Raw genomic sequence first — 55106 nt, forward strand, 5'->3', positions numbered from 1 at the left:
TCCCGAGCCCGTCGGCGGCAATCTGGGCCAGGGCGGTCCAGGCACCCTGACCCATGTCGTGGGCGCCGAGCGCCATGGTGCCGGTGCCGTCGGCGCGGATCTCGGCCCGTGCTTCGGCCTGCATCATCAGGGCCGGGAACAGGGCGGTGCCGACGCCGTAGCCGACGAGCCGTCCGGCAGCATCGCGCATGGAGCGGGGCGTCGGCGCGCGCTTGTCCCAGCCGAAGCGGGCCGCTCCTTGCGCGTAGCAGTCCCGCAAGGCCTTCGAGGAGAAGGGCCGGCCCGAGATCGGCTCGGCTTCGGCGTAGTTCCTCAGGCGGAAGTCCAGCGGGTCGAGGCCGCAGGCCTCCGCCATCTCGTCGATGGCGCCCTCCAGCGCCACGCTGCCCGAGGCCTCGCCGGGCGCCCGCATGAACAGCGGCGTGCCGATATCGACCCGCACGCCCGAATGCCCCGTGGCGAGGGCGGGCGCGGCGTAGAGGTAGCGCGAGAGGGCGCTGGCCGGCTCGTAGAACTCATCGAAGCTGCTGGTGGCCGTCAGGGTGTGATGATCGAGGGCGGTGAGCGCGCCCGATCCATCGGTCCCGAGCCGCAAGGTCTGGCGGGTCTCGGCGCGGTGGCCGACGGGGCCGAACATCTGCTCCCGGCGCAGCACCAGCTTCACCGGACGACCGACGAGCTTGGCTGCCATCACGCCGAGCACCTGCGGCCCGGACAGGAAGCCCTTCGAGCCGAAGCCGCCGCCGAGGAAGGGCGAGCGGACCAAAATGTTCTTCGGATCGATGCCGAACAGCCCGGCCAGACGCAGCTTCGCCATGGCGAGCCCCTGGCTCGGCGTATCGACGACAAGGCGGTCGCCCTCCCAGCGCGCGACGACGGCGTGGGGCTCCAGCGCGTTGTGGTACTGCGCCGCCGTCTCGTAGACCGCCTCGACCCGGCGCTCGGCCCCGGCCAGCCCGGCCTCGATATCGCCGTGGGAGGCAGCGGTCTTGTCGCCCGCGCCGACAACGGGCGGCTCGTGCGGTTCGGCCACATCCAGGCCAATCCGGGCCGATTCCACCTCGTAGCGGGGCGCCAGCAGTTCGGCGCCCTCGGTGGCGGCTTCCAGAGTCTCGGCGATCACCACCGCGATGGGCTGGTGCGCGTAGCGGACCCGATCGCTCTGCAGCAGGTCGAGCCGGAACACGAAGGGGTTGTCCTTCGCGTCCGGGTCCTGGGCGAGCCGCGGCGCGTTGGCGCCCGTCATCACCTCGACCACGCCGGGATGGGCCTTGGCCGCAGCCACGTCGAGGCTCGCCACCCGGCCACGGGCGATGCGGCTGACCGCGACAACCGCGTGGAGAAGCCCCTCGGGCTTGTTGTCGGCGGCGTAGGTCGCCGCTCCCGTCACCTTCAGGAGGCCGTCGCGGCGCGTCAGCGGCTGGCCGATGCTCGACCCGTGCCGGGCCTGCTCGTAAGCGATATCAGGCATGAAGCGCATCTCCCGATGCAAAGGCGGAGGCCGGAAGCGCCGGCATGCGCGCGGGCGTGCCGGCGGCGGCAAGGCCGAGGGTCCGCACGATCAGGCGGCGGGCCAGTTCGATCTTGAAGGCGTTGTCGCCCGACGGTCGCGCCGCGGCCAGCGCCGCGTCGGCCGCCTCGCGAAACCGCGCCTCGGTGGGCTCGGCGCCGGACAGGACGGCTTCGGCCTCCCGCGCCCGCCAGGGCTTCAGCGCGACGCCGCCGAGCGCGAGGCGGGCCTCGGCGATCCGCCCGCCGTCGAGCCGCAGGGCGGCCGACGCCGAGACCACGGCAAAGGCGTAGGAGGTGCGGTCGCGGACCTTGAGGTAGCGGGAATGGCGGGCGAAGGCGGCAGCCTCCGCGGGCAGGTTCAGGGCGACGACGAGATCGCCCGGCTCCAGCACCGTTTCCCGCTCGGGCGCATCCCCGGGAAGGCGGTGGAAGGCCTCGAGCGGCACCGTGCGGGCGCCGGCCTTGCCCGCGATCTCGACGGTGGCATCGAGCGCCACCAGCGGCACGCAGAAGTCCGAGGGGTGAGTGGCGATGCAGTGCTCGCTCCAGCCGAGCACGGCGTGAAGCCGCGTCTCGCCGCCCCGCGCCTCGCAGCCGGCCCCGGGGTCGCGCTTGTTGCAGGCGCTGGCCGGGTCGTAGAAGTACGGGCAGCGGGTGCGCTGCATCAGGTTGCCGGCCACCGTCGCGGCGTTGCGCAACTGCGCCGAGGCGCCCGACAGGAGCGCTTCGGCCACCGACGGATGGGCCTCGGCGAAGCCGGCATCGTAGGCGAGGTCGCTGTTGCGCACGAGCGCGCCGACGCGGAACCCTCCGTCGGGCCGGTGCTCGATCCGGTCGAGCCCTGAGAGATGCGTCACGTCCACGAGGCGGGTGGGGCGGCTGATCCCGCCCTTCATCAGATCGAGGAGATTGGTGCCGGCCGCGAGATAGGCCGAGCCCGGCTCGGCGGCCGCGGCGACGGCCTCGGCGACGCTGCCGGGGCGCAGGTAGTCGAAGCGGTTCACGCGGCCTCTCCCTGTTCGGACGCGGCGAAGCGCGCCTGCGCGTCGAGGACGGCCTGGGTGATGCCAATATAGGCGCCGCAGCGGCAGAGATTGCCGCTCATGCCCTCGCGCACCCGCTCGGGATCGTCGCCCGCATGGCCCTCCCGGATCAGGCCGACGGCGCTCATGATCTGGCCGGGGGTGCAGAAGCCGCACTGGAAGCCGTCGTGCTCGATGAAGGCGGCCTGGACCGGATGCAGCGCGTCGCCCCGCGCCAACCCCTCGATGGTCAGCACCTCGGCCCCGTCGAGGCTGATCGCGAGCGAGAGGCAGGCATTCACCCGCCGCCCATTCACCAGCACCGTGCAGGCGCCGCACTGCCCCCGGTCGCAGCCCTTCTTGGAGCCGGTGAGACCGAGGCGCTCGCGCAACAGGTCGAGGAGGGTGACGCGCGGATCGTCGAGGTCGATGGCGCGGGTCTCACCGTTGACGGTGAGCGTCAGGCTCAAGCTCATGGACTCGCTTCCTGTCTGGAAGCGTTTCAATTAGCCCGGCCTTTTGGCTCGGCCAGTGCGACCGCTTGAGCGAATGATGGGCGGTCCCGGCCCCGCGCCGTCAGCTCGCCACTTCGTGACGGATCGAAGCGTTCGCGGCGGGTCGAGGGACATCGCAAGTCCATGCGCCGCCGGATGCCTTCGGCTCCGCCTCGCCATGACGAGTCGAACAGTGCGACCGTAAGCGGCGTCACTTCGCCTTCGCAGCTTCCTTCCTCTTCAGGAAAGTCTGCATCTGCGCGATCTCGGTGTCCTGCGCCTTGATGATGTCTTCGGCGAGCTTCCGGATCTCGGGGTCCTTCGAATGTTCGAGGGCGACCCTCGCCATGGCGACGGCGCCGCGATGGTGCGGGATCATCCCGCGCACGAAATCGAGATCAACGTCGTTGGAGTAGCGGATGTCCATCTCGCGGTGCATGCGCGCATCGGCATCGCGGAAGGCCTTGGTCGCGGGCGTGTCGCCGGGCGCGACGGTGCTTCGGCCGTGCCCGTGATGGTCGTGGCGATGCGCGTCCTGGGCGAGCGCCGGGACGGCGAGCAGGCAGGCGAGAAGGGCGGTGCGGAGGGTCGTCGTCATCGGCGGTGTCCTTGAATAAATGCGATCAATCGAAGCGGGCATTGGCCGTGGTGCCGTCCGGGGCGGTGATCCGCACGGCGCCGGAGGGCTGCTCGCCAAGGGCCGCCTCCGCCCGGCCGACGAGCCGGCCGCCTTCGGGGGCGAGGGGCACCCGCGCGGCCTTGGCGCCGGATTTGAGAATCGCCACGGCCTTGAAACCCTCGACCGGCAGCGGCTTGCCGTTTCCGTCGCTGAGATAGACCGCGACGGCCTCGCCCTTCGTCACGAGCTCGGCATGCCACGCGCCGGCTCCCTCGATCCGGCCGCCATTGGGACCCGGTGCGTGGTCGTGGCCGTCGTGCTGGGCGACGGCCGGGGTTGCGAGCAGGGTCAGGGCCAGGAACAGGCCGCTGCGTGTCGCGCGGATCATCGATCGTCTCCGTCAGTAGGGTCAGAAGGCCTCGCGCACGGGCGCGCGCAGGCTGTCGGGGGTGGCGGGCGCGTGCAGCCGGGCGAAGGCACGGCCGCCGAACATCAGCACGAGGACCGGGGTCAGCACCGCGTCGAGCAGGGTCGCGCTCATCAGGCCGCCGAAGATCGTCACCGCGACCGGGTGCAGGATCTCCTTGCCCGGCGCCGTGCCGTCGACGAGCAGCGGCACCAGGGCGATGCCGGCCGAGAGCGCGGTCATCAGCACCGGGGTCATCCGCTCCAGGCTCGCCCGGATCACGAGGGCCGGCCCGAGCGGCAGCCCCTCGCCGAGGCTCAGATTCAGCATGTGGCTGATCTTGAGGATGCCGTTGCGTGCGACGATGCCGGTGAGCGTCACGAAGCCGATCATTGAGGCGACCGAGAGCGGCAGGCCCGCGATCCAGAGCGCGGCGACGCTGCCGATCAGCGCGAGCGGCACGTTGCCCATCACGATGAGCGCCAGCGGCACCGAGCGGTAGCGCCCGTGCAGCAGGGCGAAGACGAGCGTGAGCGAGACGAGGCTGAGCAGCCCGATCGTGCGCGCCGCCTCGCCCTGCGCCTCGTAGGTGCCCTCGAGCCGCGCGCTGACGCCGTCGGGCAGACGCGTCCCGTCGATGACGCGGCGAATGCCGGCGACGATCGTGCCCATGTCCGTGCGGCCATCGGAATTGGCCTGGACGACGATGCGCCGCCGGCCGTTCTCGCGCAGGATCTGGTTCGGCCCGTCGGTCTCGCGGATGTCGGTGATCTCGCGGGCCGGGACCCAGCCCGAGGGCGTCTCGATCAGCAGGTCACCGAGCGCCTGCGGGCTGCGCCGGGCCTCCGGCAGGCGCAGGGTCACGTCGAAGCGGCGCGGCCCGTCGGCGATGGTCGAGAGGGTGCGCCCGTTGGCGAGCCGCGCGATCGTCTCGACGACGCCGGCCGGCGAGACGCCGTAGAGCGCGGCGCGGCCGTGATCGACCCGGATGTCGAGCTGCGGGATGCGCACCTGCCGCTCGACCTGGAGGTCGGTGACGCCGGGCACCTCCGCCGCGATTCTTTCGCGAAGGCCCTCGGCGGCGGAGCGCAGGGCGTCGAGGTCGTCGCCGAACAGCTTCAGGGCGATCTCGGCGCGCACGCCCGAGAGCATGTGGTCGAGCCGGTGCGAGATCGGCTGGCCGACATTCACCGTCAGCGGCAGGACCGCCAGCCTCTCGCGAATCTCGGCGATCACCGCCTCGCGGGGGCGCCCCGGCCTCAGCCGCACTTCGAGATCGGAGGAGTGGACGCCCTCGGCATGCTCGTCGAGTTCCGCCCGGCCCGTGCGGCGGCCGACGGTGACGACTTCCGGCAGGTCGAGGAGTAGCCGCTCGGCGATGGCGCCGACGCGGCTGCTCTCGGCGAGCGAGATGCCGGGCCGGAAGGTCGCGTTGATCGTCAGCGAGCCCTCGTTGAAGGACGGCAGGAAGGCGCGGGGCAATCGCGCCGCCGCCAGACCCGCGCCGACGACGCCGAGGACGACGACGGTGACCAGCACCCGCGGATGGGCCAGCGCGCGCTTGAGGAGCAGCGCGTTGCCGGCCTTGAGCCGACGCACCAGGGCGGGCTCGTGCTCGGCGAGCGACGTCATGCCGGGCAGGAGGTAGGAGGCGAGCACGGGCGTCAGCGTCACGGAGACGAGCAGGCTGGCCAGGATGGCGACGATGTAGGCCTGCCCCAGCGGCGCGAAGAGCCGCCCCTCGATGCCGGAGAGGGCGAAGAGCGGCACGAAGACGAGCACGATGATCGCGGTGGCGTAGACGATGCCCGACCGCACCTCGGCGGAGGCCGACACCACGACATCGAACACGCTTCGCGGCGAGCCCTCGGCCCGGTTCTCGCGCAATCTGCGAAAGATGTTCTCGACGTCGACCACGGCGTCATCGACCAACTCGCCGATGGCGATGGCGAGTCCCCCCAAGGTCATCGTGTTGATCGAGAAGCCGAGCAGCCAGAACACCACCGCGGTCGCGAGGATCGAGACGGGGATCGCGGTCAGCGAGATCAGGGTGGTGCGCGCGTTCATCAGGAAGGCGAACAGCACCAGCGCCACGACGGCGACGGCCTCCAGCAGAACCCGCTCCACGTTGGCGAGCGAGGCCTCGATGAAATCGGCCTGACGGAACAGGATCTTCCGGGCGTCCACGCCCGCGGGCAGGCTCGGCGCGATCTCCTCGAGCGCGGCCTCGACGGATTGCGTGAGCCGCACCGTGTCGATGCCGGGCTGCTTCTCGACCGAGAGGATGACCGCCGCCTCGCCGCGATAACCGCCGTCGCCGCGCTTGGGCCGGGGGGCGAAATCGACCTGCGCGATCTGGCGCAGGTAGACCCGGCCCTCGATCGCCGGGTTACCGGTGCCGAGCAGATCGGCCGCCGCGGTGGCACCCTGGGGACCCGCCGGGATCACGAGGTTGCGCAGATCCTCCAGGCTCAGGGTCCGGCCGATATTGCGGATCAGGATCTCGCGGGCATTGGCGTCGCTGAACCCTCCGCCGGCATTGGTGCCGAAGCCGGAGAGCGCGTTGGTCAGCGCCTCGGTGCTGACGCCGAGCGCGCGCATCGCGGCCGGGTTCGGGCTGACCCGGAACTGCCGCACCTCGCCGCCAATCGGGATCACCTGAGCCACGCCGGGAATGGAGAGAAGGCGCGGCCGAAGGGTGAAGTCGGCCGTCTCGCGCAGCTGCATCGGGCTCGACGCCTCGCCCGTCACCGCGACGAGGAGGATGCCGCCCATGATCGAGGCGACCGGCCCCATCTGCGGGGTGATCCCCGCCGGCAATTCCGAGCGGACCAGGGCGAGGCGCTCGGCCACGAACTGGCGGTCGCGGTAGAGGTCGGTCTCCCAGGCGAACTCGACGGTGACGATGGACAGGCCGGCGCTCGACACCGAGCGCACGCGGGTGACGCCGGGCAGGCCGTTCATCCGTGTCTCGATCGGGTAGGTGACGAGTTGCTCGACCTCCGGCGGGGCGTAACCCTCGGCCTCGGTCATCACCGTGACGGTGGGGCGGTTGAGATCGGGCAGCACGTCGACGGGCAGCCGGGTGAGGGCGAGCCCGCCCGCGAGGACGAGGGCGAGGCAGAGGGCCAGGACCAGCACCCGGTTGAGCAGGGCGCCGCGGACGAGGAGTGCGAACACGAGCCGGCTCCCTCAGCGGACCTGATCGAGCAGTTCGGCGCCCTGCACCACCACGCGCCGGCCCGGCGAGAGGCCGCCCGCCACGATGACGCGCTCGGCATCCAAGGGCTCGACCCGCACCAGGCGCGGCTCGAAGCGCTCGGCCGAGACGTGCTCGTAGACGATCGCGCCGCCCTCGGAGCGAACGACGCCGGAGCGGGGCACGGCGAGGCCCGCGGCCGCCTCGCCGGTCGGTGCCAGCACGGTGACGAACTGGCCGAGCCGCACGCCCTGACTGCCGCCGGTGACCGCGAACTGCACCGGCACCGCTTGATTGCGGTCGGCCAGACCCGCGCCGCGATAGGCGAGCGCCAAGCTGCGCCCGTCGGGCAGCCGGGCCGTGGCGGCGGCGCCGGGCTCCAGGCTCGCGAAGCTCAGCGCCTCGACGTAGAGACGGTCGGGATCGACGATGCGAAACACCATCGTGCCGGGAGCCGCCATCTGGCCGGCGACCGCCGCGCGCTCGGCGACCACGCCGTCCACGGGGGCGATCAGCTCCTCCGGCGCCCGGCGGATCGTGTCCAGGGCGGCGCGCCGGTCCTTGAGGCCGGTGAGTTCGGCCCGCGCGTCGTCGAGCGCCGTCTGGGCGACCGCGCCGGTCGCGGCCAGCCGCTCGTAGCGGCCGACCTTGCGCGCGACGATGGCGATCTGCTGGTCGAGATCCCCTTGGGTCTGGCGCATGTCGGACTGATCGACCGCCTGGACCGGCGGCGTCACCGTGGCGAGCACGTCCCCGCGCCGCACGCGGGTGCCGAGATTCGGGAAGCCGCCCGTCGGCGGGGCGAGGCGTCCGCCGACGGAGGATTGCACGACGCCGCTGGCGTTCGGATCGGCGATGACGCGGCCGGGCAGCTCGACCGTGCGGCGATGCTCGGCGAGGCCGGTCACGCCGGTGCGCAGGGCCAGCAGGCGCTGGGTCGATTTCGGCACGAACACCGCTCCGTCCGGCAAGCGTCGGGCGTGCTCGGCGCCCGGGAGGGCGGCCGGCGTCAGCGCCGCGCCCTGCACCGGCGCGGCCCCCGGAGCGTGCCCCTCGTGGGCCAGAGCGGCCCCCCCCAGGATCAGGGTCAGGGTGACGGCGAGGACGGCAAGGGCCGGCACGGCCCGCCGAGCGCGCAGGAGCATGATGACGGCCAGACCCAGCAGGAACCCGCCGGCGGCAGCGCCCACCGGCCCCTGATGGGTCAGGTGACGGCGCATGTTGGCGAGCCATGCAGGCGTCTCGGCCGACGAGGGAGACGCAGCGCCGGCGGCAGCCGCCGCGGACGGTTCCGGCAGGTGCAGGTCGAGGGCGAGCACGTCCGTCTCGCCCTCCGCGGTCACGGTGGCGAGCAGGTCGTGCCGGCGACTCCGGGCGAGCCAGGGCGCCGCGAGATCGTAGATGCCGTCACCCGCCGCCATGGCCTCGACCGGGCCGTCGGGCGTCTCGACCAGGACCGAGGCGCCGTTCACCGGGGCGTTCGTGGCGAAGCGATCGAGGTAGAGCCGGACCGTCTCGCGCCCCGCCACGGCGACGAGTTCGAAGGCGGACGAGGCGGCCTCGGCCCGCGGCGCCGCCTGCGAGGGCGGGGCCACCGGGGCGGCGGCGTGATCGTGGCCGTCATGAGCGAGGGACGGGCCGGCACCGAACGCCGCGGCGGCGAGCGCGAGCCGGACGGCCAGCGCCCGGAGCGCCGCCGAGAATGACTTGGACATGGGGAGACGACCTTCGCCCGCAGAGCATCGAGATCGCTCGGCGCAGACAGAGCACCGGGCGGGTTCGCGCGTCAGGCGAAGGGTTTGGGGGGCTCGGTCTGCGCCTCGGGCACGATGCCGGAGAAGAGCGGCCCGTCGCGGGCTGGAGCCCGGTCGCAGCGGGCCGGCAGCATCAGGCCGGGAGCGGCAGCGGGAGGGAGCCCCGTCGCGCAGCAGGAGGAGGGGCCATGCCCGCAGGCGCCGCCGGAGGCACAGGCCGGACAGGCGCAAGCGAGACGGGACGCATCGAGGACGGGCGAAACGGCCGACACCGCATGGGCCGAAAGATCGGCCGATAGACGCCGCTCGAGGGACGCCCCGAGATCCGGCGTCGGCGGGGAAGCGATGTCCGTCACGGCAGCGGTCGGCCCGTCATGGGCGTGACCCTCATGCGCCTGCGCGCCCGATGACATCAGCGTCGCGGCGATCATCACGATCACCGTCGCGAGCCAAAGCGCGAGGGAGCGGGCGGGCTTCATGGTGGAGGACGCATAGCACGCCGCGCCCGCGACAAACAGAGGTGGCGCTGGGGTCGCGACGTGTTGCTCCATGCCTTCATCCCACCCCCTCTCCAGTAGGCCCCTTTCCTGACCGCGATGGGGGACGAGGTGCAGCGTTCACGAGACCGTGTTCAGCCAGCGGCGATTCGGCTTCCCGGTGGCGCGCGAGAGGCGAGTTCCCACTCTGCTTCACGACTGGACCGTGCGAGCTTGCGCTGCATTTAACCTTGTACGCTTGGCTGCACGGGTTGGACTTGAGTGTTTCCCGCTCAATACCCACAACGCATACGTAGTTTTTACGTTTCACGCCTTGCATCTTTGCGCAACGCGTATGATCTTGCGCCGCGGGGGCCCTCGGAACGGACAAGCAGAATGACAGAAGAAAATCAAAGATCGTTCAACGATTTCGTAGAGTTGGCGAGCGACATCGTCTCGTCCTACGTGTCGAACAATTCAGTGCCCGCTTCCGAATTGCCGGCTCTGATCGTGAACGTCCACGCCGCCTTGACCGGTCTGAGCGGTCCCACCGCAGCGGCCACGCCCGTCGAGGAAGCGGTCGAGAAGCCGTCCGGCGCCCAGATCCGCAAGTCCGTCACGCCGGACGCGATCATCAGCTTCATCGACGGCAAGCCCTACAAGACGCTCAAGCGCCATCTGGGCACGCACGGGCTCGACCCGTATTCGTACCGTCAGCGCTACAGCCTGCCGAACGACTATCCGATGGTCGCCCCGAACTACGCCGCGCAGCGCTCGGCGCTGGCCAAGTCGATCGGCCTCGGCCGTCCCGGCGGTCGTGCGGAAGAGGCGGCGCCCGAGCCGGAGCCGGCTCCGAAGTCCCGCTCCCGCCAGAAGGTCGCCTGAAAGGCCCGTCGCGCGGGACGGCCGGACCGGCCGTTCGCGTCGATATGCGCAACCTTTGCCTTCGGCGGGCGTCAACCGCATGATCGAGTGACGAGCGGTGTTTCTGCGCCCGCCCCCGCGGCGCGCCGCCCGAAGGACATGCGATGGCGCGTCTGGCCACCCTTCTTCTGGACATCGCCGGCACGACCTGCGCGCTGCCGCGGGGTGAGATCCGCGAGATCCTCCCGCTGCCGCGCCTGCATGCGCCGCCGGCCGCGGGCGGCCCGCTCGCCGGCTTTCTCAACCTCGCCGGCGAGCCGGTCCCCGTCGTCGATCTGGCCGCCCTGTTCGCGCTGCGGGAGGCCGGGAGCGAGGATCCCTACCGTCACCTCATTCTCGCCCGCGCGGGCGACATCGCGCTTCTCGTGGACCGCGCCCTCGACCTCGTGCAGGTCGAGGAGGACGCCCTGCGGCCGGTCGAAGCCGCGCGCAGTCTCAACGGCTGCGTCGTCGGCGAGTTCGCCCGGGGCGAACGGCTCGTGCACCTCCTCTCGCTGGACCGCATCCTGACCCTTGAGGAGCGGGTGCGGCTCGAGGCGCTGACGCGGCAGGCGAAGACCCGGCTGTCCCGGTTCGGGCAGGACGAGGCGCGCGCCGTCTAGGGCTCCTCCCCGTGACCAGCCCCGCCGAGCGGAGCCGGCGCCCGAAAGGGACCCTGGCCGATCCGGACTTTCCGGCCCTGAAGCAGCGGGTGATCGCGCGCACCGGCCACAATTACTATGAGGACAAGGACGACCTGCTCTACGACCGCCTGCGCAAGCGCATGCGGGCCCGCGCGGTCGCCGATTGCGCCGCCTATCTTACGCTTCTGAACGGGGCCGCGGGCCGGGAGGAATGGGCGGCGCTCGAAGCCGAGATCACCATCGGTGAGACCTTCTTCTTCCGCTACGCCGAGCAGTTCGCGGCCCTGCGCCGGACGATCCTGCCGGACCTGATCGCCGCGCGGCGCTCCACCCGCACCCTGCGGATCTGGAGCGCGGGCTGCTCGACCGGAGCGGAGCCCTATTCCATCGCCATCCTCGTGCGCGACCTTCTGGGCGAGGCGCTCGGCGACTGGACCGTGACGATCCTCGGCACCGACATCAGCGCTGCGGCGCTGGCGACCGCCCGCGCCGCGGAATACGGCCCCTGGGCCCTGCGCACCCTCGACACGGAAGAGCGCGCCCGCTGGTTCCGCCGCACCCCCGCCCGGCCGGGCCTGCCGCAGGGAGGCTACGCCCTGCGCCAAGCCTTCCGCCCCATGGTGCGCTTCGAGCGGCAGAACCTGATGAGCCTGATCGACGGATCGGAGCGGATGCCCGGCGGCTTCGACCTGATCCTGTGCCGCAACGTGCTGATCTACTTCAGCGCCGAGCACGTGAACCGCATCGTGCGGGCTCTGTCGGAGCGCCTGACCCCGGAAGGATGGCTGCTGCTCGGCCATGCCGAGCCCAATCCCGCCTTCGCGCAATGGCTGAGCCCGGTCGCCCTGCCGGGCACGGTCGCCTACCGGCCGGCGGGAAGCGCGGTGCCGGCAGCGCCACCCATCCCTGTCCCCGTGCCCGTGTTCCTGCCCGCGGCACCGGCCGTCCTCCCGCCGGCGGAGCCGATCCTTCCGCCCCCGTCGGCACCGGCGCCGCTTCCGCCGCCGCCAGCACCCGCCAGCGAACTGCCCCTGTCGCCGGGCGACCTGCTCGCCGAGATCCGCGTGCTCGCCGATGCCGGGGAGACCGCCCGGGCCTGGCGCCGGCTGCAGGAGGAGATCGGCGGCTGCGCCACCGATCCGGCACTGCGCTACTACGAGGGGCTGCTCGCCCTCGATCTCGGGCGGGAGCGGGAGGCGGAGCGGGCGCTGCGGGGGGCGCTGTTCCTCGATCGCGGCTTCGTCATGGCCCATTTCCAGCTCGGCCTGCTGCTGGCCCGCGGCGGACGCCGGGCGGAGGCCGCCCGCGCTCTCGACAACGCGCTGCGCCTCGCGCAAGGACTGGCCCCCGAGACGGTTCTGCCGGAGGGCGACGGGGTGAGCGCGGCACGCTTGGTGGATGCGGCACGCCGCACGCTCGCCGGCCTTTAGCGGGAGCGACGCATGAAGATCGGCCTCACCGCCGCCGACCCGAAGGCGCGCACGGCCGCCCTGCTCGACACTCGCGCGGCGGCGCTCGCGGCCCGCTCCGCCGAGCAGGAGCAGGCGAAGGCCACGGCCGACTACCTCGTCTGCGCCTGCGGGGCGGAGCGCTACGGCGTGCCGCTGACGGCGGTCGCGGGCGTCGGTCCCGAGCCGGCCTGCACGGAACTCCCGGACGCGCCGCCGGCCCTGCGCGGCATCACGGCGTTGTCGGGAGCCATCGTCAGCGTGCTCGATCTCGCCGCCTGCCTCGGTCTCGACGGGACGTCGGAGCGCGGGGAAGCCCGAGGGCATCTCCTACGCCTGCGCGCCCAGGAGCCGCCGGTGGCGCTGGTGGTCGACCGGGTGCTCGGCATCGCGCGGATCGATGCCGCGATCGGACAGCGCTCGGCCGATCCGGAAAGCCTGGGACGCGGCCCGCTTCTGGGCTATGCACCGCCCGGCTCGGACCGGACCGGCGAACTCGTCGAGGGTTTCTCCCTCATCGATCTGCCGGCCCTGCTCGCCCGCACGCTCGCCTGAGCAACGGGTCTCGCCCGCTCTTCCCGCCCCTGCCGGAGCCCTGCCGCCCGTGTCGCTCTCGATCGGAAAACGCATCCTCCTCGGCTTCATCGCGGCGAGCCTGATCGTGGCGGCGCTCGGGGCCTACGCCCTGCGCCAGATCGGCAGCGTGCGCGACATGACCGACCTGATCGTCTCTCGCGACATCGGCGTGCTGCGCCAGCTCGACGATCTCGGCAACATCGCCCGCAACATGGGCCTCGTGCGCCGCAACGCGGTGATCGCGGTGCTGATCCAGCCGCAGGCGGGCCAACCGGCCACGGCGCCCGCCCGTCCGCAGGGGCGGCAGGAGGACTTCCTGGGAAGCTGGCGGCAGAACGTCACCGAGATCGAACGGCTGCTCAACCTGATCGGTGCGGAGGTGAAGGAGTACAAGGCGGGCGCCCTGTCCGCCGAGCGCCTGACCGCCTGGACGCGGCTGGGCGCCGTCGTCGAGGAGGTGAACGACGCCCTGCGCCAGGTCCGCGCTTCGAGCGAGGCGCAACTCCTGGCCGTCGATGCCCGCGACGTCGCCGCGGTCGAGGCCAAGAACGACGAGGTCAACCGCCTGCACGAAGGGCTCCTGCGCAGCATCTCCAACGCCCGCACGGCCCTCGACGGCGTGATCACGGCGGGCCAGCGCAGCGTGAGCGACATCTACGACAACAGCCGCCTCTCCGTGGCGATCACGGTCGGCGCCTCGATCCTTCTCTCGATTCTGGTGACGCTGCTGATCAGCCGGGCGGTGGTGCGCCCGCTGGAGGACGTGATGGGCTTCGTCGCGCGGATCGGCGCGGGCGACCTGACCGGACGGCTGGAGCGCACGGGCGACGACGAGATCGGACGCCTCGGCGCCACCCTCAACAGGATGGTGGCGGGGCTCGCCGACCTTGCCCGCACCAACCGCGCCGCCACCGCCGACCTCAACGCCGCCGCGGCCGAGATCCGCGCCTCGGCCCAGGAGCAGGCGGCCAGCGTCGAGGAGCAGTTCGCGGCCGTGCAGGAGACCGCGGCGACGGTGGACGAGATCACCCATTCGGGCGCGCAGATCTCGAAGCGGGCCACCGAGGTCATCGCCACCGCCCAGGCCGCGGCGCAGACGGCCCGCTCGGGCCTGCGCGCGGCCACCGACACGGCCAAGGCCATGGAGGCGATCCGCGAGCAGGGCGAGGCGGTGGCCGGCAACATCGTGGCGCTGAGCGAGAAGACGCAGGCGATCGGCGAGATCATCGTCACCGTCAACGACATCTCCGAGCGCACCCACCTGCTCGCGCTCAACGCCGCCATCGAGGCGGCGGCGGCCGGCGAGAGCGGGCGCAGCTTCGCCATCGTCGCCGCCGAGATGAAGCTCCTGGCCGATCAGGCCAAATCCGCGACCACGCAGGTGCGCGGCATCCTCGGCGAGATCCAGCGGGGCATCAACTCGTCGGTGATGCTGACGGAGGAGGCGGTCAAGCGGGCCGGCGCGGGCAAGACCCGCACCGATGCGACCGTTCGCACCATAGAGGAGATGGCCGCGCGGGTGGAGGAGGGGGTGCAGACCTTCCAGCAGATCGTAGCCTCCACCAACCAGCAGCAGCTCGGCATCGAGCAGGTGATGGGCGCCCTGCAGAACATCCGGCAGGCGAGCCAGCAGACCGCGGCCGGCACCCGCGAGGTGGAGACGGCCTCCGCCAACCTCACCGAACTGGCCCAGGGGCTGATGGCGCTCGCCGAGCGCTACCGGCTCTGACACGAGAGGGAGCGGCGAGCGCAGTGGGAACGGTGTGCGTGGGACAGTCGCGCCCGAACAGCCTGTCGGACCCGCGCCCGGTCCGGCGCCGCCGCGCGCGGACCTGACGGGCGGGGCCGCGGCATGGATATCCGCCAGCAGCTTCTCGCCGCCTTCGAGGTCGAGCACCGGGAGCATCTCGACGCGATCCGCGCCGCGCTCGCGGCGGAAGGCCCGGTCGATTGGCAGGACGTGTTCCGCCGCGCCCACAGCCTGAAGGGCGCCGCCCGCGCCGTCGACCTGCCGCCGGTCGAAGCGGTCTCGCACCATCTCGAGACCCTGTTCGAGCGCATCAGCACCGGGCAGCGTCCGCTGGACCGGGCGGCGCGGGCCGCGACCCACCTCGCCCTCGACCGGATCGAGGCCTACGTCGCGGCGAGCGCGACGGGTCAGGCCACCATGCCGGAGGATGCGCTGGCGGCGCTGGACGCCTGCCTCGATCCCGGCGCCGCGCCGGCGCCCGCCGCGCCCCCGGAACCCGCGCCCGCACCCCCGGCTCCTCCCGCACCGGCCCCGGCCGGGGAGACGGCCGAACCGTCCCAGGCCGTCCTGCGCGTGCCCGCGGCCGCGGTCGAGGCGCTGTCGCGGGCCAGCCACGGCCTCTGGGCGGCGCTGCCGGGGCAGGCCGCGATGGCCGGACGCGTCGCCAAGCTCTCCACCCATGCGGGCGAGATCCGCCGTCGCATGGAAGCCGCGCGCCGGGCCGCGGGCGCCGGAGGCGGCGAGGCGGCGCCGGAGACCATCGCCCTGCGCCGGGCTTTTGCCGAGATCGAGAGCAGCCTCGCCGCCCTGTCGCGCGAGGCCTCCGACCTCGTGCAGGGCCACAAGGCGGCGCAGATCGGCGTCGAGACCGCGGCCCGCCGCCTGCGGGAGGAGACCGAGCGCCTCGCCCTGGTGCCCGCCGAGACCGTGTTCGGCGGTCTCGCCCGCGCGGTGCGCGACATGGCCCGCGCCGAGGGCCGGGAGGTCGAGGTCGGCACCCGCGGCCTTGACCTGCCCGTCGACCGGGCGATGCTGCAATCGCTCAAGGACCCGGTGCTGCATGCCCTGCGCAACGCGCTGAGCCACGGCGCCGAGAGCCCGGAGGCGCGCCAGCGCGCCGGCAAGCCCGCCGCGCTCGCGATCCAGCTCACCGTCGAGGCGCAGGGCGGACGCCTCGTTCTCGGCATCCACGACGACGGACGCGGCCCCGACCTTGCTGCCATCGAGGAGACGGGGCGCGTCCGAGGCCTAATCGAGCCGGGCGAGCGTCTCGACGCGGAGGCGCTGCTGGCGCTGCCCTTCGAGCCGGGCTTCTCGACAGCGGGTGCGGTCGACGCCCTCTCGGGGCGCGGCATGGGCCTATCGGTGGTGGCCGAGGTCGCCCGCTCCCTGCATGGAACCGTGCGGCTCGCCCGCCGGCAGCCGCACGGCACCTCGCTGATCCTCACCTTGCCCCTCTCCGCCGCCCGGCGTCCGGTGCTGATCGTCGAGGCCGGCGGCTCCCGCTACGCCCTGCCGAGCGGTGCCGCCGAGGCGCTGCTGCGGCTCGATCCGGCCGCGCTCACGACCGTGGCCGGCCGGCCGGTCGCACAGGTCGCAGGGGAGGGCGGCCAGACGCTGACCCTGCCGGTTGCCGACCTGGGCGCCCTTCTCGGGCTCGGTCGCGGTCAGGCCGAGCGGACGACGATTCCCGCCGTGCGCCTGCGCGGTGCCCGGGGGCGCTTCCTGCTCGCGGTCGATCGTCTGGACGAGGTCCGCACGCTCCTCGTCCTCCCGGCCCCACCCGTCGGCACCGACCCGGCCCTCGTCACGGGAACGGTGATCCTCGGTACGGACACGCCGGCGCTCGTTCTCGATCCCGACGGCCTGATCGACCGGCTCGGCCGGGCCGGGCCCCGGGCGGTTCGTTCCGCAGCCTCCGCCGCGGCGTCGGGCAACGGAACGATGCCGGAAAAACGACGTTCGACGATTCTCGTTGTGGACGACTCGATCACCACCCGCACGCTGGAGAAGAGCATTTTGGAAGCGGCGGGCTACCGCGTGATCGTCTGCGTCGACGGGCAGGAGGCGCTCGACCGGCTGCGCGCGCGTATCGAACCGGTGGATCTGGTGGTGGCCGACGTGGAAATGCCGCGCCTGACCGGCTTCGGCCTCGTGGAGGCCCTGCGGGCGGAGGAGGACTTCGCCCGCCTGCCCATCGTGCTGATGACCTCGCGGGGCGACGAGAGCGACGTGGCCCGCGGCCTCGAACTCGGCGCCGACGCCTATCTGACGAAGCAGAAGTTCGATCAGCGCGAGCTCCTGGACACCATCGGTCAATTGCTGTGAGCGCGGGGAGGGAGCCTTCGCCGCGGGTGCGGGTGCTGGTGGTCGAGGATTCGCTCGTGGTGCGGATCCTCCTGACCCATATCATCGCCCGCGACCCGCGCCTGGAGCTGGCCGGCGCGGTGGAGAGCGGCGAGGCGGCGCTCTCGGCCATCGAGACCCTGCGCCCCGACGTCATCTCCATGGATATCCGCCTGCCCGGCATCGACGGGCTGGAGACCACCCGCCGGATCATGGCGACCCGGCCGACGCCGATCGTGGTGATCGCCGATTCGGTCGAGGATTCCTCGCTCAAGATCTCGATGAACGCCCTGCGGGCCGGCGCGCTCTCCGTCGTCGAGAAGCCGGTCGCGACGACGAATGACGGCTACGAGGCCGTGGCCGGCGAGATCTGCACGCAGCTGCGCATCATGGCCGCGGTGCCCGTGATCCGCCGCCGGCCGATCGGCTCGGAATGGGGCGCGCGCCGGGCCGCACCCGCCTTCGAACCCCTGGCATCTCCCGAACCCGATGCGGCGCCGAGCGTGCTCGCGGTGGCCGCCTCGACCGGCGGCCCGCCCGCGCTCGCCAAGGTGATCGGCGGGCTGACGGCGGAGTTCCCGCTGCCCGTCCTCCTCGTCCAGCACATGGGCGCGGCCTTCATGGACGGTTTCGCCAGCTGGCTCGACGGCGTGGTGCCGCTCTCGGTGAGCATCGCACGCGACGGGCAGAGCATGCTGGCCGGCCACGTCTACGTGGCACCCGGCGACCGCCATCTCGAACTCGGGGCGGGCGGCCTCCTGCGCGTCAGCGACGGCGCGCCCGTCGGCGGCCAGCGTCCGGCGGCGACCGTTCTGTTCCGCTCCGTCGCCCGTCACGCCGGGGCACAGGGCATCGGCGTGCTGCTTACGGGCATGGGCGAGGACGGGGCGCAGGGGCTACTCGACATGCGCAAGTCCGGCGGCGCCACCGTGGCCGAGCACGAGAGCAGCGCCGTGGTCTACGGCATGCCGGCGGCGGCGGTGCGCCTCAACGCCGCCGCGCGGGTGCTGCCCCTCGAACAGGTGGCGCCCCACCTCGTGCGGCTGGCTCAGAGGAAGCCGTCATGACCGCGAGCGCATCGCCGGCCGTCGGGCAGGGCCATCGCCTGCTGCTGGTGGAGGATTCGGAGACCCAGGCGCTGGAACTCCGGCTTCAGCTCGAAGCGCAGGGTTTTTCCGTGCAGCGCTGCGCCACGGCGGAGGCCGCACTCGACCTCCTCAACACCGACCTGCCGGATCTCGTCGTCGCCGACCATCACCTGCCCGGCATGAACGGCGACGAGTTCACCCGGCAGATGCGCCTGTCGCTGCGGACCCGCGCCCTGCCCGTGGTGATGCTCACCAGCGCCCGCGACGGCGAGCGCCACGGCTTCGAGAGCGGCGCCGACGCCTATGTCGAGAAATCCGCCGACCGCGACCTGCTCGTGCTGCGCATCCGCGCCCTCCTGCGCGAGCGCCGGGGCGCGGCGGCCGAAGGGCCCTCCGGCGCCGCCTTCCGGCGCGGCCGGGTCCTGATCGTCGACGGCAGCGCCACCTACCGCGCCTTCTTCACCGGCCTGCTGACCCAGGAGGGCCACGGCGTGGTGGCCGCCGCCGACCCCTCGGCGGCGCTCGCCGCCCTCGACGAGCCGGGCTCGGGCTTCGATTGCGTGACCCTCGACCTCGTCGGCAGCGCCTATGACGGCCTGGCTCTCTGCGCCGAGATCGCCGAGCGCCGCATCAAGGCGGCGGAAGCGGGGGGCCAGGCCTTCCCCCTCGTGGGCATGGCCGGCGCCAAGCCGGACAAGAGCCTGCTGGTGGCCGCCTTCGCGGCCGGCGCCGACGACGTGGTCTCGAAGGCCGACGGCGAGTTGCTGGCGATGCGGGTGCGCGGCCTCGTGCGCCGCCGCCTGCTGGAGGAGGACAACCGCCGCATCTCCGGCGAATTCGGCGACCGCGAGCGCGCCGTGGAGCGCGCCCGGGCGGAAGCCGAGGCGGCGGCCGCCCGCGCGGCGCTCGCCGACGCGCTGGAACAGGCCAACCGCGACCTGGAGGACGCCAACCGCAAGCTGACCGAGGCGCAGGCCAAGCTCGTCCAGGCCGCCAAGATGGCCTCGCTCGGCGAACTCGTGGCCGGCATCGCCCACGAGATCAACAACCCGCTCGCCTTCATCCTGGCCCACCAGGGCACGGTGGAGCGCCTTCTCGGCGAGTTGCCGCCGCCGGAGGCACCCGAGGGCCAGCGGGCGCTAGGCAAGGCCCGCGACCGCGTCGGCTCCATGCGCCTCGGCCTCACCCGTATCCAGGAGCTGGTGCTGAACCTGCGCAAGTTCTCACGCCTCGACGAGGGCGAGCGCGGCCTCGTCAACGTGCCGGAGGCGATCGAGACGGTGCTGGCTCTGATCCAGCATAAACTCGGCACGCGAATCGCAGTCGAGCGCGATTTCAGCGGCCGGACGGAGATCTCCTGCACGCCGGCCCTGCTGAATCAGGTCGTCATGAACATCCTCGGCAATGCCGCCGACGCGATTTCAGGCGAGGGCAAGATCACCGTCGCGACCTATTCGGACGCGGAGACCGATCTGATCCGCATCAGCGACACCGGTCCCGGTATCCCCGAAGATCTGCGCGAGAAGATCTTCGAGCCGTTCTTCACCACCAAGCCCGTCGGGTCCGGCACCGGGCTCGGCTTGGCGATTGCGTACAGCGTCGTTCAGGCGCATAGCGGCTCGCTGACCGTGGAGACGGCGCCGGGCGGCGGCGCGAGCTTTCTCATCGGCATTCCGAGGCAACCGGCACCGGTATGAGCAAAGGCACGATCCTGGCCGTCGATGACGAGCCGGACATCCTGATCGCTCTGGAGGATCTGTTCGAGGACGAGTACCGGGTGCTCACCTCGGCCAAGCCCGAGGAGGCGCTCGCCATCCTGCGCGCGGACCCCGACATCGCCGTCGTGGTCTCGGATCAGCGCATGCCGGGCATGACCGGCGACGCCCTGCTGGCCGAGGCGCGGGGCTTCCACGAGGCGCAGGCGATCCTGCTCACCGGCTACGCCGACATCTCGGCCGTGATCGCCGCGCTCAACCGCGGCGGCATCATCGGCTACGTCGCTAAGCCCTGGGACCCGACCCTGCTACGCGCCACCGTGCGCAACGCCTACGAGCGCCACCGCCTCGGCCGCGATCTGGCCACCGAGCGCGCGCTGCTGCGCGGCCTGCTCGACCATGCCGAGGAGGCGATCTCCTTCAAGGACGCCGCGGGCCGGTTCGTGCGCCTCAACGCGCGCAAGGCGGCGCTGCTGGGCGGCGGCGACATCGAGGCCTGCCTGGGCCGCACCGAGACCGCGATCACCGATACGCTCGAAACGCGCGAGGCGGAGGCCGCCGACCGGCGCGCCGTCGAGGCCGGCGAGGCGGGCTCGACCGTGATCGCCCGCGGGGCGCTCGGCGCCGAGCGCTGGTCGCACGTCATCCGTGTGCCGATCCGGGGCGGCACGGGCGAGATCACCCATCTGGCCACGATCGAGCGGGACGTCACCGAGCAGAAGAGCCTGGAGGCGCGCCTGCGCCAATCGGACAAGATGCAGGCACTCGGCACGCTCGCCGGCGGCATCGCCCACGACTTCAACAACCTCCTGACCGCGATCCTCGGCAGCCTCGAACTGGTCGGCCCCAAGATCGCCGACCAGCCACGGGTCAAGCGCCTCGTGGACAATGCCACCGGCGCAGCCCAGCGCGGTTCGGCCCTGACCAAGCGGCTCCTGAGCTTCAGCCGCTCCAACGATGCCCATGCCCGACCGGTGGACCCGAACGCGCTGATCGAGGGAATGAGCGCCCTGTTCGGCTCGAGCCTCGGCAGCCTCGTGCGGGTCGAGCGCGATCTCGAACCCGGCATGCCCTTCGCGCTGGTCGATCCCGATCAGCTCGAACTCGCGATCCTCAACCTCTGCATCAACGCCCGCGACGCGATGCCGGAGGGCGGCACCGTGACCATCTCGACGCGCCGCGCCGAGATCGCCGACGACCCCGACCTCACGCCCGGCACCTACGCGGTCGTGACGGTCGCCGACGAGGGCACCGGCATCCCGCCCGAGATCCTGGAGCGGGTCTGCGAGCCGTTCTTCACCACCAAGGCGGTGGGGCAGGGCACCGGGTTGGGTCTGGCCATGGTGTTCGGGCTCGCCCAGCAGGCGGGCGGGCGTCTGCGCATCACCAGCGAGGTCGGCCGGGGCACGCGGATCGAACTCGCCCTGCCGCGGGCCGACGGCGCCGCCGAGGGCGCGGAGACGGAGGTCGCACCGGTCGTGCCCACCGCGGCGAACCCCGCCCGCATCCTCGTGGTCGACGACGACGAGGAGGTCCGGCACGTCACCGCCTCCTTCCTCAGCGATTTCGGCTACACCGAGACCGAGGCCGCCGACGGGCGCACCGCGCTCGCCCTGATGGAGCAGGGCCACGGCTTCGACCTCGTGGTGGCCGACCTCGCCATGCCGGGTATGACCGGGGTGGAGCTGGCAGCCGCGATTCGGCAGCGCTTCTCCGGCGTACCGGTGCTGCTGCTGACGGGCCATGCGGAGGCCGTGCAGATCCCGGAGGACCTGCCGGTGATGACGAAGCCCTTCGCCTCCGCCGAACTCGCCGCGCGGGTGTCGCAGCTTCTGGATAACGGGGCCTGATCGCGTCCCCGCAGGCATCGGAACGCCTGTCGGCATGAGCCCAGTCGGACGGTCCCGCGCGAGCGAGGCTTCCGGGTCACGTCGCTTGGGGAACTGCGCGCAAGGATTGCGCTCCGTTCGGGGCCGGAGGAAGATGGTTCGTGCGCCGGCCTGCTTCGGCGCGGGATGATTTTTCTCCGATAAGGATGACCCCGATGGCCAGCGTCGATGTCGAGATGGTGAAGTGCGCCTGCCCGGACTGCGTCTGCGTGGTCTCGCTCACGAAGGCGGTGACCCGCGACGACAAGGCCTTCTGCTGCGACGAGTGCGCCGAGGGTCACCCGGACCATGCCGGCTGCGACCACGCCGGCTGCTCCTGCCACGGCTGACGATTCTCGACCACCGGCCGGGCGCGCCTCAATGCGCGCCGGCCGCCTCTCCGCCGCCCGCTGCCGTCGCCTTGGCGAGGAACCGCATCAGCGCGTCGCGATCCTCGGCGCTGGTGATGGTCTGCTCGGGCATGCGCGTGCCCGGAGTGTAGCGCGCGGGGCCGACCTCGAAGAGGCGGGAAACCGTCTCCGGGGTCCAGACGATGTCCATTCCCTTCAGCGAATCCGAGTAGCGATAGCCCGACACGCTGGCGATGCGCCGCCCGAAGATCCCGGCGAGCGTCGGGCCGGCGCGGGGCGCGTCGTCGGGCGTCAGGCTGTGACAGGCCACGCAGGCGCGGAACACCTCGGCGCCGCGATCCCCCTGGAAGGCGGCGAGCGCATCCGCCGGCCGCGGCATCGCGAGCGGACCGATCGGCTCGCCCGTGGCCCCGTTCCAGCGCCGCACGAGGCGGTCGCCCCCGCCGGTGACGAGTTCGCTCCCGTCCGGCCGCCACGCCACCGACCAGACCGGCAGGCCCGGCCCGACCAGGGTAAATAGCGTCTTTGCGGACTTGCGATCGATCACCGCGACGGCGCCCCCCGCACTCGCGGCGGCGATCCGGCTGCCGTCCGGCGAGGGCGCCAGGGCGATGACCGGGGCGGGACCGAGTTCGAGTTCCGCGCGCGGGCTCCCGTCGGCGGAGAGGAACCGCACCGTGGCATCCGCACCCGCGGCGGCGATCTCGCCGTCGCCCGTCACCGCCAGCGCGGAGAGCGCGCTCGGCAGCGTCACGCTCGCGGCGGTCTCGCCCTGCTGCGTCCAGATTCGCAGGGTCGCGTCGGCCCCGGCGGTGACCGGGCGTCCGTCGGGCAGGAAGGCGACGGCGTTGACGTTGCCCCTGTGCCCTTCGAGAACCCGCGCCGGGCCGCCCGCCAGCGGCCAGATCCGCGCGGTCCCGTCCCAGGCGGCGGAGGCCAGGGCCGCGCCGTCCGGGGCCAGCGCAAGCCCGGCCACCGGCCCCGCATGCCCTTCGAGGACCCGCTCGGGCTCGGAACCGCCGAGCCGCCACAGGGCGATGCGCCCATCCTCGGACGCCGTGGCGAAGCGCCCGTCGGGCAGGGCGGCCACGGCGTTCACCGCCCCGTCGTGGAAGCGCAGGACGCTGAGCGCCGTGCCCGTCTCAAGCCCCCAGACGATCGCCGCCTGATCGAAGCCGCCGGAGATCGCGAGCCGTCCGTCCCCGGTCACGGCGAGCGCCCGGACCGGTCCGCCATGGCCGCGCATCTGCGCCGTCGCGGGCGCGGCGAGCAGCAGGGCGGCGATCAGGCTCAAGATCCGCGGACCGCGCATCGGCATGGCGGCGTGTCTCCCATTCACGGCGGCGGACCATACGCGAGCGCCCGCGCCGCTGTCCCCGCGGGCGGGTGAGGGTTTGTGTCTCAGGCTTGTGTCATGCACGGGCGAGGGCGGCGCGGGCGCTTGATCCGCGCCCGGCGATGGCGCATCGCTCGATCCGATGAGACAGCAAGGCGCCTCACGGACCGTCTTCGCGCCGCGCCCCGCCCTCCGGGCCGCGCGGGATCGCCGATGATGCGCACGCCGTCGGCGGCGCTGACGCCCCTCTCGGAAGCGCGGGACCTGCTGCGCGGCTTCGCCCGGCCGGTGGCGCCGCAGACGATTCCGCTCGCCGCCGCGGACGGGCGGATCGCGGCCGCGACGATTCTCGCGCCCGAGGATTGCCCGCGGGCTGCGACGGCCCTGCGCGACGGCTTCGCCGTGGAGGCCGCGGCGATTGCCGGCGCCTCGCCCTACGCGCCGGTGATGCTGTTCGGGAGCCCGGCCTGGATCGAGGCGGGCGCGCGCCTTCCCGAGGGCGCGGATGCGCTGCTTCCCGCGGAAGGGCTGGAAGGCCGTAGCGCCGTGGCCGAAGCCGGCGCGGGCGACGGCATCCGGGGCCGGGGCGAGGATTTTTCGCGGGGCGACGCCATCGTGGAAGCGGGCGAGCGGATCACGCCCCTGCACCTGCTCGCGCTCGCCGCCGCGGGCCTCGGCGCCGTCGCGATCCGGCGGCCGCGGCTGCGTCTCGTGGTGACGGGATCGCCCGAGCGGGATGCCCTGTCGCCGATGCTGACGGCCCTGATCGGGGAGGCGGGCGCCGAGACGGAGACGATCGCGGCACCGGACGAGCCGGAGGCGATCGCCGCAGCAATCCGATCCGGGAGCGCCGACGCCGTGCTCGTGCTCGGCGGCACCGGATACGGGCGCAGCGATTGCAGCGCGGAAGGGCTCGCCCGCGCCGGCCGCGTCCATGCTCACGGCCTGGCGCTGCGGCCGGGCGAGACGGCGGGGATCGGGGAGTCCGAGGGGCGCCCGGTCCTGCTCCTGCCGGGGCGGCCGGACGCGGCGCTGGCGGTCTTCCTGGCCCTGGGCCGGCCGCTGCTCGCGGCCCTGGCGGGCGTGCTTGCGCCACCGTCTCCGCGAGCGCCGCTCCTGCGCAAGATCACCTCGGGCATCGGCTTGTCCGAGATCGTCTACCTGCGCCGCCGCGCGAATGGGGTCGAGCCGCTGGGCGGGGCGGATCTGCCGCTGCGGCGCCTCGCCGGGGCGGACGGCGCCGTGCTGGTGCCGCCGGAGCGGGAGGGGTATCCGGAGGGGACGGAGATCGAGGTGCTGCCGCTGTGAGCGGAAATCGCGAGACGGAGTTCGCCCGGCGGCTCGCCGCCGCCGCCCGGCAGGAGCAGTTCCTCACGGTGATGAGCCGGGAGGAGGCGCAGGCCGCCTTCCGCGCGGCCGTGCGCCACGCCGCCCTGCCGCCCGAGACCGTGCCGTTGGCCCACGCTCTCGGCCGCGTGCTCGCCCAGGACATCGCGTCGCCCATCGACGTGCCGCCCTTCGACCGCGCGCTCGTGGACGGCTTCGCCCTGCGCGCCGCCGACACCGAGGGCGCCAATGCCGACCGGCCCCGCTCGCTCGCCCTCAACCGCGAGATTCTCGCCTGCGGGGTCGCGCCCGCGTTCACCGTGGCGGCCGGCACCGCGACCCCGATCGCCACGGGCGGAGTGATGCCGCGCGGGGCGGACGCGGTGATCATGGTCGAGCAGACCGAGTTTCTCGAAGAAGGCCTCGCCATCGAGGTGTCCGCCCCGGTCCGCCCGGGCCAGTTCGTGGGCTATGCCGGGGCCGACATGGCCTCCGGCGAGACCGTCCTGCGCCGGGGCACGGCCGTGACCGCGCGCGAGATCGGGATGCTGGCCGCCTGCGGGCTCGCCGAGATCGCGGTCGTGCGCCGGCCCCGGGTCGCCGTGCTCTCCACGGGCGACGAGCTGGTGGCGCCGGGCGAGGCGCTGCGCCCCGGCGCGATCTACGATTCCAACGGCGCCATCGTCACCGCCTCCGTCGCCGAGAACGGCGGCGCGCCGCTGCCGCTCGGCATCGTGCGCGACGACGAGGCCGCCCTCGAAGGCGCCCTGCGCGACGCGCTCACGCATAGCGACCTCGTCGTGCTCTCCGGCGGGACCTCGAAGGGGGCGGGCGACGTCTCGCACCGCATCCTGTCGCGGCTGGGCGAACCCGGCATCCTCGTCCACGGCGTGGCGCTCAAGCCCGGCAAGCCGCTCTGCCTCGCGGTCGCCGAGGGCAAGGCCGTCGTGGTGCTGCCCGGCTTTCCCACCTCGGCGATGTTCACCTTCCACGATTTCGTGGTGCCGCTGGTGCGTGCGCTGGCCGGCCTGCCCCCGCGGGAGGAGGAGGCGGTGACCGCCCGCCTGCCGCAGCGCCTGGCCTCCGAACTCGGCCGAACCGAGTTCGTGATGGCCTCGCTCGCCCGCGGCCCGGACGGGCTCGTCGCCCTGCCGCTGCCGAAGGGCTCGGGCTCGGTCACCGCCTTTTCCCAGGCCGACGGCTTCTTCGCCGTGCCCGCCGCCCGCGCGGGCCTTGAGGCGGGCGAGAGCGTCTCGGTGGTGCGCCTCGGCGCCGGGGTGCAGCCGCCGGACCTGACCATCATCGGCAGCCACTGCGTCGGGCTCGACCGGGTGGTCGGGCTCCTGGCCGAGCGCGGCTTTCGTGCGCGCACGGTCTGGGTCGGATCGGCCGGCGGGCTCGCGGCCCTGCGGCGGGGCGAATGCGATCTGGCCGCGATGCACCTGCTCGACCCCGAGACCGGCCGCTACAACGCGCCCTTCCTCGAAGCCGGCATGGCGCTTGGCCCGGGCTGGCGCCGGTTGCAAGGCGTGGTGTTCCGCGCCGGCGATCCGCGCTTCGAGGGAAGGACGGCGGAGGCGGCGGTCTCCGCCGCCCTGGCCGAGCCGGACTCGGTCATGGTCAACCGCAACGCCGGCTCGGGCACGCGGCTTCTCGTGGACGGCCTCATCGGCACCGCGCGGCCGCCCGGCTTCTGGAACCAGCCCCGCTCGCACAACGCGGTCGCGGCGGCGGTGGCGCAGGGCCGGGCCGATTGGGGCGTGGCGATCGAGAGCGTGGCTCGCGCCTACGGTCTCGGTTTCCTGCCGCTCGCCCAGGAGCACTACGATTTCGCCTATCGCCTGGAGGATCGCATGAAGCCGGCGCTCGCCGCCTTCCTCTCCCTGCTCGGACGGCCGGAGACGGACGCCGCCCTCACCGAACTCGGGTTCGAACCGGCGGGAGACGCGGCGTGAGCGGCCTGCGCGTCATCGGTCTCGCCGGCTGGAGCGGGGCGGGCAAGACCACCCTGCTCGCCCGGCTGATCCCCGTCTTGGTGCAGCGCGGCGTGCGGGTGGCGACGCTCAAGCACGCGCATCACGCCTTCGACATCGATCATCCGGGCAAGGATTCCCACGTCCATCGGCAGGCGGGGGCGAGCGAGGTGATCGTCGCCTCCGCCCGGCGCTGGGCGCAGATCCGCGAGGTCGGAGAGGGCAGCGAGGCGACCCTGTCCGAGTTGCTGCGGCGGCTGACGCCGACCGGGCTCGCCCTGGTCGAGGGTTACAAGCGCGAGCCGCATCCCAAGCTCGAAGTGTTTCGCGCCGCCAACGGCCGTCCTCCGCTGCACGGGGAAGACCCGCGCATCGTCGGCATCGCCAGCGACGTCGCCTTCCCGGAGGCCCGCGTCCCGGTCGTCGGCCTCGACGACATCGGGGCCATCGCCGACCTCGTGCTCGACCGCGCCGAACCGCTTGGCACCGTGCTCGCCCGGCTGGAGGGAGCCTGAGCCATGGCGCAGCTCACCGACGATTGCTTCGCCTTCGGCGGCAAGGCGATGCGGGTCGAGGAGGCGGTGGCGCTGATCGCCGAGCGCTTCCCCCCCATCGCCGGCACCGAGACCGTGCCGCTCGCCCGGGCCGACGGACGCATCGCCGCCGAGGACGTGTTCGCGCGGCACGACCTGCCGCCCTTCGCCAACGCGGCGGTCGACGGCTACGCCGTGCGCTTCGCCGACCTCACGCAGGGGGCCGAGACGGTGCTGCCCGTACGCGGACGGCTCGCCGCCGGCGCCGCGGCCGACGAGGTGCCGGCGGGCGGCGCGATCCGCATCTTCACCGGCGCGCCGATGCCGCCGGACGCCGACACGGTGTTCATGCAGGAGGACGTGCGCCGGGACGGCGAGCGCGTCCACCTGCCGCCGGGGCTGAAGCCCGGTGCCAACGCCCGGCCCGCGGGCGAGGATCTGGACCGGGGCGGCCTCGCGATCCCCGCCGGGCGCCGCCTGCGCCCGCAGGATCTGGCGCTGGCCGCCGCGACCGGACATGCCGATCTCCTCGTGCGGCGCCGCCTGCGGGTGGCGCTGTTCTCGACCGGCGACGAGTTGACCGAACCCGGCGCGCCCCTGCGACCGGGCGCGATCCACGATTCGAACCGGGTGCTGCTCGCGAGCCTCCTGACCCGACTCGGCGTGACGGTGAGCGATCTCGGCATCCTGCGCGACGACCCCGCCGCGGTCTCGGCCCGGCTCGGGCAAGCTGCGCGGGACCACGACCTGATCCTCACCTCCGGCGGCGTCTCGACGGGGGAGGAGGACCACGTGAAGGCGGCGGTGGAGGCGCAGGGGCGGCTGATGCTCTGGCGCCTCGCGATCAAGCCGGGACGCCCGGTCGCGGCGGGTCTGGTGGCCGGCACGCCCTTCATCGGCCTGCCGGGCAACCCGGTCGCGGTCTACGTCACGCTGCTCTTCGTGGTGCGCCCGCTGCTCGCCCGACTCGGCGGCGCGCTCTACGCGCCGCCGCTCTCCTGGCCGGTGCGAGCGGGCTTTCCCTATCGCAAGAAGGCGGGCCGGCGGGAATTCGTCCGCGTCAGCCTCGCCCACTCGGGCGACGGCGGCCTGGAGGCCCATAAATTCCCCCGCGACGGGGCGGGCGTGCTGACCTCGCTCACCGAGAGCGACGGCCTCGTCGAACTGCCCGACGACGCGACCGGCATCGCCCCCGGCGACACGCTCTCCTACTATCCCCACGCCCTGCTCTGGTAGACGGCCATCGCCGAGAGCCGGCTTCCGCTCGCAGACTCCCGTCAATCTTTCGGCCTGCCACGGATGAGAGTCGGCCCGGGGCGGCGACCGGTCTTCTCCGTCCTGCCCCTGGGCGGACGCTCACCGCCGAGCAGGCCACCGCGAGCCCCTGGAACGCTGCCGACGGCCTCTCGCTGGTCCCGCAACGAGTCGATGGCGATCGGGAGTGGAGCCAGCATGAGCATACCGGAACGCGCGATTTTCCTCGGGGCAACATTTCTCATATTGTCTTCGGTTGATCGCCTCGGCCTTCGCCCCTCTCCGTCATCGCGAGGCGGAGCCGACGCGACCCAGAACGCGACCTGTCCGGACAATGCGGAGCCCTGGATTGCTTTCGCTGAGCCTCGCAAGGACGACGGAAGAGACCGAAGCGATTAAACGGAGACCGTATGATCGGCCGCCCCACCGCGAACGGGAACACCTCCCATCCGAGGCAAGCGCGGGCGGTTCGAATTGCGGCGGTTCCGCGCGCCTCGGCGGAATACCGCGCGGGCGCTGTCAGGCTGCGCGGCGCTGGCGTCCGATGAAGTCGACGAAGGCCCGTAGCGGCGCGGGAAGGTAGCGGCGGCCGGGATAGTACAGGAACGGGCCCGAGAAGCGCGGCCACCAGGGCTCCAGCACCGGCTCCAGGGTGCCGCTGTCGAGATGCGGCTGCAGCCAATCCTCGAACAGGGTGATGATGCCGATGCCGGCCATGGCCGCCTCGATCGCGAGATCCGTGGCGGTGCCGACGCGCACGATCAGCGGTCCGTTCGGATCGATCCGCACGGTCTCCCCGTCCCGTTCGAACTCCCAGACCGTGACCGCGCCGCTGGCGAAGCGGCCGCCGATGCAGGCATGGTCGAGCAGGGCCCGCGGGTGGTCCGGGCGACCATGGCGTTCGAGATAGGCCGGTGCCGCGGCCGTGGCGAAGCGCTGCTCCCGTGGACCGATCGGCACGGCGATCATGTCCTGTTCGAGCCGCTCGTCGTAGCGGATGCCGGCATCGCAGCCCGCGGCCAGCACGTCGACGAAGCTGTCCTCGGCGATGATGTCGAGGCGGATCTCCGGGTAGGCCGCCAGGAACGGCGGCACGATCGTCGGCAGCACCAGCCGGGCCGCGCTGACCGGCACGTTGAGCCGCAGCGTGCCGGCCGGACGGTCGCGGAAGCCGTTGACCACGTCGAGCGCCGCCTCGACCTCGCCGAGGGCGGGCGTCAGACGCTCCAGGAGACGCAGGCCGGCCTCGGTCGGGGCGACGCTGCGCGTGGTGCGGTTGAGCAGCCGCACGCCGAGCCTCCGCTCCAGCCGGCGGACGGCCTCGCTCAGGCCCGACGCGCTCATGCCGCTGGCCCGCGCCCCGTCGCGGAAGCCGCCCGCCTCCGCGACGGCGACGAAGGCGGCCAAGTCACCGAGGTCAGCCGCCATTGTCCATCCTTTCGCACACGTCGTGCGGATTGAACCGTCTTATCGCGCAGTACGGCGGCGTCTAGATCCGGAGCCTCACGCAGGAGAGACCCGATGAACGATCTCGACAAGGCCGGCGCCTACACGCTGGGCGACCGCACGGTGAGGCGGCTCGGCTACGGAGCGATGCAGCTGGCCGGTCCGCACGCCTTCGGCCCACCCAGGGACCGCGAGCGCGCCCTCGCCGTCCTGCGCGCGGCGGTCGCTGGCGGCGTGAACCACATCGACACCAGCGACTTCTACGGCCCGCACGTCACCAACCAGCTCATCCGCGAGGCGCTTCAGCCCTATCCGGACGACCTCGTTATCGTCACCAAGATCGGCGCGGTGCGAGGGCCGGACGCCTCGTGGAAGCCGGCCTTCTCGGACATGGAGCTGACGCAGGCGGTCCACGACAACCTGCGCAATCTCGGCCTCGACGTGCTCGACGTGGTCAACCTGCGCATCATGCTCGACGTGCACGGCCCGGCCGAGGGCTCGATCGAGGCGCCGCTGACCGCCCTGGCGGAGCTTCAGCGCCAGGGGCTCGTGCGTCATATCGGGCTCAGCAACGTGACGGCCCGACAGGTCGCCGAGGGGCGCTCGATCGCCGAGATCGTCTGCGTGCAGAACGCGTACAACCTCGCGCACCGGGCCGACGACGCGCTCATCGACGAACTGGCCGCCGACGGCATCGCCTACGTGCCGTTCTTCCCGCTCGGCGGCTTCAGCCCGCTGCAATCGACGACGCTGTTTGAGGTGGCCGCGCGGCTCGGGGCGACACCGATGCAGGTGGCGCTCGCCTGGCTCCTGCGCCGCGCGCCCAACATCCTGCTGATCCCCGGCACCTCGTCGGTCGAGCATCTCCACGAGAACCTGAAGGCGGCCGAGCTGTCCCTGTCGGACGCGGTGATGGCGGAACTCGACCAGATCGGGACGGCGTCCCAAGCGGCGTAGAATCCGCCTCGCCCGCTGCGGCCGGTGCCGTGCGCGGTCCGGCCGCGGATCTCGATCAGGTCGGACCGTCGTTCGGCGGCGCGTAGCCCGAGGCCGCGCCCGCACGGCGGCGGACATCCTCGCGGAAGGCGGCGGTCCGCGTCGCATCCAGGCTCGTGCGGGCGGCGAGATAGTAAGTCTCCCAGCCCAGTGGCCGGTAATCGAGGGCGAAGCGCTCGGCCACCGCGCGGGTGCCCATGCCGACATCGGCCGCCCCCGTGGCGATCAGCGCCGCCACCGCTTGATGGGTGAACTCCTCCGTGTGGTGCCCGACGATCGTCTCCGGCGCGATCCCGGCCTCGGCGCAGAGCCGCTCGAACCAGATCCGCGTGCCGGCCCCGCGCTGCCGGTTGACGAAGCGGGCCTGCCGGGCGGCGATATCCGCCACGCCCGCGAGGCCGAGCGGGTTGCCGGCGGCCAGCATCAGGCCCTGCTCGCGGCGAAACAACCGGACGACGACGAGGTTCGGATCCCGGAACAAGCGGTCGAAGGGCGGCGGCGCGGTGCCGTCCGAGCCATAATGGAAGCCCGCCGCATCGACCGCGCCCTCGCGCAGCCGCGCCAGGGCATCGAGGCTGCCCGCCACCATCAGGTCGACGTCGCGGCGCCCCTCGACGGTTTCCAGGAGGAGCGGATCGTGGCTCGCCGCGAGGCGCAGACGGGCATCGGCCGGTTCCAGCAACCGGCGCAGGCCGTCCGAGAGGGCCATCTCCTCGGCGGCCAGCGCCGGGGCGAGACGCGTGCGGGAGCCTTGCAGCAGCGCCAGCAGCGCGGCGCCGAGCGGGGTGAGGCTGGTACCGTGCCCCTTGGTCTTCACCACGACCGGCTGACCCAGCGCCTGCTCCAGGGCCGCGACTTGGCCCCAGGCGGAGCGGTACGACATCGCCAGCGCCTGCGCCGCCCCCTGGAGCGAGCCCGTTCCGGCGAGCGCTTCGAGAAGCGCGAGGGCGCCAGCGAAGGGAAAGGCGGAAGCCCCCTCGCAGCGCCCGTCCAGCGCGAGGCACACGCCGAATTCCCGCCTTGCGGGCGGAACGACCGGCAGGGAGGCATGCGCACTGTCGGCGAGAGCCATATGCAACGTCTTTCCTATTGATCTCGCTCGTCGCTGCGTAGCATCCGGACGTATTCCGCGCAGCCCCCGCGGTGCGAGCGAGCCGCTTGAGCCAGACGTTTCAGGAGACGTTTTCCCGCCTGTGGACGCTCGACCGGGATGTCCTGTCGATCGCGTGGCTGTCCCTGCGCGTGAGCCTCACGGCGGTGGGCATCGGGCTTCTCCTCGGCATTCCTCTCGGAGCGCTGATCGCGGTGGCCCGGTTCCCGGGCCGCGGCGTTCTGGTCGGGCTGCTCAACGCCTTCATGGGCCTGCCGCCCGTCATCGTCGGGCTGGTGCTCTACCTGCTGCTCTCCCGCTCCGGGCCCTTCGGCGCGCTCGGCCTGCTGTTCACGCCATCCGCCATGGTGGCGGCGCAGGCGCTACTCGCCACGCCGCTGGTGGCCGCGCTGACCCGGCAGGTCATCGCCGATGCCGAGGCGCATCTGGGCGAGCAGCTGCGCTCCCTGCGCCTCTCGGCGCCCCGGCGAGCGGGCGTGCTCATCTACGACGCGCGCTTCTCGCTGGTGACCGCCGCGCTCGCCGCCTTCGGCCGGGCGATCTCGGAGATCGGCGCGGTGCTCGTGGTCGGCGGCAACATCGACGGGCATACCCGCACCATGACCACGGCGATCTCCCTGGAGACGCAGAAGGGCGATCTCAGCCTCGCCCTGGCGCTCGGCGTGGTGCTGATGGCCCTGGTGCTGGCGGTGAACGCCGCCGCCGCGATCCTGCGCGGCCATGCCGTCCGGGCCTACGGATGAGCGTCCCGCACGCCATCGCGCTGGAGAATGTCGGCCTGACCCGCGACGGGCGCCCGATCCTCGACCGTCTCAGCCTCACCGTCGCCGGGCAGGGCATCACCGCTCTCATCGGCCCGAACGGGGCGGGCAAGAGCGTCAGCCTGCGCGTGATCGACGGCCTGCTGCGGCCGGATTCCGGCTCCGTGCGCCTCGCGCCCGGCCGCCGTGCCTTCGTGTTCCAGCGCCCGGCCCTGGTGCGGGCGAGCGCCCGGGCCAACCTCGCGCTGGGGCTGGCTCCCCTCAAGCTCTCCCGCCGCGCGCGCGCCGAGCGGATCGAGGCCGCGCTGGCGCGGGTCGGCCTGTCGGAGCGGGCGGACGACGCGGCGACGCGCTTCTCCGGCGGCGAGCAACAGCGCCTCGTGCTGGCGCGCGCCTGGGCGATGCGGCCCGACCTGCTGCTCCTCGACGAGCCGACGGCGAGCCTCGATCCGGCCGCGACGGAGACCATCGAGAGCCTGATCGCCGAGATGGCGCGGGCGGGCACCGCCGTGCTCCTCGTCTCGCACAATCTCGGGCAGGTCGCCCGGCTCGCCGACGAGACCGTGGTGCTCGCCGCCGGCCGCGTCGTCGAGACCGGCCCGACCCGCACCGTCCTCTTCTCACCCCGCACCATCGAGGCGCGGGCCTACCTGACCGGAGAACTGCCTTGGACCTCCTTCGCCGCGGCTTCCTGACACTCGGCCTCCTGGCCGCCCTCGGCGCGGTCTCGAGCCCTGTCCGGGCCGAACCCGCCTCGATCGTCGTCGCCTCGACGACCTCCACCGAGCAATCGGGCCTGTTCAAGCACATCCTGCCCCTGTTCAAGGCCAAGAGCGGCATCGAGGTGAAGGTCGTGGCGCTCGGCACCGGCCAGGCCCTCGACGCCGCCCGCCGGGGCGATGCCGACGTGGTGCTGGTCCACGACCGGCCGGCGGAGGAGAAGTTCGTCGCGGAGGGCTTCGCCAAGGCGCGGCAGGACGTGATGTACAACGACTTCGTGGTGATCGGGCCGAAGGCCGACCCCGCCGGCATCAAGGGCGCAAGCGTCGAGGAGGCCTTCCGCAAGCTCGCCGCCGCCAAGGCGCCCTTCGTCTCGCGGGGCGACCGCTCCGGCACGCACAGCGCCGAGCTGCGGAGCTGGAAGGAGGCCGGGGTCGATCTCGCGAGCGCGCGGGGCGACTGGTACCGCGATGTCGGCCAGGGCATGGGCCCGGCGCTGAACACCGCCTCGGCCCTCGGCGCCTACATCCTGGCCGATCGCGGCACTTGGCTCTCGTTCAAGAACCGCGGCGACCTCACCATCCTCGTCGAGGGCGATCCGCGGCTGTTCAACCCCTACGGCGTGATGCTGGTGAACCCGGACAAGCACCCGACCGTGAAGGTGAAGGAGGGGAAGGCCTTCATCGACTGGCTGGTCTCGCCGGAGGGGCAGGCCGCCATCGCCGATTACAAGATCGGCGGCGAGCAACTGTTCTTCCCCAGCGCGAAGAAGGGCTGATTCCGCTTCCGTTCGAACGCTTCGGGATCGGCCCCGCTCATCGCGAGCGGCAGCGAAGCGATCTAGGGCGCGACGTCTCCCGAGAGGTCGCGCCCTGGATTGCCACGGCACCGCCTCGCCATGACGAAAAGGCCGGCCGAGCGTCAGACCACGACCTAGCGGGGCGGCGGCCCGGACTGGCGCCGCCGCGCGATCATCCAGATCGCCAGCACCGCGAGGGCGACGAGCACGCTCGCCCAGACCCAGTTGAAGTCCATCGCCGCGCCGGTCGCCGCCGCCGAACTGGAGCCCGACGGGCCGGATTCGGGGATCGGCGGAGCGGGTTTGGTCGCCTGGGCGAGCGCATGGGTCAGCCCGGCAAGCCAGAGGCCGGCGGTGAGGGCGGCGTGTCTCATGAGACGCGAACTCCGGTGGCCGGAAGCGGCCGGATCACTTGCAAATCCACGCGCGAACTCACTTGCCGTCCTTCTCGAACCGGAAGGCGGGGGCGTCGTTGAGCTGCGCCTTGGTCAGGCGCACTTCGGCGTGGATCAGGTCGCTGCCCACGAGCACCGTGGCAGGCCCCGTGTCGCGCTTCGGCTCGACCGAGCCGGTCGCGGGCGTGGCCCGGTCGCTGTGCTGGTTCTGCACGGCGCCGAGCACCTCCGGCGAGGTCTGGGAACCCGGCATCGTCTCGGGGCCGGCCCGCTCGGAGGCCTTCGCGCTCGGCGCGGCATCGACGGTGACGACCGAACTCGCCCCGCTCGTCAGCGGCACGTCGGCGAAGTTCCAGGCGAGCTGATCGAAGGGCACCGCGACGTATTTCTCGCCGACGCCGAGAAAGCCGCCGACGCCGATCACCACGGCGTGGATGCGGCCCGTGCCATCCAGAAGAACGTCCTCGATCTTGCCGACCCGCACGTGGTCCGCCCCGACCACGGTGACGCCGATGACCTTGGAGCCGCGCAGGGCGCCGGCCTCGGGCCGCTCGAGGAAGCGCGGGGCCGAGGCCCCGGGGGGCGCCGCCTCGGCCAGGGCCGGGGCAGCGGGCAGGCTGAAGCCCCCGAGCGCGAGGGTGAGGGCGAGCGGGACGCTGATGAGGGTGGGACGCATCCCTGACTCCGGGTTTTCGGTCGCGACGTTCGCCCCGTTAACGGCCGGAAGGCCCCACAGTTCAGACGGTTGAACGCCGTCTCAGGCCACTCCGTCCCAGGTTTCGGTCAGCACCCGGCCGGCATGGGAGAGCCGGGCGCGCAGCACCACGTCGCCCGCCGGCCACGGCTCGGGCGGCCGGAACTCGGCGTAGAGGCGCCAGCCCCCCGTCTGCGGCACCCGCTCCGCGTAGGGCTCGACGAAGGCGCCGGCACTCGCCGAGAGGGCGACCTCGATGGCTGCCCGCGGATCGTCGGGCAGGCCCGGCCCCTCGAAATCGATGGCGTAGAGGCGCCGCTGAGGAGAGGGCGGGTTCGTGGGCCGCAGCCGCTCGGCCGAGCCGACGCGGGTCGAGACAACGCGGGCGAGTGGCGGCGCGATGGCCGGCACCGGTTCGGCCCCCACCGTGACGAGCGAATAGGCGAGCCGCAGGGGCCGGCCGGGGGTGACGGGCGCCTCCGGCACGAAGGCGGCCACGATGTTGTCGGTCGCCTCGGTCCGCGAGGGAATCTCGAACAACCGCACTGATCCCGCGCCGAAGCCGTCGCCCCGGGGCGCGACCCAGAGGCCGGGCCGGTCCTCGTGCCGGGCCTGCACGTCGAGGAAGGCCGAAAAGTGCCGCTCCCGCTGCATCAGCCCGAAGCCCTCGAGGGGCGCCGCGCGGAAGGACGAGATTTGCGGCACCGCCCGCCCGTTGACGAGGGGGCGCCAGAGCCGGTCTCCCGGCGTCTGCACCAGCAGCCCATCCGAATCGTGCACCCGCGGGCGGAAATCATCGAAGGGTTCCGCACCCCGCGCACCCGGTCCGTTCTCGCCGTGCAGGAACATGCTGGTGAGCGGCGCCAGCCCGAGGGCCGTGATCGCCCGGCGGGGGAACAGAGCCGCCTCGACCGCGATCGTGGAAGGGTCGCCCGGCGTCACGCCGAAGCGGTAGGCACCGGTCAGGCTCGGCCCGTCGAGGAGCGCCAGGACCGTGATCGATGCGGCGTCGCCTCGCGGCTCCTCGATCCAGAAGGTCGTGAAGTCGGGAAACTCCTCCCCCTCCGGCAAGCCGGTGTTCACGGCCACGCCGCGGGCGGAGAGGCCGTAGATCTGCCCTCGGCCGCGGACGCGGAAGTAGGAGGCCCCCAGAAAGACGAGGAACTCCTCCTGCTCACCGGGCCGGGCGGCATCGAAGCCGTGGGCGATGCGAAAGCCCGCATAGCCCAGCGCTGGCGGATAGGTGCGGCCCCGGAGGCTTGGACCGAGATCGAACAATCCGGGATCGTAGCCGAAGGGCCGGGGCGCCTGTCCCGGCGCCTGGAAGAAGATCTCGACGCGCCGGGCGTGCAGGCCGCCGCGGTGGAAGGGCTGGAGCGAGAAGCGCGGCCCGAGCGGCACCGTCGCCTCGGGACGGACGCGGATCGCTTGGAACCCGTCGTAGCTGAGGCCGGCCAGTTCCGGTGGGAGGACGTCGGCCGGCGGGCGGTAGGGTTGCCGCGCCAAACCCTCGGCCCGCTCGGCCACGTCCTCGAAAGTCATCGGTCGGCCGGGGACTTGAGCGGATTGCAACGTTTGAGCCATTGTTCGGGCGGCATTCAGGTCGAGAAAGCTAGGCACACACAGGCCGGCCGAACCGGCGAGAGCGGCACGAACGATGTCGCGACGCGAAACGTCTCTCTCCCCGGGCGCTTCGTCGCCCGCGTCCGACGGCTCTTCCATCCGTTCACCCCTCCCGCGAGTGTCGACGCCGATCATGTCCAGCCCAGACTTGCCGCAGGCGGACCTCTCCGTCGAGACGGGGGCCGGTGTCCAGGCCCGCGCGAGGGGAGCGGGTCCGGCACCGCGGCCGGCCTCCTTCCTCGTCCGCCGCCTCGCGCTCGCCCTGCCGACGCTGGCCACCGCGGCCGCCATCGCCGCCCTGGCGCTCGCGGCCTACGGCGTGCCGGAGACGTGGCTCGGGGGCGCGGTGCTGGGGCTCTTCGTCGTGCTGATGGCGTGGCAGTCCTTCACCGCCTGGCAGTACCTCTACGGACTCGCCGCCGCCCTGATGGGCGAGCGGGCGCTCTCGACCCTGGAGCGGCGCGCCGCCACGATCTCCACCCGTCCCACGGGTCTCAGCCGCACCGCTGCGGTGGTGGCGATCCACGCCGAGGACCCGATCGCGGTCTTTTCCGCCATCCGCGTCATGGCCCGCTCGCTCCAGCGCGAGGGCGGCGACGGCTCGGACCTCGACATCTTTGTCCTCTCCGACACCCGCGAGGGTGCGATCAGCGCGGTCGAGGAGCACGAATTCGCCCGCATCCAGGCCTGGGCCCAGCGGGAGGGCCGCGGCATGCCGCGCATCCGCTACCGGCGCCGGACCGAGAATACCGGCCGCAAGGCCGGCAACATCGCCGAGTTCTGCCGCAACCACGCTCACGAGTACGATTTCATGATCGTGCTCGACGCCGACAGCCTGATGACCGGCGCCGCCATGCGCCGCCTCGCCCGGCTGATGGAGGAGAACCCGCGCGTCGGCCTGATCCAGACCGTTTCCTACGCCGCCGGCCGCGACACTCTGTTCGCCCGCATCCAGCAATTCGCCGTGCGGCTCTACGCGCCGCTGAGCTTGCGCTGCCTTGAGACGTGGCAGGGGCCGGACGGGTCGTACTGGGGCCACAACGCGATCCTGCGCATCGAGGCCTTCGCCGGCAACGCCGAACTGCCCGTGCTCTCCGGGCGCCCGCCGCTGGGCGGCGAGATCCTCTGCCACGACATCGTCGAGGGCGCGCTCCTGCGCCGCGCCGGCTGGGAGGTGCGCCTGCTGCCGGAGATGGGTGGCACCTGGGAGGAGATGCCCACCAACCTCATCGACCTGCTCGGCCGCGAGCGGCGCTGGTGCCAGGGCAACCTGCAGCACATCCGCGTGCTGCCCTGGAAAGGGCTGCTCGGCGCCAGCCGCTGGCATCTCGGCGTCGGCATCCTGGGCTACGGGGTCTACCCGCTCTGGATCGCCTTCCTGGCTCTCGGCACCTGGCAGGCGGCGCGCCTGGGCGAACTCGGGCTGCTCGGCTACGGGCTCGACGGGCGCGGCCCGGCGGCCTGGGCGCTGGCCGCCCTCGTCGTCGCCAGCATGGCCCTGCCGAAGCTCCTGAGCCTCGGCTACGTGCTGGCCTCGCCCGAGCGCCGCGCCGCCTTCGGCGGCACCGGCTCGCTGCTTGTCAGCGCCGCCCTGGAACAGGCGATCTGGGTGCTGCTCTGGCCGGTCATGGCCCTGTTCGCGGCGGGTGCCGTGGTCACCACGCTGTTCGGCCGGGTGGTGCGCTGGGATTCCCAGGCCCGCGACGACCGCAGCGTTCCCTGGGCGGAGGCCTTCCGCCTTCAGAGCGATGCGGTGGCGGCGGGCTTTGCGCTCGCGGTTCTGCTCGCTTTCGCCGGCGATGCCCTTCTCGCCCTGTGGATGGCGCCGGTCGCCCTCGCCCTGCTGACGAGCCCGGCCCAGAGTGTGCTCACCAGCAGCACCCGTCTCGGTCTCGGCTCGAAGGCGCGCGGCCTCTTCCTGACCGAGGACGACACTCGGCCCGCCCCCGAACTGGTCGAGCTGCACCAGGGCCGGGCCGCCGGGGCGGTCTCCAATGCCGGCGAGGCCGCCGCGTGGCTGCGAGCGCCCATCGACGAGGCCGGCGCACCGACCTCGCATTGAGCGCGCTCACTTCTGCTCGAGCGTCTCGATCGGGTTGGTGCGCTGGGTCGGGGCGGGCTCGCGGGTGAGGGAGCTGCCCTCCTTCACCGGGTTCGTCCTGCCCGGGTTCGTCTTGCCGCCGACATCGGAACCGGGATCCTGGGACGGTTGGGTCGGGACGGCGCCGCTCGCGAGTTCCAGGCAGGTGATCAGTTCGACGTAGGACGGGAAGCCGCCGGCCTGGAACTGGGCGGTGCATTGCCGCTTGGCCGCGGCCGGAAACTCGCCCCAGCGCTTCTTCAGGTCGGCCTCCGCACTGCGCTCGGAATTCAGGCAGGCGTTCTTGTCGGCGTTGTCGCTCAGCGTCCGCTGAACCCGCTCGGCGGACTTGCAGGTGCCCTCGACATCGAGCTTCGGCGGACCGTCATCGGCACGCGCCATGCCGTGGCCCGCAAGGACGCTCAAACCCCCCAGCGACAGGACGGCGAGGAGGAGGGAGGCACGGTTCGTCATGGCAGGGATCGTCATGGCTCGATTCGTCGCGGTTCGGGGAACGGTGCCCGGACAACGCGCGGACGAGGCCGAGCGCGCTCCCGTTCGCCGAAAAATCAGCGGCGCCCCCAGCCGGCCCCCCCGTGCGCCCCGCGCAGGGCCGCCTCGAGATCGCGGAAGAGGTCGTCCGGCTCCTCGATTCCGGTCGAGAGGCGCAGCAGGTCGGGCGGGCAGGGCGTGCCCGCCCCCTCGACCGAGGCGCGGTGCTCGATGAGGCTTTCCACGCCGCCGAGCGAGGTCGCCCGCTTCCACAGGGCCACCCGTGCCGCGGTGTCGATCGCCGCGGTCTCACCCCCGGCAACGCGGATCGAGAGCATGTAGCCGAAGCCGCCCTCCATCTGGCGCGCCGCCACCGCGTGGCCGGGATGGTCGGGCAGGCCCGGATAGAGCACGGCGCTCACCAGCGGATGGGCGGCGAGCCGGGTGGCGAGCCGCAATGCCCCGGCGCTCTGGGCCGCGGCGCGTAGGGGCAGCGTGCGCAGGCCCCGCATCAGCAGATAGGCCTCGAAGGGCCCGAGGATCGCGCCCCAGCCCCCGCGGATCGCCACGAGGCGCTCCCAGAACGCGTCCTTGCGGGCACCCGCCAGGACGCCGGCCACCACGTCGGAATGCCCGTTCAGGATCTTGGTGGCCGAGTGCATCACGATGTCGGCCCCGATCTCCAGCGGCCGGGTTAGGATCGGGCTCGCGGCGGTCGAATCCACCGCGACGCGGGCGCCGGCCTCCCGGGCGATGGCGGCGACGCGGGCGATGTCGGTGACCGTGCAGAGGGGATTGCCCGGCGTCTCGACCCAGACGAGCCGGGTCCGGCCCGGCCGGATCGCCGCCCGCACGGTCTCCGGGTCCTCCATCGCCACGAAGTCGACGGCGAGGTCGAGCCGGGGCGCCTCCTGGCGCAGCCAGCGGCGAAGGCCCCAGTACATGACTTCGGGCGCCACCACGTGGTCGCCCCGCTCGAGCGCGCAGAACACCGCCGCCGCGGCGGCCATGCCGGAGCCGAACAGCAGGGCGCCGGCGCCGGCACCTTCGAGGGCGGCGATCACGTCCTCCGTCTCCCGCGTCGTGGCGTTGTCGGGCCGGGCGTAGGAGAAGCCGGAGCGGTAGGCGTTGTCGGGATCGCGCAGATAGGTGGTCGAGAGGTGGAGCGGCGGCACCACCGCTTGGGTCACCGGATCGATCCGCCCGAGCGCCTGCGCGGCCAGCGTGCGCGGGCTCCAGTCCGCGGGCGACAAACCGGCCTGCGGGTGCACCGCATCCGGATCGCCATCGGGTGCGTTGGACCGGCTCATGGGCTACCTCGTCCGCTCTCGCGTGTCGGGAGCGGCTTGAGCGAATCCGCCGGGTCGGGCAAGGCGGGCGAACGAGCGACGGAGCATTGCGCAGCGCATGAGTGCCCTGGACATCCCCGAACGGCCGGCCCTGCCTCCGATTCCGCGCCTCGCCGCCGCGATCCTGCCGGTCGTGCTGGTGACGGCGGTGGGCTCGCTCTCGACCGGCAGCAACATCGAGGGCTGGTACACGACGATCCGCAAGCCGGCCTTCAACCCGCCGAACTGGGTGTTTCCGCTCGCCTGGACGCTGCTCTACACCCTGATCGCGTTCTCGCTCTGGCGCCTGCTCGGCGCCCGGCCGGTGGCCGGCCCGGCCCGCCGGGCGTGGTGGCTGGCGCTCGCCGCCTTCGCCGCGCAGCTCGCCCTCAACGCGGCCTGGACGCCGGTCTTCTTCGCCGCCCACGAACTCGGCCTCGCGCTGATCGTCGCGATCGCCATGCTGGTGATGATCCTCTGGACGATCCGCCTCTCCTGGCGCTTCGATCGGCCGGCGGCGTGGCTTCTGGTGCCCTACGCCGCCTGGGTCAGCTTCGCCTGCCTGCTGAACGGGACCATCTGGCAGATGAACTGAGGCGGTTCAGGCCGTCTTTACAGTCTGAACTGCCGCAAGCGGGTGCCGGAGATGGGCAGTTCGAACATCGCCCCGCCCTCGACTGTCTCGGAGAGCGCTTCAAGCGCGGACCACACCGCCAGAATGCGCTCCATCTTCTTCACGACTGGTGCCTTGTGGACGGCGCTGGCGAGGAACACCCCGACGAGGCGTGAGGCTCTGAAGGCCGCGTATTCGGCGTGGTTGCGCGTGATTCGGCGATCTTCCGAGATCACGAGCCAGCGGCCTTCTCGGCTCAGGCCGCTGATCCATTCGACATCGGACGCGTCGCTTCGGAACTTCTCGCGGAGCATCGCGACCTCATGGCGATCACGGAACAGTTCCCGAGTAGCCCGCGCGAGGGCCGGTGACATGTTGTGATCGAAGAAGATTTTCACGCCGCCTTGAGTGAAGCTTCGAACTTCACGGCGTCGCGAACGACCGGAACGGGGACTTCGTAAAGGTAGGCTACGCGCTCCATCGAGCCTTCTGCCTTAACGGCCTCGGCCAGGGCCACTGTCGGCACACCGGATTCGGTCGCAACCGGCTGACCGAACGCACGCTGAGGATCGACCACGATCGACGGCTTGCCGTGATAAGGACGCCAGCGGCTGACGGCATCCGCCTCGATATCAAGATCGCGGAAGGTTTGCTCGACGATGCTCTTGAAGGCGAATTGGTGTTTCTTCAGATCCAGAAGCTCGCTTTCGCCCGAACGCCGCAGGCTGTCCAAGAAGATGGTGCGTCCATCGGTGCGGAAGCGCCGGGTGGAGAAGGGACGGTCGTCCTCGACGCATGCGCGGGCGTGATCCAAGCAGCTGCGGATCGTGCGAAGGCCGAGCCCCGCAGCCAGAAAGGCGGCGACGAACCGCAGCTCGATCAGGTCACGGAAACCCATTTCGATCCGCATACCGGCCCGCGGCAGTTCCGGCTCCCAGAGCGGCGGCTGACGCGTCTCCCCATCGCCAGAGCGGGTGGCATAGCCTCCGAGCCAGCGGTTGATGTTTCGCGCCGGCACGCGCAGCAACCGCGCCGCTTCCGGGACCGTGTAATAGCCGATGCCGAGCGGCACAGCGCCGGCGTGGGTGCCGACAACGTCTGATTCCATGCAAGCAGCTTAGATCGTGGAACGGCCGGGCGCCATGAGACTCGCTGCAGCGAATCTCACGCGGCTAGCGCGCGCGTCACCGTCGAGCGCAGGTCGGCCAGCGAGAAGGGCTTCGTCAGCACGTCGGTGACGATGGCATCGAGGCCGCGGGCGCGCTCGCGCTGGTCGGCGAAGCCCGTCATCAGCAGGATGGTCAGGTCGGGGTAGTCGCGCTTGGCCGCGAGCGAGAGCGCGATGCCGTCCATCAGCGGCATGCGGATGTCGGTCAGCATCAGGTCGAAGCCGCCGCCGGCCTCCGACAGCCGGTCGAGACCGTCGCTGCCGTCGATGGCGGTGGTAACGCTGTGGCCGTCGAGTTCGAGGCCCCGTTTCAGGAAGCCGCGAACCGTCTCCTCGTCATCCACGAGCAGGATGCGCGCCATGACAGGCCGTTCCTCTACCAATCCTTCGAAATGGATCGCGTCGCCCGAGTGATCGCGCGCAAGCGTGGCCTGTCAAGCACCGGACGGCGACAGAGTTCCCTGCCTCGTCATTTCAGCGCAAGTCTTACCGCTATACCGGAAATTCACCGGGCCAGAGGGCGGCCTCAGGCGCCGCCGAACAGGTCCGCGTCGCCGCTCTCGTAATCGACGAGGCCGACGAAGGGCAGCTGCCGGAAGGCGTGGGCCGCATCCATGCCGTAGCCCACCACGAACACGTCCGGGCAGGTGAAGCCGACGAAATCCGCATCGATCGTCACGGCCCGCTTGCCCGGCTTCTCCAGCAGGACGGCGGTGAGGACGCGCTTGGCGCCGCGGGCCATCAGCAGGTCCTTGGCGAAGACGACGGTGCGGCCGGATTCGAGGATGTCGTCGATCAGGAGCACGTCGCGCCCGCGCACCTCGCTCTGCACGTCGCGCAGGATCTCCACCTGTCCCGAGGAAACGGTGGAGTTGCGGTAGCTCGACAGGTGCACGAACTCGACCTGCGGCGAGAGCCCGGCCCGGTGCAGCGAGCGCAGCAGGTCGGCGGCGAACATGAAGCTACCCTTGAGCACCGCGACCACGAGCAGGTTCTCGGGGTTCGCCGCGACGATCTGGGCCGCCAGCTCGTCGTTGCGCTTGGCGATGGCCGCCTCGTCGAACAGGACGCGGACGCGTTTGGATGCGGTGCTCATGCGACTCGTTTGATTCGAAGATTTTGCCGGCGGCACGGGGCGCCCCGGCGCCTCCTCGGGCACCATACCATGCGCGCCCCGCTCCGCCAGGGCCGAGCGTCCGCGGGGTCATGCGAAGATCGTTCCCGTCGAGAGCGGACGGGATCGGCGCAGACGAGAACATCGTCTTTGTCCGAAAGCCGGCGGCCACCTTTCGGGACGAGGCTCTAGCGGCTTTCGTCCTCCCGGGCCGCGGCCGCGGCGCCGTCGGCGGCGAAGCGCACCTCGATCTGCCGGCCCTTCTCGGGCGGGGCTGAGAGGCTTGCCCTGAAGCGCGCCCGCTCGCCCGGCTCCAGGGAGGGGCGCGGGCCCGGCACGCTCCAGCGATAGAGCGATTGTCCGGCGGCGTCGCGCACCTCGACCTCGATGGCGGGCACCGCGACACGGGCGCGGGCGACGCCGACCACGTCGCCCTCGACGACGAGACGGGCGGGATTCGTGCCCTCGGCCGGGAGCTGGAAGGCGGCGATGTCGGCAAGGTCGACGCCGCGCAGGTTCACCGGCAGGCCGACCTGGGCGAAGAGGCCGGCCGTCTGCGGCATCGCCCGCACCACGCTGGCCCGGCCGAGCAGCATCAGCGGCAGCACGGCGGCGACGGCAAGGCCCGCGGCGAGGGCGGGCGAGAGGCGCCGGGCGGTTTTCGGCTTCGTCCTGCCGCGCTTGGCCGAGCGGGCGGTGGGCGGCGGAGCCTCCTCCACCGTCGTGGCGGCCGGCGGCTCCGGGGGCGCGGGAGGCGGTTCGGGGGCGGCCTCCTCGGCGGCCGACATCTCCTCGAACATCGCGGCGACCACGTCGTCGGCCGAGATGAACCAAGTCTCGCGGCAGGCCGCGCAGCGCACCGAGCGGCCGGAGGTGCCGACGCGCTCGGCATCGATGCGGTACTCGCTGGCGCAGGCCGGACAGACGATCAGCATGGCGAGGTGGCGCCGGGTTGGGTAGGGTCCCCGCAGCGGGTTGCCGCGCACTCGAAAAGGACACAAACGTTCTCCCCGAGTAGGGTTAACCGGCCGTGAAGCCGGCCGGGTACAGGGTCGGTCCCTGCCTTGCGGGAAAGCGTCGGCAGGAAAGCGTGGAGTGAGCGGGCGTTGTCGGCTGGGATGAACACGGGCAGCCTGCTGTCCGGCGCGGAGGAGCCCGTCGTCCGTTTCGAGAGCGTGGGCATGCGCTACGGCCTCGGGCCGGAGGTGCTGTCCGACGTGAGCTTCGAGATCGCGCCGCACTCCTTCCAGTTCCTCACCGGTCCCTCGGGAGCGGGCAAGACGACGCTGCTGCGCCTGATCCTGCTCTCGGTGCGGCCCACCCGCGGGCTCGTCTCGGTCTTCGGCGAGGAGGTGAGCGGCATCTCCAACAATGCGCTGACGGGCCTGCGCCGCCGCATGGGCGTGGTGTTCCAGGATTTCCGCCTGCTCGATCACCTCACCACCTACGAGAACGTGGCGCTGCCCCTGCGCGTGCAGGAGCGGGCGGAGACGAGCTACCGGGCGGAGGTGGTCGAACTCCTGCGCTGGGTCGGCCTGGGCGAGCGCATGCACGTCCTGCCGCCGCTGCTCTCGGGCGGAGAGAAGCAGCGCGCCGCCATCGCCCGGGCGCTGATCGCGCGGCCGGAACTGCTGCTCGCCGACGAGCCCACCGGCAACGTCGATCCGAGCCTCGCGCGCCGCCTGCTGCGGCTCTTCATGGAGTTGAACCGGCTCGGCACTTCGGTGCTGATCGCCACCCACGATTACGGCCTGATGGACCTCGTCGAGGCGCGCCGCATGGTGCTCTCCGAGGGTCGCTTGCGGGTGGAAGGCTGATGAGCGAGGTGCGCTCCCCCGATCAGGGCGTCACGCAGAGCGCCGGGCAGGGCCGCCCGTCCGCCGCACGGGCCGCATCCGAGCCGCCGCTGCCGGCCAATCTGCGCCGCAACGCGCCCCTGGTGCCGACCGATTCCGCGGCGAGCCAAGCCCTGGCCGCGGTGATCGCCATCCTCACCTTCCTCGCCGCGCTCTGCGCGGGCGCGGCCGAGATCGCCGTCTCCAGCGCCGGCCAGTGGCAGGGCAGCGTGGCGCAGGAAATCACGGTGCAGATCCGCCCGAGCGCCGGGCGCGACATCGAGGCCGACGTGCGGCAGGCGGAAGCGCTCGCCCGGGCCGCTCCGGGCATCGTCGGCGCGCGCGTCTTCTCCAAGGCGGAGGCCGAGCGGCTGCTGGAGCCCTGGCTCGGCAGCGGCCTCGACCTGTCCGACCTGCCGGTGCCGCGGCTGATCGCGCTGACGCTCTCGAACGACGCTCGACCCGACCTCAAGGCCCTGCGCACGACGCTGGCGGAGGCCTTGCCGGGCGTGGCGAGCCTCGACGATCACGCGCTCTGGCTCCAGCGGCTCTCGACCATGGCCAACACCCTGGCCGCGATCGGCATCGGCGTCGTCGCCCTGGTGCTGCTCGCCACCGGCCTCGCCGTGGTCTTCGCGACCCGCGGGGCCATGGCCGGCAACCGAGAGGTGGTCGAGGTGCTGCACTTCGTGGGCGCCGACGACGACTACATCGCCAAGGCCTTCCAGAGCCGCTTCTTCCGCCTCGGGCTGCGGGGCGGGGCGCTCGGGGCGGGTGCCGCCCTCGTCACCTGTGCCTTGGCCGGCCTGCTCGCCCGGATGTGGCGCTCGGGCCCCGCGGGCGAGGAGATCGAGGCGCTGTTCGGCACTTTCCAGATCGGCTGGCGGGGCTACGCGCTCATCGTACTGATCGGCGTGATCGCCTCGCTCGTCACGGCCGCGGTCTCGCGCTTCACCGTGCGCCGCTTCCTGCGGTGAGGCCGGGGCGAGCGGCGCGTTCATCTTTCGTCAACCATTGCGGACCGAGACTTCGTCACCACACAACCGTCATGAGCCTCAGTCCCCTCCGCCATGTTCCTGCGAGCGCCACGTCGGCAGGCGGCCGGCCCGGTTTCGTGCGGTGTCCCCGCGGAGGCGCTGGGATGGTCCTGGGCCGCTCTGTCGATGCGCGACCCCGCCCCACCGCCGGCAGCCCCGCGTCGAATGCCTGAGGCGCGGACCAACCCGAAGCGCACAGCCCTGGTCCTGAGGCTGCTCCTCGGCCTCGCTCTGGCCGGGATGCTGGTGCTGACCGGCGGCTTCCTCGCCTTCGTCGCGGAGGTCGAGCGCGCGGACCGCCCGAGCCTGGAGGGGGCCGACGGCATCGTCGCGATGACCGGCGGCTCGCAGCGCATCGGCGACGCCATCGACCTGCTCGCGGGCGGGCACGGCAAGCGGTTGCTGATCTCCGGCGTCAATGAGCGCACCACCCGCGACGAGATCGCCCGGCTCAATCCGGCCCAGGAGCACTGGATCGCCTGCTGCGTCGATCTCGACTACCGCGCCCGCAACACCATCGGCAACGCCATCGAGACCCGGCGCTGGATGCGCCGTCACCGGTTCGGCACGATCGCCGTGGTGACCTCGAACTACCACATGCCGCGCACCCTGGTGGAACTGCGACACGCCCTGAACGACGGCGAGACGATCATTCCCTATCCCGTCGTCTCGGACGGCCTCGATCTCGGCCGCTGGTGGGCGGATCCGGCTGCGACGCGCCTGCTCGGTGCCGAATACCTCAAGTTCCTCGTTGCCTGGGCGCGCACGCGCGTCGAGTCGGACCCCGAGCAGTCGCGCTTCGCCGTCCTGATCGGGCGCCGCCAGCCGGTGAAGGTGGTCGCCGAGCACCTGCTGCGCGAGACGGAGCGACCGCAGCCCCATTGACGCGGCCGTCCGCAACCCGGCTCAGGGGACCGGAAACAGGGCTTCGACCGCCGTCAGCACCGTCGCCGTGGAGGCCGGCTTCTCGAGCCGGGGCAGGGCGGCGTAGGCGGCCGGCAGGGCCTCGGCCTCGTAGCCGGTGATGACGAGGATCGGCACCCGCCGGGCGAGGAGCCAATCGGCCACGCCGTAGGCCTGCACGCCCCTGAGGCCGAGATCGAGGATCGCCGCATCCGGATCGGGCTCCGAACGCAGCAGCGCCATCGCCGCCTCGACCGAGGCGACAGGCCCGAGCACGATCGCGCCCGCGTCCTGAAGCGCCCGTCGCACCTCGTCGGCCCAGAAGTAATCGTCCTCGATCACCAGCAGGCGACGCCCCGGCACGGCGGTCCACGTCAAAGCGTTTCTCCCTGACGATTCAACGAGGAGGGATGTCACCGGTCCCCGCGCAGGCACGGGCTGGAAGGAAACGATCCGGAGCGATCGATTAACAGGCGCCAAGTTATCTTGGGCTAAATTCATTCGCGAAAAAAGCACGCTGAGGTTGCATTTGCAAGCGGGTTCAAGGCCGCTATGCGTGGCGAGGATCTGGCAAAGTCCCGCCACTTCATGCACAGCAACCGGTCTCGCTCAGCCCTCGTCCCGACCGCTCGACCGACTGCCGCATGACCGTGGTTCGCCCGCCCGCCCTCGAAGACTTTCGCCGCGTCGTGGTGAAGGTCGGCTCCGCCCTCCTCGTGGACAGGGGACGGGGACGCCTGCGCCACGCCTGGCTCGCGGCTCTGGCCGAGGACATCGCCGACCTGCACGCCCGTGGCGTCGACGTGGTGGTGGTCTCGTCCGGCGCCATCGCCCTCGGCCGGACGGTGCTCGGGCTCGCCCCCGGCGTTCTGCGCCTGGAGGAGAGCCAGGCCTCGGCGGCCGTTGGCCAGATCGCGCTCGCCCGCCACTGGACCGAGGCCCTGGGCCACCACGACATCGTCGCGGGGCAGGTGCTGGTGACGCCCAAGGATACGGAGGAGCGCCGCCGCTACCTCAATGCCCGCGCGACGGTGCAGAAGCTCCTGGAGGTGCGCGCCGTCCCGGTCGTCAACGAGAACGACACCGTGGCGACCGCCGAGATCCGCTACGGCGACAACGACCGGCTGGCCGCCCGCGTCGCCACCATGATCAGCGCCGACGTGCTGGTGCTGTTCTCCGACATCGACGGCCTCTACACCGCGCCGCCCCACAGCGACCCGCAGGCCCGCCACCTGCCGGTGATCGAGCGGGTGACGCCGGAGATCGAGGCGATGGCCGGCGGCCCGGCCTCGGAACTCTCCCGCGGCGGCATGCGCACCAAGGTCGAGGCGGCCAAGATCGCCGCCAGCGGCGGCACCCACATGGTCATCGCCGACGGCCGCGGAAAGAACCCGCTGCGCACCGTGCGCGAGGGCGGGCGCTGCAGTTGGTTCCTCTCGGGCTCGACCCCGACCGCCGCGCGCAAGACCTGGATCGCCGGATCGCTGGAGACCTCCGGCACCCTCGTCGTCGATGCCGGGGCCGCCCGCGCCCTGGAGGGCGGGGCGAGCCTGCTGCCGGTCGGCGTCACGGGGATCGAGGGCAGCTTCGCCAAGGGTGACGCCGTTCTGATCCGGGGGCCGGACGGGCGCATCCTCGGTCGAGGTCTGGTGGCCTACGACAGCGCGGATGCCGCCGCCATCATCGGCCGCTCCAGCCGCGAGATCGCCGCCGCCTCGATCCAGGCGGGGCGGACCGAGATGATCCACCGCGACGACCTCGCGATGATCGATCCCTGACGCGGGCGCAGGCCGACGGGGCATCGTCCCAAACGGAACAATGCAACAACCGTGCTTGTTCAACCCCCGCGCGACGTGCAAAGGGGCGGGAAAGTGCATTTGCCTTCAATCGCGCCGTCCCTCGGCGCATGACGGGAAGCGGGAACGTGCCTGTCCTGAATCTCAAGTCCGATTTCGCGGATTCCGACGACCTCGAAACCCTGATGGCCGGAATCGGTCGGCGCGCCCGCGCCGCCGGGCGGGCCATGGCGCTCGCGCCGGCCCAGACCAAGGATCTGGCGCTGCGCGCGATCGCCGAGCAGATCCGCGCCGGCGCCCCGGCCATCCTGCGCGAGAACGCGCGGGACGTCGCCGCGGCGCAGGCCGCCGGCCTGACCAAGGCGATCATCGACCGGCTCACCCTGGACGAGGGTCGGGTCGCCGCCATCGCCGAGGCTGTCGAGAAGGTCGCGACCCTGCCCGACCCGGTCGGACGCCAGCTCGCCGCCTTCGAGCGGCCGAACGGCCTCCTGATCGAGCGCATCTCGGTGCCGCTCGGCGTGGTCGGCGTCATCTTCGAGAGCCGTCCCAACGTCACGGCGGATGCCGGCGCCCTCTGCCTCAAGGCCGGCAATGCGGCGATCCTGCGCGCCGGCTCGGATTCGCACCGCACGGCGACGGCGATCGCCGCGGCGATGAGCGAGGGCCTGTCCCGGACCGGCCTGCCGGCGGACGCGATCCAGCTCGTGCCGACCCGCGACCGGGCGGCCGTGGGCCTGATGCTGACGGGTCTCTCCGGCTGCGTCGACGTGATCGTGCCCCGCGGCGGACGCAGCCTCGTGGAACGCGTTCAATCCGAGGCCAAGGTGCCGGTCTTCGCCCATCTCGATGGCATCTGCCACGTCTACGTGGCGGCGGGCGCCGATCTCGCCATGGCCCGCACGGTCCTCGTCAACAGCAAGATGCGCCGCACCGGCATCTGCGGCGCCGCCGAGACGCTGCTGGTCGATGCCGCGGTGGCGGAGAGCCATCTCAAGCCGCTGGTCGAGGCCCTGCTCGACGCGGGCTGCGCCGTGCGCGGTGACGCGGCTTTCCAGGCCGCCGATGCGCGGGTGACGGCCGCCGACGAGGCCGATTGGCGCACCGAGTATCTCGACGCGATCATCTCCGCGAAGGTGGTGGACGGGCTCGACGCGGCCATCGCGCATATCGAGGCCAACGGCTCGCACCACACCGACGCGATCATCACCGACGACAACGAGGCCGCCGGACGTTTCCTCGCCGAGGTCGACTCCGCCATCGTGACCCACAACGCCTCGACCCAGTTCGCCGATGGCGGCGAGTTCGGCTTCGGCGCCGAGATCGGCATCGCCACCGGCCGGATGCATGCCCGCGGGCCGGTCGGCGTCGAGCAGCTCACCACCTTCAAGTACCGGGTCCACGGCAGCGGCCAGACGCGTCCGTAGCGGGAGACGGAGCCTGCGCGAGACCTCTCTGCCGCCGGCCGCTCCGGGCATGCGGATCGGCCTCTACGGGGGCTCGTTCAACCCGGCCCATGCGGGGCACCTTCATGTCAGCCGCACCGCCCTGCGGCGGCTGCGTCTCGACCGTGTCTGGTGGCTCGTCACGCCCGGCAACCCGCTGAAGGACCGGCGTCTCCTCGCCTCGCCGGAGGAACGGGTGGCGCGGGCGCGGACGATCGCCGCCGACCCGCGCATCGCGGTCACGGCCTTCGAGGCGGTGATCGGCACCCGCTACACCGTCGATACCCTGCGCTGGCTCGTCCGGCGCCGCCCGGGCCTGCGCTTCGTCTGGATCATGGGCGCGGATTCCCTCGGCAGCTTTCACCGCTGGCACCGCTTCGAGGATATCCTCGATCTCGTGCCCGTCGCGGTCATCGACCGGCCCGGCCACACACTCTCCGCCCCGGGCGCACGGGCGGCCCGGGCCTTCGCCCGCGCCCGGGTCCCGGAAAGCGACGCGCTTTCGCTCCCGGGACGACATCCGCCGGCCTGGACCTTCCTGCACGGCCCGCGCTCGGATCTTTCCTCGACCGCCCTGCGCTCGGGCGCGGCCGGCGCGCCTACGGCGGCGATGCCCTGACCGGCACCGCCCGCTCAGGCCTTCCCGCTCGGGGCCGGCAGCGATTCTCGGCCGTCGCCTGCCCCGATCAGCGCATATCCTTGGGGAGATGCTGGAGCGGTTGGTCCGGTTGGCGCCGTCGGCGCCCTGGACGGACCCGGGCGACTCCATCACGTCCGTCGTGGACTGGATCGCAGTCGGAGGGGCGACCCCACCGGTCTTCCTGTCTGCAGCCGGCGTGTCGCCGCCCGGAACCGTCGAGACGCCCGACGGGAGGGTGCCGGGCGTCGGCTGGTCGATCCGGCTGGCGGCCGATTGGGCGAGGGCCGGAGCGGTCGCCGTCATCAGGATCAGCGTCATCGCCGCGACGGTCGTTCGTCCCGAACTCGACATTTGAGCAATCACAGTCTGTCCCTCCCGGAGCTATGGGCGAAGCTGAGTTTGGCTCCATCAATAGCCGGCCCGAACCAACGTTCCTCAGATCCGATCGAATCGAGAAAATTCCCGGCTGATCGAGAAAAAACTGAACCTCCTGCAGATCAGGCCGTTGGGGCGGTGCGGACGGCGAAGCAGCCGCAAGGTCGGTCCCGAGAGAGACTTGTCGCTCTCGGATCATGAACAGTGTTTTGCCTGCTTCGTTCTTCGATCATCCTCACCATTCCGGAGTTTCTCGATGCGCTTCCCCATGATCGCTGCCCTCGCGCTCGCTTGCGTCGCCGTACCCGCCCTGGCGCAGGAGACGGCCGCTCCCGCCGCCGGCACCGATGCGGGCATGAAGATGGCCGAAACGGCAACGATCAAGCTGAAGTATGCCACCGTCAAGCCGGCCGATATCATGTCGTCGAAGCTTGTCGGCACGACGGTCTACAACAACAAGAAAGAAACGGTCGGTGAAGTCGAGGATCTCGTGATCGAGAACGGCAAGACGGTCACCGGCATCATCGTAGGCGTCGGCGGCTTCCTCGGCCTCGGCGAGAGCTACGTCGCCGTCGATCCGTCCAGCGTCGCGATCCACAATCAGGATGGAAAGTGGTCCGTCTACGTCGACACGGACAAGGACACGCTCAAGAACGCTCCGAAGTTCGAATATTCCAAGAAGAAGAACTGACGAAAGCGCGCCGTTGCTGAGATCAAACGGCTGATCCTGCATCGCGGCGCAAATCCCGGCTCGATAGGGGCTGGAGGCGACAACGCCTTCAGCCCTTCCCGATCCCGGGGAGACGGGTCGCACGGATCGCTCGGCCGGGATGAACGCGGACGGGGACTTTGCGTGTCGCCGGCTTGCCGGGGGGCTCTGCTATGGTCCATAGGGCGATTCGCCCGCTTGAAAAGCGGGCAGAAAGCCGCCAATTTCGTCCCGTGGCGGTGTCGCCACGATCCGATCGCCGGGAACCGAACCCCTGTCCGCACACCTCCACCCGGAAACCGCCGGCTCCGCCGCCGAGCCTGCTTCCTCCGACGCCCTGAAGGCCCTTGCCCTCGGCTGCCTCGACGAAATGAAGGCCGAGGAGACCGTCGAGATCGATCTCGCGGGCAAGACCTCGCTCGCCGACACCATGATCATCGCCTCGGGCCGCTCGCAGCGCCATGTCGGCTCCATCGCCGACAAGATCATTCAGGAGATGAAGGCCAAGGGCTTCGGCAATGCCCGCGTCGAGGGAATGCCGGCCTGCGACTGGGTCTTGATCGATGCGGGCGACGTGCTGGTCCACATCTTCCGTCCCGAGGTGCGCGGCTTCTACAATCTCGAGAAGATCTGGGGCGCCGACCGCCCGAGCGGGGCGCTTCTCGCCGGCTGAGGCTCAAGGAAGCGGGGAGACGCTTCCCCGTTCCGGCCGCTCGAACTGATCGGCGAACTCCGCTTCCTGGCGCACGAGGCGACCGAACCGCGCGTGCCGGATCTCCAGCACGAAGCGGAAGCGATGGGGCCCGGTGGCCCCGTGGCTGACCGTGAGAATGCCCGGCGTCAGCCAGCCCGGCAGGGTCAGGCGGAATCCCGGTAGATCGATGAAGTAGCGCTCGCTGCGGAAGACGAGGGCGCGATCCTCCACCAGCACCCGCAGGCTCATGCCGAGGCCGCCGCCGACCCGTTCCTCGAGCCCCGTCGGGCCGCGGAAGCGCTTGGCGGAGTGGATCGCCTGGGGAAAGCCCGAGCCGCGGGCGTAGAGCCGCGTCCAGATCTGACCGCCGCCGGCCCCGTCCTGCGTGACCGCGACGACGCTCGGCACGTCGGCGACGCGGGCCGTCGGAAGCGGTGCACCGACCACCCGCAGCAGCTGCGCCAGCAGCCAGCCGAGCCGGCTCAGCCGCGTCTCGATCACCCGGCCGGCATAGACGGCGCTCTCGTCGTTGCCCAGACGCTTCGAGAAGCGGCGCTGCACGGCCGGCGGGAGCTGCGCCCAATCGGCCTCCGGCACCAGCGCGCGAAAGCGCAGGTCGAGCAGATCCGCCGGCGCCTTCGGAGCGACAGGGGCCGGAGCGGCCATCTCGGCGGCGTTGCGCATGATGCCTCCTCAAGCGTCCCCTCGGACCCGGAGCGTTGCCCGGGGAGGGGGAGGGTCAGGTCTCGCTCTTGACGGGCAGGTAGCGGACGATCCGCCCGCCGAGCCGGATCAGCTTGGCCAGGGTGTTGTGGGGCACGCGCAGCATCTGCACGTACCAGCCGTCCAGCGTCTCGGTGAAGTCGAGCATCGCCTTGAGGCGCCGCGAGGCGACGGCGCCGATGCGCGGGTCGCCCTCGGCCTCCGCCACGCATTCGCGCAGGGCCTTGAGGGCGGGATCGATCTCCCGCTCCTTGCGGCCCGCCGCGATGCGGGTGACCATCTCCCAGAGATCGGTCTCCGCGACGAAGAAGTCCCGCCGCTCGCCCATCACCGGCACGCGCCGGATCAGATTCCAGCCGGCCAGTTCCTTGAGCGAAGTCGAGACGTTGGACCGGGCGATGCCGAGGGTGCCGGCGATCTCCTCGGCCGCGAGCGGCTTGTCGGAGAGGTAGAGCAGGGCGTGGATCTGCGCCACCGAGCGGTTCACGCCCCACTGGCCGCCGAGATCGCCCCAATGCAGGATGAAGCGCTCCACCGCGGGGGCAAGTTTTTCCGGCTGGTCTGAAATTTCTGTCATGACAGAAATTTCAGACCAAAGTGGCCGAATGTCAAGTGGAGATGCGGGGACAGGCCGGGATCGTTGCTGGGTCGGTTCCGCTCGACCGGTTCAGGCCACCGAGAAGCGGTAGGTGGTAGTCGAGGTGAACACCTCCCCCGGCCGCAGGACGGTGCTTGGAAAGCCCGGATGGTTCGGCGCGTCGGGAAAGGCTTGTGTCTCGAAGCAGACGCCGTCGCCGGAGCGGTAGGTCCGGCCCGATGGGCCCACCAGCGTGCCGTCGAGGTTGTTGCCGCTGTAGAGTTGGAGCGCCGGCTCCGTCGTGGCGATGTCGAGCCGGCGCCCGCTGGCCGGGCAGCGGCAGGAGGCCGCCGGGCGCAGCGTCCCGGTCGGCCCGTCCAGCGCGAAGGCGTGGTCGTAGCCCTTGGCCGTGACGATCT

Annotated in this window: 54 protein-coding genes (2 of these 54 only partly in view); 29 read left to right on the forward strand and 25 right to left on the reverse strand. The window is 72.0% G+C overall.

Annotated features, from left to right (window positions below):
* From ACPCJR_RS02065 to ACPCJR_RS02100, 8 genes are all read right to left on the reverse strand, one after another.
* Positions 1-1471: the 5' portion of a xanthine dehydrogenase family protein molybdopterin-binding subunit gene (locus ACPCJR_RS02065; RefSeq protein ID WP_391510922.1), read on the reverse strand. The gene continues 773 nt to the left of window position 1, outside the view; only the first 1471 of its 2244 coding nucleotides appear in the window; its start codon is at positions 1469-1471; the stop codon falls past the left edge of the window.
* Positions 1464-2516 (reverse strand): FAD binding domain-containing protein, encoded by a 1053-nt coding sequence (locus ACPCJR_RS02070; RefSeq protein ID WP_391510921.1) that lies wholly within the window; start codon positions 2514-2516, stop codon positions 1464-1466. The genes ACPCJR_RS02065 and ACPCJR_RS02070 overlap by 8 nt, the downstream gene beginning before the upstream one ends.
* Positions 2513-3010, reverse strand: a complete 498-nt coding sequence (locus ACPCJR_RS02075; RefSeq protein ID WP_391510920.1) for a (2Fe-2S)-binding protein — start codon at positions 3008-3010, stop codon at positions 2513-2515. The genes ACPCJR_RS02070 and ACPCJR_RS02075 overlap by 4 nt, the downstream gene beginning before the upstream one ends.
* 229 nt (positions 3011-3239) lie before the next feature.
* Positions 3240-3626, reverse strand: coding sequence for a CopM family metallochaperone (gene copM, locus ACPCJR_RS02080; RefSeq protein ID WP_391510919.1), 387 nt, complete (start codon positions 3624-3626; stop codon positions 3240-3242).
* Between the two features lie 25 nt (positions 3627-3651).
* A complete protein-coding gene (locus ACPCJR_RS02085; protein WP_391510918.1) occupies positions 3652-4035 on the reverse strand; it encodes a hypothetical protein in 384 nt (127 codons plus the stop codon).
* 21 nt (positions 4036-4056) lie between these two features.
* Positions 4057-7233 carry an efflux RND transporter permease subunit gene (locus ACPCJR_RS02090; protein WP_391510917.1) on the reverse strand — a complete coding sequence of 1059 codons (3177 nt, stop codon included), beginning with the start codon at positions 7231-7233 and terminating at the stop codon, positions 4057-4059.
* 12 nt (positions 7234-7245) lie between these two features.
* Positions 7246-8967, reverse strand: a complete 1722-nt coding sequence (locus ACPCJR_RS02095; RefSeq protein WP_391510915.1) for an efflux RND transporter periplasmic adaptor subunit — start codon at positions 8965-8967, stop codon at positions 7246-7248.
* A gap of 71 nt (positions 8968-9038) precedes the next feature.
* A complete protein-coding gene (locus tag ACPCJR_RS02100; RefSeq protein WP_391510914.1) occupies positions 9039-9485 on the reverse strand; it encodes a hypothetical protein in 447 nt (148 codons plus the stop codon).
* Between the two features lie 393 nt (positions 9486-9878).
* Between ACPCJR_RS02100 and ACPCJR_RS02105 the strand changes: the two genes are divergently transcribed.
* The 10 genes from ACPCJR_RS02105 (at position 9879) to ACPCJR_RS02150 (ending at position 22170) form a co-directional block, all read left to right on the forward strand.
* The gene (locus tag ACPCJR_RS02105; protein WP_391510913.1) at positions 9879-10367 is read left to right on the forward strand and encodes a MucR family transcriptional regulator; all 489 of its coding nucleotides are present in this window, start codon (positions 9879-9881) and stop codon (positions 10365-10367) included.
* Positions 10368-10510: 143 nt separating this feature from the next.
* Positions 10511-11008 (forward strand): chemotaxis protein CheW, encoded by a 498-nt coding sequence (locus tag ACPCJR_RS02110; protein WP_391510912.1) that lies wholly within the window; start codon positions 10511-10513, stop codon positions 11006-11008.
* 11 nt (positions 11009-11019) lie between these two features.
* Entirely contained in the window at positions 11020-12459 is a 1440-nt protein-coding gene (locus ACPCJR_RS02115) for a CheR family methyltransferase (RefSeq protein ID WP_391510911.1), read from the forward strand.
* A gap of 12 nt (positions 12460-12471) precedes the next feature.
* Positions 12472-13032 carry a chemotaxis protein CheW gene (locus ACPCJR_RS02120; RefSeq protein WP_391510910.1) on the forward strand — a complete coding sequence of 187 codons (561 nt, stop codon included), beginning with the start codon at positions 12472-12474 and terminating at the stop codon, positions 13030-13032.
* 49 nt (positions 13033-13081) lie between these two features.
* Entirely contained in the window at positions 13082-14782 is a 1701-nt protein-coding gene (locus ACPCJR_RS02125; protein WP_391510909.1) for a methyl-accepting chemotaxis protein, read from the forward strand.
* A gap of 123 nt (positions 14783-14905) precedes the next feature.
* A complete protein-coding gene (locus tag ACPCJR_RS02130) occupies positions 14906-17131 on the forward strand; it encodes a hybrid sensor histidine kinase/response regulator (RefSeq protein WP_391510908.1) in 2226 nt (741 codons plus the stop codon).
* A gap of 26 nt (positions 17132-17157) precedes the next feature.
* Positions 17158-18216 (forward strand): chemotaxis-specific protein-glutamate methyltransferase CheB, encoded by a 1059-nt coding sequence (gene cheB / locus ACPCJR_RS02135; protein ID WP_391511218.1) that lies wholly within the window; start codon positions 17158-17160, stop codon positions 18214-18216.
* A complete protein-coding gene (locus ACPCJR_RS02140; protein ID WP_391510907.1) occupies positions 18213-19934 on the forward strand; it encodes a response regulator in 1722 nt (573 codons plus the stop codon). The genes cheB and ACPCJR_RS02140 overlap by 4 nt, the downstream gene beginning before the upstream one ends.
* Positions 19931-21802 (forward strand): response regulator, encoded by a 1872-nt coding sequence (locus ACPCJR_RS02145; RefSeq protein WP_391510906.1) that lies wholly within the window; start codon positions 19931-19933, stop codon positions 21800-21802. The genes ACPCJR_RS02140 and ACPCJR_RS02145 overlap by 4 nt, the downstream gene beginning before the upstream one ends.
* A 194-nt stretch (positions 21803-21996) precedes the next feature.
* The gene (locus ACPCJR_RS02150) at positions 21997-22170 is read left to right on the forward strand and encodes a metallothionein (protein WP_391510905.1); all 174 of its coding nucleotides are present in this window, start codon (positions 21997-21999) and stop codon (positions 22168-22170) included.
* Positions 22171-22198: 28 nt separating this feature from the next.
* On the opposite strand, the gene ACPCJR_RS02155 is transcribed toward ACPCJR_RS02150, so the two are convergent.
* Positions 22199-23509, reverse strand: coding sequence for a c-type cytochrome (locus ACPCJR_RS02155; RefSeq protein ID WP_391510904.1), 1311 nt, complete (start codon positions 23507-23509; stop codon positions 22199-22201).
* 234 nt (positions 23510-23743) lie between these two features.
* Here ACPCJR_RS02155 and ACPCJR_RS02160 point away from each other — a divergent pair, with 234 nt between their 5' ends.
* The 4 genes from ACPCJR_RS02160 to glp are packed head-to-tail and all read left to right on the forward strand — an operon-like array spanning position 23744 to position 28595.
* Entirely contained in the window at positions 23744-24835 is a 1092-nt protein-coding gene (locus ACPCJR_RS02160; RefSeq protein ID WP_391511217.1) for a molybdopterin-binding protein, read from the forward strand.
* A complete protein-coding gene (locus ACPCJR_RS02165) occupies positions 24832-26808 on the forward strand; it encodes a molybdopterin biosynthesis protein (RefSeq protein ID WP_391510903.1) in 1977 nt (658 codons plus the stop codon). The genes ACPCJR_RS02160 and ACPCJR_RS02165 overlap by 4 nt, the downstream gene beginning before the upstream one ends.
* Positions 26805-27341 carry a molybdopterin-guanine dinucleotide biosynthesis protein B gene (mobB, locus tag ACPCJR_RS02170; RefSeq protein ID WP_331286961.1) on the forward strand — a complete coding sequence of 179 codons (537 nt, stop codon included), beginning with the start codon at positions 26805-26807 and terminating at the stop codon, positions 27339-27341. The genes ACPCJR_RS02165 and mobB overlap by 4 nt, the downstream gene beginning before the upstream one ends.
* A 3-nt stretch (positions 27342-27344) precedes the next feature.
* Positions 27345-28595 carry a gephyrin-like molybdotransferase Glp gene (glp, locus tag ACPCJR_RS02175; protein WP_391510902.1) on the forward strand — a complete coding sequence of 417 codons (1251 nt, stop codon included), beginning with the start codon at positions 27345-27347 and terminating at the stop codon, positions 28593-28595.
* 537 nt (positions 28596-29132) lie between these two features.
* Here glp and ACPCJR_RS02180 read toward each other — a convergent pair.
* Positions 29133-30041, reverse strand: a complete 909-nt coding sequence (locus tag ACPCJR_RS02180; RefSeq protein WP_391510901.1) for a LysR family transcriptional regulator — start codon at positions 30039-30041, stop codon at positions 29133-29135.
* Between the two features lie 93 nt (positions 30042-30134).
* Between ACPCJR_RS02180 and ACPCJR_RS02185 the strand changes: the two genes are divergently transcribed.
* A complete protein-coding gene (locus ACPCJR_RS02185) occupies positions 30135-31016 on the forward strand; it encodes an aldo/keto reductase family oxidoreductase (RefSeq protein ID WP_391510900.1) in 882 nt (293 codons plus the stop codon).
* Between the two features lie 55 nt (positions 31017-31071).
* Here ACPCJR_RS02185 and ACPCJR_RS02190 read toward each other — a convergent pair whose 3' ends face one another.
* Positions 31072-32127, reverse strand: a complete 1056-nt coding sequence (locus tag ACPCJR_RS02190; RefSeq protein ID WP_391510899.1) for a substrate-binding domain-containing protein — start codon at positions 32125-32127, stop codon at positions 31072-31074.
* An 86-nt stretch (positions 32128-32213) separates the two neighbouring features.
* On the opposite strand from ACPCJR_RS02190, the gene ACPCJR_RS02195 reads away from it, so the two are divergent.
* From ACPCJR_RS02195 to ACPCJR_RS02205, 3 genes are read left to right on the forward strand one after another with little or no spacing between them, the layout of a single operon-like run.
* The gene (locus ACPCJR_RS02195) at positions 32214-32909 is read left to right on the forward strand and encodes an ABC transporter permease (RefSeq protein ID WP_391510898.1); all 696 of its coding nucleotides are present in this window, start codon (positions 32214-32216) and stop codon (positions 32907-32909) included.
* Positions 32906-33622, forward strand: a complete 717-nt coding sequence (locus ACPCJR_RS02200; RefSeq protein ID WP_391510897.1) for a phosphate ABC transporter ATP-binding protein — start codon at positions 32906-32908, stop codon at positions 33620-33622. Before ACPCJR_RS02195 ends, ACPCJR_RS02200 begins: the two co-directional genes overlap by 4 nt.
* Positions 33595-34425, forward strand: a complete 831-nt coding sequence (locus ACPCJR_RS02205) for an extracellular solute-binding protein (RefSeq protein WP_391510896.1) — start codon at positions 33595-33597, stop codon at positions 34423-34425. Before ACPCJR_RS02200 ends, ACPCJR_RS02205 begins: the two co-directional genes overlap by 28 nt.
* Before the next feature lie 155 nt (positions 34426-34580).
* On the opposite strand, the gene ACPCJR_RS02210 is transcribed toward ACPCJR_RS02205, so the two are convergent.
* The 3 genes from ACPCJR_RS02210 to ACPCJR_RS02220 all read right to left on the reverse strand — a co-directional run bounded on the left by ACPCJR_RS02210 (position 34581) and on the right by ACPCJR_RS02220 (position 37257).
* Positions 34581-34820: a hypothetical protein gene (locus tag ACPCJR_RS02210; RefSeq protein ID WP_391510895.1), complete on the reverse strand. Its 240-nt coding sequence runs from the start codon at positions 34818-34820 to the stop codon at positions 34581-34583.
* A 58-nt stretch (positions 34821-34878) separates the two neighbouring features.
* Positions 34879-35517 (reverse strand): PRC-barrel domain-containing protein, encoded by a 639-nt coding sequence (locus ACPCJR_RS02215; RefSeq protein ID WP_391510894.1) that lies wholly within the window; start codon positions 35515-35517, stop codon positions 34879-34881.
* Positions 35518-35598: 81 nt separating this feature from the next.
* Positions 35599-37257, reverse strand: coding sequence for a glucan biosynthesis protein G (locus tag ACPCJR_RS02220; protein WP_391510893.1), 1659 nt, complete (start codon positions 37255-37257; stop codon positions 35599-35601).
* A gap of 34 nt (positions 37258-37291) precedes the next feature.
* Here ACPCJR_RS02220 and mdoH point away from each other — a divergent pair, with 34 nt between their 5' ends.
* Entirely contained in the window at positions 37292-39220 is a 1929-nt protein-coding gene (mdoH, locus tag ACPCJR_RS02225; protein ID WP_391510892.1) for a glucans biosynthesis glucosyltransferase MdoH, read from the forward strand.
* A gap of 6 nt (positions 39221-39226) precedes the next feature.
* Here the strand turns inward: mdoH and ACPCJR_RS02230 are convergent, their stop codons facing one another.
* Together ACPCJR_RS02230 and ACPCJR_RS02235 are read right to left on the reverse strand one after the other, a co-directional pair.
* Entirely contained in the window at positions 39227-39712 is a 486-nt protein-coding gene (locus ACPCJR_RS02230) for a hypothetical protein (RefSeq protein WP_391510891.1), read from the reverse strand.
* 95 nt (positions 39713-39807) lie between these two features.
* Positions 39808-41040 (reverse strand): trans-sulfuration enzyme family protein, encoded by a 1233-nt coding sequence (locus tag ACPCJR_RS02235; protein WP_391510890.1) that lies wholly within the window; start codon positions 41038-41040, stop codon positions 39808-39810.
* Between the two features lie 97 nt (positions 41041-41137).
* Between ACPCJR_RS02235 and ACPCJR_RS02240 the strand changes: the two genes are divergently transcribed.
* Positions 41138-41653, forward strand: coding sequence for a TspO/MBR family protein (locus tag ACPCJR_RS02240; protein WP_391510889.1), 516 nt, complete (start codon positions 41138-41140; stop codon positions 41651-41653).
* A gap of 17 nt (positions 41654-41670) precedes the next feature.
* Here the strand turns inward: ACPCJR_RS02240 and ACPCJR_RS02245 are convergent, their stop codons facing one another.
* The 5 genes from ACPCJR_RS02245 to ACPCJR_RS02265 form a co-directional block, all read right to left on the reverse strand.
* On the reverse strand, positions 41671-42069 hold the full coding sequence (locus ACPCJR_RS02245; protein WP_391510888.1) for a hypothetical protein: 399 nt from the start codon (positions 42067-42069) through the stop codon (positions 41671-41673).
* Positions 42066-42779, reverse strand: coding sequence for a hypothetical protein (locus ACPCJR_RS02250; protein WP_391510887.1), 714 nt, complete (start codon positions 42777-42779; stop codon positions 42066-42068). Before ACPCJR_RS02250 ends, ACPCJR_RS02245 begins: the two co-directional genes overlap by 4 nt.
* Positions 42780-42835: 56 nt before the next feature.
* Complete coding sequence (locus ACPCJR_RS02255) at positions 42836-43201, reverse strand: response regulator (RefSeq protein WP_110349965.1); 366 nt, start codon at positions 43199-43201, stop codon at positions 42836-42838.
* 164 nt (positions 43202-43365) lie between these two features.
* Entirely contained in the window at positions 43366-43935 is a 570-nt protein-coding gene (gene hpt / locus ACPCJR_RS02260) for a hypoxanthine phosphoribosyltransferase (RefSeq protein ID WP_110349964.1), read from the reverse strand.
* 206 nt (positions 43936-44141) lie between these two features.
* A complete protein-coding gene (locus ACPCJR_RS02265) occupies positions 44142-44888 on the reverse strand; it encodes a zinc-ribbon domain-containing protein (RefSeq protein ID WP_391511216.1) in 747 nt (248 codons plus the stop codon).
* 183 nt (positions 44889-45071) lie between these two features.
* Between ACPCJR_RS02265 and ftsE the strand changes: the two genes are divergently transcribed.
* From ftsE to ACPCJR_RS02280, 3 genes are all read left to right on the forward strand, one after another.
* Entirely contained in the window at positions 45072-45770 is a 699-nt protein-coding gene (ftsE, locus tag ACPCJR_RS02270) for a cell division ATP-binding protein FtsE (protein WP_391511215.1), read from the forward strand.
* The gene (locus tag ACPCJR_RS02275) at positions 45770-46765 is read left to right on the forward strand and encodes a cell division protein FtsX (protein ID WP_391510886.1); all 996 of its coding nucleotides are present in this window, start codon (positions 45770-45772) and stop codon (positions 46763-46765) included. The genes ftsE and ACPCJR_RS02275 overlap by 1 nt, the downstream gene beginning before the upstream one ends.
* A 225-nt stretch (positions 46766-46990) precedes the next feature.
* Entirely contained in the window at positions 46991-47710 is a 720-nt protein-coding gene (locus tag ACPCJR_RS02280; RefSeq protein ID WP_391510885.1) for a YdcF family protein, read from the forward strand.
* Between the two features lie 21 nt (positions 47711-47731).
* Here ACPCJR_RS02280 and ACPCJR_RS02285 read toward each other — a convergent pair whose 3' ends face one another.
* Positions 47732-48106, reverse strand: coding sequence for a response regulator (locus ACPCJR_RS02285; RefSeq protein WP_391510884.1), 375 nt, complete (start codon positions 48104-48106; stop codon positions 47732-47734).
* Between the two features lie 266 nt (positions 48107-48372).
* Here ACPCJR_RS02285 and proB point away from each other — a divergent pair, with 266 nt between their 5' ends.
* From proB to rsfS, 6 genes are all read left to right on the forward strand, one after another.
* The gene (gene proB / locus ACPCJR_RS02290) at positions 48373-49506 is read left to right on the forward strand and encodes a glutamate 5-kinase (RefSeq protein ID WP_391510883.1); all 1134 of its coding nucleotides are present in this window, start codon (positions 48373-48375) and stop codon (positions 49504-49506) included.
* Positions 49507-49652: 146 nt separating this feature from the next.
* Positions 49653-50951, forward strand: coding sequence for a glutamate-5-semialdehyde dehydrogenase (locus tag ACPCJR_RS02295; RefSeq protein WP_391510882.1), 1299 nt, complete (start codon positions 49653-49655; stop codon positions 50949-50951).
* The gene (locus ACPCJR_RS02300) at positions 50872-51588 is read left to right on the forward strand and encodes a nicotinate-nucleotide adenylyltransferase (RefSeq protein WP_391510881.1); all 717 of its coding nucleotides are present in this window, start codon (positions 50872-50874) and stop codon (positions 51586-51588) included. The genes ACPCJR_RS02295 and ACPCJR_RS02300 overlap by 80 nt, the downstream gene beginning before the upstream one ends.
* Positions 51589-51676: 88 nt before the next feature.
* Positions 51677-51964, forward strand: coding sequence for a hypothetical protein (locus ACPCJR_RS02305; RefSeq protein WP_391510880.1), 288 nt, complete (start codon positions 51677-51679; stop codon positions 51962-51964).
* Between the two features lie 201 nt (positions 51965-52165).
* Positions 52166-52675, forward strand: coding sequence for a PRC-barrel domain-containing protein (locus tag ACPCJR_RS02310; protein WP_391510879.1), 510 nt, complete (start codon positions 52166-52168; stop codon positions 52673-52675).
* A gap of 388 nt (positions 52676-53063) precedes the next feature.
* On the forward strand, positions 53064-53366 hold the full coding sequence (rsfS, locus tag ACPCJR_RS02315) for a ribosome silencing factor (RefSeq protein ID WP_348629183.1): 303 nt from the start codon (positions 53064-53066) through the stop codon (positions 53364-53366).
* 3 nt (positions 53367-53369) lie between these two features.
* On the opposite strand, the gene ACPCJR_RS02320 is transcribed toward rsfS, so the two are convergent.
* The 3 genes from ACPCJR_RS02320 to ACPCJR_RS02330 all read right to left on the reverse strand — a co-directional run.
* Entirely contained in the window at positions 53370-54071 is a 702-nt protein-coding gene (locus ACPCJR_RS02320) for a DUF4166 domain-containing protein (RefSeq protein WP_391510878.1), read from the reverse strand.
* A 55-nt stretch (positions 54072-54126) separates the two neighbouring features.
* Entirely contained in the window at positions 54127-54687 is a 561-nt protein-coding gene (locus ACPCJR_RS02325; protein ID WP_391510877.1) for a GbsR/MarR family transcriptional regulator, read from the reverse strand.
* 90 nt (positions 54688-54777) lie between these two features.
* Positions 54778-55106, reverse strand: the 3' portion of a protein-coding gene (locus tag ACPCJR_RS02330; RefSeq protein ID WP_391510876.1) for an aldose epimerase family protein. 712 nt of this gene lie beyond the right edge of the window; only the last 329 of its 1041 coding nucleotides appear in the window; its start codon lies beyond the right edge, outside the window — the gene reads right to left on this strand; it ends in the stop codon at positions 54778-54780.

Origin of the sequence: Methylobacterium sp. NPDC097929, assembly GCF_049543375.1 — a bacterium.
In the GTDB taxonomy this organism is placed as follows: domain Bacteria; phylum Pseudomonadota; class Alphaproteobacteria; order Rhizobiales; family Beijerinckiaceae; genus Methylobacterium.

Bases quoted from the DNA above. Each gene is read 5' to 3' on its own strand.
- ACPCJR_RS02075 (WP_391510920.1), bottom strand. From the start codon at position 3,010: ATGAGCTTGAGCCTGACGCTCACCGTCAACGGTGAGACCCGCGCCATC.
- copM (WP_391510919.1), bottom strand. From the start codon at position 3,626: ATGACGACGACCCTCCGCACCGCCCTTCTCGCCTGCCTGCTCGCCGTC.
- ACPCJR_RS02085 (WP_391510918.1), bottom strand. From the start codon at position 4,035: ATGATCCGCGCGACACGCAGCGGCCTGTTCCTGGCCCTGACCCTGCTC.
- ACPCJR_RS02095 (WP_391510915.1), bottom strand. From the start codon at position 8,967: ATGTCCAAGTCATTCTCGGCGGCGCTCCGGGCGCTGGCCGTCCGGCTC.
- ACPCJR_RS02100 (WP_391510914.1), bottom strand. From the start codon at position 9,485: ATGAAGCCCGCCCGCTCCCTCGCGCTTTGGCTCGCGACGGTGATCGTG.
- ACPCJR_RS02105 (WP_391510913.1), top strand. From the start codon at position 9,879: ATGACAGAAGAAAATCAAAGATCGTTCAACGATTTCGTAGAGTTGGCG.
- ACPCJR_RS02110 (WP_391510912.1), top strand. From the start codon at position 10,511: ATGGCGCGTCTGGCCACCCTTCTTCTGGACATCGCCGGCACGACCTGC.
- ACPCJR_RS02120 (WP_391510910.1), top strand. From the start codon at position 12,472: ATGAAGATCGGCCTCACCGCCGCCGACCCGAAGGCGCGCACGGCCGCC.
- ACPCJR_RS02130 (WP_391510908.1), top strand. From the start codon at position 14,906: ATGGATATCCGCCAGCAGCTTCTCGCCGCCTTCGAGGTCGAGCACCGG.
- ACPCJR_RS02140 (WP_391510907.1), top strand. From the start codon at position 18,213: ATGACCGCGAGCGCATCGCCGGCCGTCGGGCAGGGCCATCGCCTGCTG.
- ACPCJR_RS02145 (WP_391510906.1), top strand. From the start codon at position 19,931: ATGAGCAAAGGCACGATCCTGGCCGTCGATGACGAGCCGGACATCCTG.
- ACPCJR_RS02150 (WP_391510905.1), top strand. From the start codon at position 21,997: ATGGCCAGCGTCGATGTCGAGATGGTGAAGTGCGCCTGCCCGGACTGC.
- ACPCJR_RS02155 (WP_391510904.1), bottom strand. From the start codon at position 23,509: ATGCCGATGCGCGGTCCGCGGATCTTGAGCCTGATCGCCGCCCTGCTG.
- ACPCJR_RS02160 (WP_391511217.1), top strand. From the start codon at position 23,744: ATGCGCACGCCGTCGGCGGCGCTGACGCCCCTCTCGGAAGCGCGGGAC.
- glp (WP_391510902.1), top strand. From the start codon at position 27,345: ATGGCGCAGCTCACCGACGATTGCTTCGCCTTCGGCGGCAAGGCGATG.
- ACPCJR_RS02180 (WP_391510901.1), bottom strand. From the start codon at position 30,041: ATGGCGGCTGACCTCGGTGACTTGGCCGCCTTCGTCGCCGTCGCGGAG.
- ACPCJR_RS02185 (WP_391510900.1), top strand. From the start codon at position 30,135: ATGAACGATCTCGACAAGGCCGGCGCCTACACGCTGGGCGACCGCACG.
- ACPCJR_RS02190 (WP_391510899.1), bottom strand. From the start codon at position 32,127: ATGGCTCTCGCCGACAGTGCGCATGCCTCCCTGCCGGTCGTTCCGCCC.
- ACPCJR_RS02200 (WP_391510897.1), top strand. From the start codon at position 32,906: ATGAGCGTCCCGCACGCCATCGCGCTGGAGAATGTCGGCCTGACCCGC.
- ACPCJR_RS02210 (WP_391510895.1), bottom strand. From the start codon at position 34,820: ATGAGACACGCCGCCCTCACCGCCGGCCTCTGGCTTGCCGGGCTGACC.
- ACPCJR_RS02215 (WP_391510894.1), bottom strand. From the start codon at position 35,517: ATGCGTCCCACCCTCATCAGCGTCCCGCTCGCCCTCACCCTCGCGCTC.
- ACPCJR_RS02220 (WP_391510893.1), bottom strand. From the start codon at position 37,257: ATGGAAGAGCCGTCGGACGCGGGCGACGAAGCGCCCGGGGAGAGAGAC.
- mdoH (WP_391510892.1), top strand. From the start codon at position 37,292: ATGTCCAGCCCAGACTTGCCGCAGGCGGACCTCTCCGTCGAGACGGGG.
- ACPCJR_RS02230 (WP_391510891.1), bottom strand. From the start codon at position 39,712: ATGACGAACCGTGCCTCCCTCCTCCTCGCCGTCCTGTCGCTGGGGGGT.
- ACPCJR_RS02235 (WP_391510890.1), bottom strand. From the start codon at position 41,040: ATGAGCCGGTCCAACGCACCCGATGGCGATCCGGATGCGGTGCACCCG.
- ACPCJR_RS02240 (WP_391510889.1), top strand. From the start codon at position 41,138: ATGAGTGCCCTGGACATCCCCGAACGGCCGGCCCTGCCTCCGATTCCG.
- ACPCJR_RS02250 (WP_391510887.1), bottom strand. From the start codon at position 42,779: ATGGAATCAGACGTTGTCGGCACCCACGCCGGCGCTGTGCCGCTCGGC.
- ACPCJR_RS02255 (WP_110349965.1), bottom strand. From the start codon at position 43,201: ATGGCGCGCATCCTGCTCGTGGATGACGAGGAGACGGTTCGCGGCTTC.
- hpt (WP_110349964.1), bottom strand. From the start codon at position 43,935: ATGAGCACCGCATCCAAACGCGTCCGCGTCCTGTTCGACGAGGCGGCC.
- ACPCJR_RS02265 (WP_391511216.1), bottom strand. From the start codon at position 44,888: ATGCTGATCGTCTGTCCGGCCTGCGCCAGCGAGTACCGCATCGATGCC.
- ftsE (WP_391511215.1), top strand. From the start codon at position 45,072: ATGAACACGGGCAGCCTGCTGTCCGGCGCGGAGGAGCCCGTCGTCCGT.
- ACPCJR_RS02275 (WP_391510886.1), top strand. From the start codon at position 45,770: ATGAGCGAGGTGCGCTCCCCCGATCAGGGCGTCACGCAGAGCGCCGGG.
- ACPCJR_RS02280 (WP_391510885.1), top strand. From the start codon at position 46,991: ATGCCTGAGGCGCGGACCAACCCGAAGCGCACAGCCCTGGTCCTGAGG.
- proB (WP_391510883.1), top strand. From the start codon at position 48,373: ATGACCGTGGTTCGCCCGCCCGCCCTCGAAGACTTTCGCCGCGTCGTG.
- ACPCJR_RS02300 (WP_391510881.1), top strand. From the start codon at position 50,872: ATGCCCGCGGGCCGGTCGGCGTCGAGCAGCTCACCACCTTCAAGTACC.
- ACPCJR_RS02305 (WP_391510880.1), top strand. From the start codon at position 51,677: ATGCTGGAGCGGTTGGTCCGGTTGGCGCCGTCGGCGCCCTGGACGGAC.
- rsfS (WP_348629183.1), top strand. From the start codon at position 53,064: ATGAAGGCCGAGGAGACCGTCGAGATCGATCTCGCGGGCAAGACCTCG.
- ACPCJR_RS02320 (WP_391510878.1), bottom strand. From the start codon at position 54,071: ATGCGCAACGCCGCCGAGATGGCCGCTCCGGCCCCTGTCGCTCCGAAG.
- ACPCJR_RS02325 (WP_391510877.1), bottom strand. From the start codon at position 54,687: ATGACAGAAATTTCAGACCAGCCGGAAAAACTTGCCCCCGCGGTGGAG.